Source organism: Atlantibacter sp. MEI4A-1023 (assembly GCF_056155425.1).
This window is the reverse complement of record NZ_CM149568.1, coordinates 4650644-4708314: the sequence shown is the minus strand read 5'-3', so window position 1 is coordinate 4708314 and position 57671 is coordinate 4650644. Positions and strand designations below refer to the sequence as shown.

Annotated in this window: 49 protein-coding genes, 1 tRNA gene and 3 rRNA genes (2 of these 53 running past the window's edge); 28 read left to right on the top strand and 25 right to left on the bottom strand. The window is 53.5% G+C overall.

What is annotated here, in order from left to right:
- From atpG to asnC, 11 genes are all read right to left on the bottom strand, one after another.
- Nucleotides 1–716 carry the 5' portion of a F0F1 ATP synthase subunit gamma gene (gene atpG / locus ACVV26_RS22315; RefSeq protein ID WP_312984982.1) on the bottom strand. Its footprint begins 148 nt before the window's first position, so 716 of the gene's 864 nt are visible here — the first part of the coding sequence; its start codon is at nucleotides 714–716; the stop codon falls past the left edge of the window.
- Nucleotides 717–766: 50 nt separating this feature from the next.
- Nucleotides 767–2308: a F0F1 ATP synthase subunit alpha gene (gene atpA, locus ACVV26_RS22310; RefSeq protein WP_125292915.1), complete on the bottom strand. Its 1542-nt coding sequence runs from the start codon at nucleotides 2306–2308 to the stop codon at nucleotides 767–769.
- Between the two features lie 12 nt (nucleotides 2309–2320).
- Nucleotides 2321–2854 (bottom strand): F0F1 ATP synthase subunit delta, encoded by a 534-nt coding sequence (gene atpH / locus ACVV26_RS22305; RefSeq protein ID WP_474799395.1) that lies wholly within the window; start codon nucleotides 2852–2854, stop codon nucleotides 2321–2323.
- Between the two features lie 14 nt (nucleotides 2855–2868).
- Nucleotides 2869–3339 (bottom strand): F0F1 ATP synthase subunit B, encoded by a 471-nt coding sequence (gene atpF, locus ACVV26_RS22300; protein ID WP_002435552.1) that lies wholly within the window; start codon nucleotides 3337–3339, stop codon nucleotides 2869–2871.
- A gap of 70 nt (nucleotides 3340–3409) precedes the next feature.
- Entirely contained in the window at nucleotides 3410–3649 is a 240-nt protein-coding gene (gene atpE / locus ACVV26_RS22295; protein ID WP_000429386.1) for a F0F1 ATP synthase subunit C, read from the bottom strand.
- A gap of 50 nt (nucleotides 3650–3699) precedes the next feature.
- Complete coding sequence (gene atpB, locus ACVV26_RS22290; protein WP_161658798.1) at nucleotides 3700–4518, bottom strand: F0F1 ATP synthase subunit A; 819 nt, start codon at nucleotides 4516–4518, stop codon at nucleotides 3700–3702.
- Between the two features lie 8 nt (nucleotides 4519–4526).
- Nucleotides 4527–4907 (bottom strand): F0F1 ATP synthase subunit I, encoded by a 381-nt coding sequence (atpI, locus tag ACVV26_RS22285; protein WP_312984978.1) that lies wholly within the window; start codon nucleotides 4905–4907, stop codon nucleotides 4527–4529.
- Nucleotides 4908–5519: 612 nt separating this feature from the next.
- Nucleotides 5520–6143 (bottom strand): 16S rRNA (guanine(527)-N(7))-methyltransferase RsmG, encoded by a 624-nt coding sequence (gene rsmG, locus ACVV26_RS22280; protein ID WP_474801975.1) that lies wholly within the window; start codon nucleotides 6141–6143, stop codon nucleotides 5520–5522.
- A gap of 53 nt (nucleotides 6144–6196) precedes the next feature.
- Nucleotides 6197–8086 (bottom strand): tRNA uridine-5-carboxymethylaminomethyl(34) synthesis enzyme MnmG, encoded by a 1890-nt coding sequence (mnmG, locus tag ACVV26_RS22275; protein ID WP_474799394.1) that lies wholly within the window; start codon nucleotides 8084–8086, stop codon nucleotides 6197–6199.
- A 379-nt stretch (nucleotides 8087–8465) separates the two neighbouring features.
- Nucleotides 8466–8906, bottom strand: coding sequence for an FMN-binding protein MioC (gene mioC, locus ACVV26_RS22270; protein ID WP_474799392.1), 441 nt, complete (start codon nucleotides 8904–8906; stop codon nucleotides 8466–8468).
- A 170-nt stretch (nucleotides 8907–9076) separates the two neighbouring features.
- Nucleotides 9077–9535 carry a transcriptional regulator AsnC gene (gene asnC / locus ACVV26_RS22265; protein ID WP_125292920.1) on the bottom strand — a complete coding sequence of 153 codons (459 nt, stop codon included), beginning with the start codon at nucleotides 9533–9535 and terminating at the stop codon, nucleotides 9077–9079.
- Between the two features lie 152 nt (nucleotides 9536–9687).
- Between asnC and asnA the strand changes: the two genes are divergently transcribed.
- Entirely contained in the window at nucleotides 9688–10680 is a 993-nt protein-coding gene (gene asnA, locus ACVV26_RS22260; RefSeq protein ID WP_474799391.1) for an aspartate--ammonia ligase, read from the top strand.
- 3 nt (nucleotides 10681–10683) lie between these two features.
- On the opposite strand, the gene viaA is transcribed toward asnA, so the two are convergent.
- Nucleotides 10684–12135, bottom strand: coding sequence for an ATPase RavA stimulator ViaA (gene viaA, locus ACVV26_RS22255; protein WP_312984970.1), 1452 nt, complete (start codon nucleotides 12133–12135; stop codon nucleotides 10684–10686).
- Nucleotides 12132–13625: an ATPase RavA gene (ravA, locus tag ACVV26_RS22250; protein WP_474799390.1), complete on the bottom strand. Its 1494-nt coding sequence runs from the start codon at nucleotides 13623–13625 to the stop codon at nucleotides 12132–12134. The genes viaA and ravA overlap by 4 nt, the downstream gene beginning before the upstream one ends.
- A 344-nt stretch (nucleotides 13626–13969) precedes the next feature.
- Here ravA and kup point away from each other — a divergent pair, with 344 nt between their 5' ends.
- The 7 genes from kup to rbsR all read left to right on the top strand — a co-directional run bounded on the left by kup (nucleotide 13970) and on the right by rbsR (nucleotide 21827).
- Complete coding sequence (kup, locus tag ACVV26_RS22245; protein WP_312984966.1) at nucleotides 13970–15838, top strand: low affinity potassium transporter Kup; 1869 nt, start codon at nucleotides 13970–13972, stop codon at nucleotides 15836–15838.
- Between the two features lie 169 nt (nucleotides 15839–16007).
- Nucleotides 16008–16427, top strand: coding sequence for a D-ribose pyranase (gene rbsD, locus ACVV26_RS22240; protein WP_474799389.1), 420 nt, complete (start codon nucleotides 16008–16010; stop codon nucleotides 16425–16427).
- Nucleotides 16428–16434: 7 nt separating this feature from the next.
- Complete coding sequence (rbsA, locus tag ACVV26_RS22235; protein WP_474799387.1) at nucleotides 16435–17937, top strand: ribose ABC transporter ATP-binding protein RbsA; 1503 nt, start codon at nucleotides 16435–16437, stop codon at nucleotides 17935–17937.
- Between the two features lie 2 nt (nucleotides 17938–17939).
- Nucleotides 17940–18905 carry a ribose ABC transporter permease gene (gene rbsC, locus ACVV26_RS22230; RefSeq protein WP_474799386.1) on the top strand — a complete coding sequence of 322 codons (966 nt, stop codon included), beginning with the start codon at nucleotides 17940–17942 and terminating at the stop codon, nucleotides 18903–18905.
- A 26-nt stretch (nucleotides 18906–18931) separates the two neighbouring features.
- The gene (gene rbsB, locus ACVV26_RS22225; protein ID WP_125292928.1) at nucleotides 18932–19819 is read left to right on the top strand and encodes a ribose ABC transporter substrate-binding protein RbsB; all 888 of its coding nucleotides are present in this window, start codon (nucleotides 18932–18934) and stop codon (nucleotides 19817–19819) included.
- Between the two features lie 82 nt (nucleotides 19820–19901).
- Complete coding sequence (gene rbsK / locus ACVV26_RS22220; RefSeq protein ID WP_474799385.1) at nucleotides 19902–20831, top strand: ribokinase; 930 nt, start codon at nucleotides 19902–19904, stop codon at nucleotides 20829–20831.
- A gap of 3 nt (nucleotides 20832–20834) precedes the next feature.
- Nucleotides 20835–21827 carry a ribose operon transcriptional repressor RbsR gene (gene rbsR, locus ACVV26_RS22215; RefSeq protein WP_312984957.1) on the top strand — a complete coding sequence of 331 codons (993 nt, stop codon included), beginning with the start codon at nucleotides 20835–20837 and terminating at the stop codon, nucleotides 21825–21827.
- On the opposite strand, the gene mdtD is transcribed toward rbsR, so the two are convergent.
- Together mdtD and ACVV26_RS22205 are read right to left on the bottom strand one after the other, a co-directional pair.
- A complete protein-coding gene (mdtD, locus tag ACVV26_RS22210) occupies nucleotides 21824–23218 on the bottom strand; it encodes a multidrug transporter subunit MdtD (protein WP_474799384.1) in 1395 nt (464 codons plus the stop codon). The two genes, rbsR and mdtD, sit on opposite strands and share 4 nt — an antisense overlap.
- Before the next feature lie 19 nt (nucleotides 23219–23237).
- Nucleotides 23238–23933: a FadR/GntR family transcriptional regulator gene (locus ACVV26_RS22205; RefSeq protein WP_474799383.1), complete on the bottom strand. Its 696-nt coding sequence runs from the start codon at nucleotides 23931–23933 to the stop codon at nucleotides 23238–23240.
- Nucleotides 23934–24413: 480 nt separating this feature from the next.
- Here ACVV26_RS22205 and ACVV26_RS22200 point away from each other — a divergent pair.
- From ACVV26_RS22200 to rrf, 4 genes are all read left to right on the top strand, one after another.
- Nucleotides 24414–25955 (top strand): 16S ribosomal RNA (locus tag ACVV26_RS22200).
- A gap of 80 nt (nucleotides 25956–26035) precedes the next feature.
- Nucleotides 26036–26111 (top strand) — tRNA-Glu (locus ACVV26_RS22195).
- Nucleotides 26112–26319: 208 nt separating this feature from the next.
- A 23S ribosomal RNA gene (locus ACVV26_RS22190) occupies nucleotides 26320–29228 on the top strand.
- A 112-nt stretch (nucleotides 29229–29340) separates the two neighbouring features.
- Nucleotides 29341–29456, top strand: a 5S ribosomal RNA gene (rrf, locus tag ACVV26_RS22185).
- The 16S, 23S and 5S rRNA genes sit together here with 1 tRNA gene alongside, the layout of an rRNA operon.
- A gap of 95 nt (nucleotides 29457–29551) precedes the next feature.
- Here rrf and mobB read toward each other — a convergent pair.
- Together mobB and mobA are read right to left on the bottom strand one after the other, a co-directional pair.
- Entirely contained in the window at nucleotides 29552–30070 is a 519-nt protein-coding gene (mobB, locus tag ACVV26_RS22180) for a molybdopterin-guanine dinucleotide biosynthesis protein MobB (RefSeq protein WP_474801972.1), read from the bottom strand.
- Nucleotides 30070–30642, bottom strand: a complete 573-nt coding sequence (gene mobA, locus ACVV26_RS22175; RefSeq protein WP_474799382.1) for a molybdenum cofactor guanylyltransferase MobA — start codon at nucleotides 30640–30642, stop codon at nucleotides 30070–30072. The genes mobB and mobA overlap by 1 nt, the downstream gene beginning before the upstream one ends.
- 69 nt (nucleotides 30643–30711) lie before the next feature.
- Between mobA and ACVV26_RS22170 the strand changes: the two genes are divergently transcribed.
- The 3 genes from ACVV26_RS22170 (at nucleotide 30712) to dsbA (ending at nucleotide 32694) form a co-directional block, all read left to right on the top strand.
- Complete coding sequence (locus ACVV26_RS22170) at nucleotides 30712–30981, top strand: YihD family protein (protein ID WP_474799380.1); 270 nt, start codon at nucleotides 30712–30714, stop codon at nucleotides 30979–30981.
- A gap of 75 nt (nucleotides 30982–31056) precedes the next feature.
- Nucleotides 31057–32043, top strand: coding sequence for a serine/threonine protein kinase (locus ACVV26_RS22165; protein WP_474799378.1), 987 nt, complete (start codon nucleotides 31057–31059; stop codon nucleotides 32041–32043).
- Nucleotides 32044–32070: 27 nt separating this feature from the next.
- Nucleotides 32071–32694 (top strand): thiol:disulfide interchange protein DsbA, encoded by a 624-nt coding sequence (gene dsbA, locus ACVV26_RS22160; RefSeq protein WP_474799377.1) that lies wholly within the window; start codon nucleotides 32071–32073, stop codon nucleotides 32692–32694.
- Nucleotides 32695–32714: 20 nt separating this feature from the next.
- Here the strand turns inward: dsbA and yihG are convergent, their stop codons facing one another.
- Nucleotides 32715–33623 carry a 1-acylglycerol-3-phosphate O-acyltransferase, YihG family gene (yihG, locus tag ACVV26_RS22155; RefSeq protein WP_474799376.1) on the bottom strand — a complete coding sequence of 303 codons (909 nt, stop codon included), beginning with the start codon at nucleotides 33621–33623 and terminating at the stop codon, nucleotides 32715–32717.
- A 439-nt stretch (nucleotides 33624–34062) separates the two neighbouring features.
- Here yihG and polA point away from each other — a divergent pair, with 439 nt between their 5' ends.
- Nucleotides 34063–36849: a DNA polymerase I gene (gene polA, locus ACVV26_RS22150; protein WP_474799375.1), complete on the top strand. Its 2787-nt coding sequence runs from the start codon at nucleotides 34063–34065 to the stop codon at nucleotides 36847–36849.
- 164 nt (nucleotides 36850–37013) lie between these two features.
- On the top strand, nucleotides 37014–37061 hold the full coding sequence (spfP, locus tag ACVV26_RS22145; RefSeq protein WP_071892919.1) for a small protein SpfP: 48 nt from the start codon (nucleotides 37014–37016) through the stop codon (nucleotides 37059–37061).
- Nucleotides 37062–37152: 91 nt separating this feature from the next.
- On the opposite strand, the gene yihA is transcribed toward spfP, so the two are convergent.
- On the bottom strand, nucleotides 37153–37788 hold the full coding sequence (yihA, locus tag ACVV26_RS22140; protein ID WP_312983362.1) for a ribosome biogenesis GTP-binding protein YihA/YsxC: 636 nt from the start codon (nucleotides 37786–37788) through the stop codon (nucleotides 37153–37155).
- Nucleotides 37789–38410: 622 nt separating this feature from the next.
- Between yihA and yihI the strand changes: the two genes are divergently transcribed.
- Together yihI and hemN are read left to right on the top strand one after the other, a co-directional pair.
- Nucleotides 38411–38917 carry a Der GTPase-activating protein YihI gene (gene yihI / locus ACVV26_RS22135; protein ID WP_474799373.1) on the top strand — a complete coding sequence of 169 codons (507 nt, stop codon included), beginning with the start codon at nucleotides 38411–38413 and terminating at the stop codon, nucleotides 38915–38917.
- 186 nt (nucleotides 38918–39103) lie between these two features.
- A complete protein-coding gene (gene hemN, locus ACVV26_RS22130; RefSeq protein WP_474799372.1) occupies nucleotides 39104–40477 on the top strand; it encodes an oxygen-independent coproporphyrinogen III oxidase in 1374 nt (457 codons plus the stop codon).
- Between the two features lie 36 nt (nucleotides 40478–40513).
- Here the strand turns inward: hemN and ACVV26_RS22125 are convergent, their stop codons facing one another.
- From ACVV26_RS22125 to glnA, 4 genes are all read right to left on the bottom strand, one after another.
- Nucleotides 40514–40636: a YshB family small membrane protein gene (locus ACVV26_RS22125; protein ID WP_474799371.1), complete on the bottom strand. Its 123-nt coding sequence runs from the start codon at nucleotides 40634–40636 to the stop codon at nucleotides 40514–40516.
- Nucleotides 40637–40747: 111 nt separating this feature from the next.
- Complete coding sequence (gene glnG, locus ACVV26_RS22120; protein WP_474799369.1) at nucleotides 40748–42157, bottom strand: nitrogen regulation protein NR(I); 1410 nt, start codon at nucleotides 42155–42157, stop codon at nucleotides 40748–40750.
- 56 nt (nucleotides 42158–42213) lie between these two features.
- Nucleotides 42214–43263, bottom strand: coding sequence for a nitrogen regulation protein NR(II) (gene glnL, locus ACVV26_RS22115; protein WP_312983355.1), 1050 nt, complete (start codon nucleotides 43261–43263; stop codon nucleotides 42214–42216).
- A gap of 143 nt (nucleotides 43264–43406) precedes the next feature.
- Nucleotides 43407–44816 carry a glutamate--ammonia ligase gene (gene glnA, locus ACVV26_RS22110; RefSeq protein WP_125295044.1) on the bottom strand — a complete coding sequence of 470 codons (1410 nt, stop codon included), beginning with the start codon at nucleotides 44814–44816 and terminating at the stop codon, nucleotides 43407–43409.
- Nucleotides 44817–45184: 368 nt separating this feature from the next.
- Between glnA and typA the strand changes: the two genes are divergently transcribed.
- Nucleotides 45185–47008, top strand: a complete 1824-nt coding sequence (typA, locus tag ACVV26_RS22105; RefSeq protein ID WP_312983352.1) for a ribosome-dependent GTPase TypA — start codon at nucleotides 45185–45187, stop codon at nucleotides 47006–47008.
- Nucleotides 47009–47064: 56 nt separating this feature from the next.
- Here the strand turns inward: typA and ACVV26_RS22100 are convergent, their stop codons facing one another.
- Both ACVV26_RS22100 and ACVV26_RS22095 read right to left on the bottom strand, forming a co-directional pair.
- Entirely contained in the window at nucleotides 47065–48777 is a 1713-nt protein-coding gene (locus ACVV26_RS22100; protein WP_474799368.1) for a ShlB/FhaC/HecB family hemolysin secretion/activation protein, read from the bottom strand.
- Between the two features lie 60 nt (nucleotides 48778–48837).
- A complete protein-coding gene (locus tag ACVV26_RS22095; RefSeq protein ID WP_474799367.1) occupies nucleotides 48838–50097 on the bottom strand; it encodes a collagen-like triple helix repeat-containing protein in 1260 nt (419 codons plus the stop codon).
- Nucleotides 50098–50741: 644 nt separating this feature from the next.
- Here ACVV26_RS22095 and ACVV26_RS22090 point away from each other — a divergent pair.
- The 8 genes from ACVV26_RS22090 to ACVV26_RS22055 all read left to right on the top strand — a co-directional run.
- Nucleotides 50742–51896: an iron-containing alcohol dehydrogenase gene (locus ACVV26_RS22090; protein WP_474799366.1), complete on the top strand. Its 1155-nt coding sequence runs from the start codon at nucleotides 50742–50744 to the stop codon at nucleotides 51894–51896.
- A 43-nt stretch (nucleotides 51897–51939) separates the two neighbouring features.
- A complete protein-coding gene (locus ACVV26_RS22085; RefSeq protein ID WP_474799365.1) occupies nucleotides 51940–52956 on the top strand; it encodes a 2-dehydro-3-deoxygalactonokinase in 1017 nt (338 codons plus the stop codon).
- A 19-nt stretch (nucleotides 52957–52975) separates the two neighbouring features.
- The gene (locus ACVV26_RS22080; RefSeq protein WP_474799364.1) at nucleotides 52976–53965 is read left to right on the top strand and encodes a 2-dehydro-3-deoxygalactonokinase; all 990 of its coding nucleotides are present in this window, start codon (nucleotides 52976–52978) and stop codon (nucleotides 53963–53965) included.
- Nucleotides 53966–54007: 42 nt separating this feature from the next.
- A complete protein-coding gene (locus tag ACVV26_RS22075) occupies nucleotides 54008–55315 on the top strand; it encodes an MFS transporter (protein WP_474799363.1) in 1308 nt (435 codons plus the stop codon).
- Nucleotides 55316–55361: 46 nt separating this feature from the next.
- The gene (locus ACVV26_RS22070) at nucleotides 55362–56009 is read left to right on the top strand and encodes a bifunctional 4-hydroxy-2-oxoglutarate aldolase/2-dehydro-3-deoxy-phosphogluconate aldolase (protein WP_312983317.1); all 648 of its coding nucleotides are present in this window, start codon (nucleotides 55362–55364) and stop codon (nucleotides 56007–56009) included.
- 166 nt (nucleotides 56010–56175) lie between these two features.
- Nucleotides 56176–56931 carry an IclR family transcriptional regulator gene (locus ACVV26_RS22065; RefSeq protein WP_474799362.1) on the top strand — a complete coding sequence of 252 codons (756 nt, stop codon included), beginning with the start codon at nucleotides 56176–56178 and terminating at the stop codon, nucleotides 56929–56931.
- A 130-nt stretch (nucleotides 56932–57061) separates the two neighbouring features.
- Complete coding sequence (gene yihX / locus ACVV26_RS22060) at nucleotides 57062–57661, top strand: glucose-1-phosphatase (RefSeq protein WP_312983313.1); 600 nt, start codon at nucleotides 57062–57064, stop codon at nucleotides 57659–57661.
- Nucleotides 57655–57671, top strand: partial view of a virulence factor BrkB family protein gene (locus tag ACVV26_RS22055; RefSeq protein ID WP_312983311.1) — the beginning only. The gene runs 856 nt beyond the window's last position; 17 of the gene's 873 nt are visible here — the first part of the coding sequence; it begins with the start codon at nucleotides 57655–57657; the stop codon falls past the right edge of the window. Before yihX ends, ACVV26_RS22055 begins: the two co-directional genes overlap by 7 nt.

Genomic DNA, 57671 nt, shown 5'->3' with positions numbered 1-57671 from the left:
TCGCTGGCCAGGTTTTCTACCACGCCCTGATAAACCTGAGATTCCACATAACGACGCAGGAGGGTATCCAGCAGCGCTTTCGGATCGGGTTCGTACAGGTAATCCCAGGACTTGCGTTTTAATTCCTCATCATCATCCGCTGGCAATGGCAGCAGTTGCGTGATGGTCGGAACCTGAGACATGGTATTGATAAATTTGTTATTGACGATAAAAAGCTTGTCCAGACGCCCTTCATCATAGGCCTGCAACATCACTTTTACCGGGCCGATCAGTTCAGACAGGGAAGGGTTATCCCCCATGCCTGTTACCTGAGCCACGATGTTTCCGCCAACGGAATTAAAGAACGACACGCCTTTAGAGCCGATCATCGCGATATCGCTCTGAACGCCCTTATCTGACCATGCTTTCATTTCCGCCAGCAGTTTTTTGAACAGGTTAATGTTCAAGCCACCGCACAGACCACGGTCCGTCGACACCACCAGGTAGCCCACGCGCTTAACGTCGCGTTCTTCCAGGTAAGGGTGCTTATATTCCAGATTACCGTGAGCAAGGTGACCAATCACTTTGCGCATGGTATCTGCGTAAGGACGGCTGGCAGCCATTCTTTCCTGCGATTTACGCATTTTGGAAGCGGCGACCATCTCCATCGCTTTAGTGATCTTCTGCGTGTTCTGGACGCTTGCGATCTTACTACGTATCTCTTTTGCGCCGGCCATGAGCTTCTCCTCAATGCCTTGCGGCCTGTCCTAAGACAAGCCGCCAGACGTTACCAGGACTGGGTTGCTTTGAAAGAGTCGAGGATGCCTTTCAGCTTGCCTTCGATCTCATCGTTATAGCCACCGGTCTGGTTGATTTCTTGCATCAGCGGAGCGTGATCACGGTCGACGTAAGCCAGCAGAGCGGCTTCGAAGCTACCGATTTTCGCCAGTTCCACATCTTCGAGGTAACCGCGTTCTGCCGCGAACAGCACCAGAGCCTGCTGCGCAACGGACATCGGCGCATACTGTTTCTGTTTCAGAAGCTCGGTCACTTTCTGACCGTGGCTCAGCTGTTTACGGGTGGCATCATCAAGGTCGGATGCAAACTGAGAGAACGCCGCCAGTTCACGGTACTGCGCCAGCGCGGTACGAATACCACCGGACAGTTTCTTGATGATTTTGGTCTGCGCTGCGCCACCTACACGAGATACGGAAATACCCGGGTTAACCGCCGGACGAATACCGGAGTTGAACAGGTTGGTTTCCAGGAAGATCTGACCATCGGTAATGGAGATTACGTTGGTCGGAACGAACGCAGAAACGTCACCCGCCTGGGTTTCGATAATCGGCAGTGCAGTCAGTGAACCGGTTTGACCTTTGACTTCACCTTTGGTGAAGGCTTCAACGTATTCCGCGTTAACGCGGGATGCACGCTCCAGCAGACGAGAGTGGAGGTAGAATACGTCGCCCGGGAATGCTTCACGTCCAGGCGGACGGCGCAGCAGCAGGGAGATCTGACGGTAAGCAACGGCCTGTTTGGACAGATCATCATAAATGATCAGCGCATCTTCGCCGCGGTCACGGAAGTATTCGCCCATTGCGCAACCGGCATAGGGTGCCAGGTATTGCAGCGCAGCGGATTCAGACGCGGTCGCAACCACTACGATGGTGTTAGACAGCGCACCGTGTTCTTCCAGCTTACGCACCACGTTAGCGATAGTGGACGCTTTCTGTCCGATCGCAACGTAGACGCATTTGATGCCGGAATCACGCTGGTTGATGATGGCGTCGATAGCCAGTGCGGTTTTACCGGTCTGACGGTCGCCGATGATCAGTTCACGCTGACCACGACCGATTGGGATCATGGCGTCAACGGACTTATAACCGGTCTGTACAGGCTGGTCTACGGATTGACGTTCGATAACGCCCGGTGCAATCGCTTCAACAGCGGAGAAGCCGTCGTGCTCAACCGGACCTTTACCGTCGATAGGCGCACCCAGGGTGTTCACCACACGACCCAGCAGGCCACGGCCAACCGGAACTTCAAGAATACGGCCAGTACACTTCACCTTCATACCTTCGGCGAGGTCAGCGTACGGACCCATCACCACCGCACCCACAGAGTCGCGCTCGAGGTTCAGTGCGATAGCGTAACGGTTACCCGGCAGGGAGATCATCTCACCCTGCATCACATCGGCCAGGCCGTGGATACGGATAACACCGTCACTTACAGAAACAATAGTACCTTCGTTGTGAGCTTCACTCACAACACTGAACTGAGCAATGCGCTGCTTGATCAGTTCGCTGATTTCGGTGGAATTCAGTTGCATGCTCCAGTCCCCTTAAGACTGCAAGACGTCTGCAAGGCGTTCAAGACGGCCGCGTACGCTGCCATCAATGACCATATCACCCGCTCGGATGATTACGCCTGCCACTACAGACTTATCGATTTTGCAATTCAGCTTCACTTTGCGTGACAGACGTTTTTCCATCGCGACACTGATTTTCTCGAGCTGTTCTTCGCTAAGCGCAGTAGCGGAAGTGACTTCCACTTCAACGGTGGCCTCACGGGCCTCACGTAAACGAATAAATTGCTCAAGAACATCAGGGAGAACCTTCAGACGCCCATTATCAGCCATTACCTTAATCAGGTTCTGGCCATGAGCGTCGAGCTGGTCACCACATACTGCGATAAACGACTCAGCGAGCGTTTCCGGCGCCAGTGCGCCAGAGAGAAGCTCTGCCATTTGTTCGTTTTTAGTCACCTCAGCGGCAAACGCCAGCATGTCCTGCCAACGGTCTACGCTTTGGTTTTCGACGGCAAAGTCAAAAGCTGCTTTGGCGTAGGGGCGAGCTACCGTTACAAATTCAGACATCAGCCCCTCCCTCCTTACAGTTCAGCGACAAGTTTATCCACGATGTCGCTGTTAGCAGCTTCATCCACGGAACGTTCGATGATCTTCTCGGCGCCAGCAACGGCCAGCATAGCCACCTGCTTACGCAGCTCTTCACGAGCGCGTTTACGCTCAGCGTCGATTTCTGCCTGAGCCTGCGCCACGATTTTGGTACGTTCCTGTTCGGCTTCCGCTTTCGCTTCGTCCAGGATCTGCGCACGGCGTTTGTTCGCCTGCTCGATGATTACCTGAGCTTCAGCTTTCGCTTTTTTCAGCTGGTCGGTCGCATTGGCCTGTGCAAGGTCCAAATCCTTTTTAGCTCGTTCAGCAGAAGCAAGACCGTCAGCAATTTCTTTTTGACGTTTTTCGATGGCAGCCATAATTGGCGGCCATACATACTTCATGCAGAACAGAACGAACAGGACAAACGCGATGGCCTGGCCGAGGATTGTTGCGTTAAGATTCACAGCACAATGCCTCTTATCTAGTTAACGTTCTGATATTGCTTAATTTACTTAACAAGTAAAGCAACGCTCACTACGCGACGGCGAACATCACGTACAGACCCAGACCTACAGCGATCATCGGGATTGCGTCCACCAGACCCATTACGATAAAGAACTGAGTACGCAGCAGAGGAATCAGATCAGGCTGACGCGCGGCGCCTTCCAGAAATTTACCCCCGAGGATGCCGATACCGATCGCAGCACCGATTGCCGCAAGACCCATCATCACAGCGGCAGCCATGTACAGCAGATCCATATTCAGGTTTTCCATGACAGTCTCCAGTTTGTTTCAGTTAAAACGCAGTAGTGTTGTTTAAAAAATCAATGCTCTTCAGATGCCATCGACAGATAGACAATCGTCAGAACCATGAAAATGAAGGCTTGCAGCGTAATGATCAGGATGTGGAAAATGGCCCATGGCACATTCAACAACCACTGCGACCACCACGGCAACAGACCAGCAATCAGAATGAAAATCAGCTCACCGGCATACATGTTGCCGAACAGTCGCAGACCGAGAGAAACCGGTTTGGACAGCAGGCTCACACCTTCAAGGATTAAGTTGACAGGAATGAATGCCCAGTGATTGAACGGCTGTAGCGTCAGCTCTTTAGCGAAGCCGCCAATGCCTTTCATTTTGATGCTGTAGAACAAAATCAGGATAAACACGCCAAGCGCCATGGACAGGGTGATGTTCACGTCAGCAGACGGCACCACGCGCATCGCCGGCAGACCCAGTACATGTTCAGCAATGTATGGCAGCAGGTCGATTGGCAGCAAATCCATCAGGTTCATCAGGAATACCCAGACGAAAATCGTCAGGGCCAGCGGAGCGATAACTTTGCTCTTGCCGTGGTACATGTCTTTTACGCTTCCATGTACGAAACCGACAATCAGCTCGACCGCTGTCTGGAATTTACCCGGTACGCCGCTGGTGGCATGTTTGGCCACACGACGGAACAGAACCAGGAACAACAGACCCAGAACCACCGAGAAGAACATGGAGTCTATGTTGAGCGTCCAGAAGGTAGCCGGGGGGTTTTGCGGATCCACCAGTGAGAAGGTACGCAGGTCAAGCTGAAGGTTATTCAGATGGTGACCTATGTACTCCTGTGGTGAAGAGAGTTCTCCTGCAGACATGATGCCTCTTACCCTTTGTTGTTGATTACAGCTGGTGCCAGTATTTGCACAACCAGCACCGAAACCCACGTCACTATCAGCGGAAAAAATACCGCGTGGAAGTACGCTAACGCCACCACTAAAAGTGCGAATGTCGCAAGCACCTTAAACACTTCGCCAACGGCGAACGACCAGGCCACTCGGCCTTTTGCGGGTGTCTGCGCCTGGTGACGCCAGGCAAAAATCATAAACAATGCGTTTGGCAGCCACACTGCCAAGCCTCCGCCAACGGCGGACGCGCCCCAACTGGGGTCTTTGAAGCAAAACAGCAATCCCATCGCCATTATTGCCAGTAACTGAATGAACAGAAGCTTGCGAGCCACATTGACACTAAAGAGCGACACAAACATTACGTTTACTCCTGCTCCCTAAGAGGTATGTCGCGTGTCGTATAAAACGTTCTTTAAGGCTCGGAGTCAAGCATCAAAAAGCGGTCAAATTATACGGTGCGGCCTCGTGATTTCAAACAATAAGTAGCGAAAAGGTGAATAAATGTTTAAATAAATTTCGACCCGCGCATTTTTAAAGTTTTTATTAAACGCGCTATGTTCTCCAAAAAACCGGAATAACCGCAAAGACCTTGTTCTAAAGCGTGCAGGAGATCACACAATAAACAATTTAACCAACAAATATTCTGTATCAGATATGAAACCCGAAAATGCATCTTATTGAAAATTAATAGTATTAGCCGAGAGTTTTTTAAAATCAGTCCATACACCATCAAAACCTTTCATTGACATATCAACAGATGTTTTAACAAACACGGATACGCCATCAGGAGGATTTTTAGCAGGCTGATATTTTCGGGGTTGATTATTTTAAAACGGATTTAACCGCCTCTCCCCTGCCCTGTTCATTGCCCTGGTAAAAAAAGGGTTAAATTTCCTGTCATTCATTACGAGAATGACAGGCGGCGTTTAACAATTTAGCAATCGCACTTTTTCTACTATTTTTTACAATTCTTAAAATTTGTTTGGCTTAATCATAACCAAATGGCGTTCGCCTTCAAGGCCCGGTACGTTTAGCGCCACGACCTTTTCCACCTCGAATCCTGCCGGCAGCGCCGCGATTTCATCATCTGGACGCAGGCCTTTCAGGGCATAAAAGCGCCCGTGCGGCGCAGGCAGATGTTGGCACCAGTTCACCATGTCGGTCAGCGACGCGAACGCGCGGCTGATCACGCCGTCAAACGGCGGTTCTGCCGGAAATGCTTCAACGCGGCTTTGCACCGGTGCGATATTCTCCAGCTTCAGCTCATGCTGCACCTGGCGCAAAAAGCGTACCCGTTTACCCAGGCTATCCAGCAGAGTGAAATGCTTATCCGGGCAGACGATCGACAACGGGATGCCCGGCAAACCGGGGCCAGTACCCACATCGATAAAGCGCTCGCCTTCAAGGTGCGGGGCGACCACGATGCTGTCGAGAATATGGCGCACCAACATTTCCGCCGGATCGCGCACGGAAGTCAGGTTATAGGCTTTATTCCACTTATCCAGCATGCCGACATAGGCCAGCAGTTGCTGTTTCTGGTGGTCGGTCAGCGTGATGGCGGCGGCATCCAGCAAACGCGTGAGTTTATTCAGCACAACGATATCCATGAAAAGGGCCAGCATAAGGCTGGCCCGAATTTAACGTCCGGTTACGCGCTGCGGCGCAGTAACCCCTGTTTTTTAAGCCATACCAGCAAAATGGAGATGGCGGCAGGCGTGATGCCTGAAATGCGCGACGCCTGTCCAATGGACGACGGTTTGTGATCGTTAAGTTTGGCGATCACTTCGTTCGACAAGCCGGACACCTGGCGGTAATCCAGGGTTGCAGGCAGCAGCGTGTTTTCATTGCGCTGCTGTTTCTCGATCTCGTCCTGCTGGCGAGCGATGTATCCCTCGTATTTAACCTGGATTTCCACCTGCTCGGCGGCCTGAGCGTCATCAAGGCCTGGCGCGAACGGGGTCAGGTTTACCAACTGCGGGTACGTCATTTCCGGGCGGCGCAGCAGATCTTCACCGCTGACTTCACGAGACAACGGCGAGGCCAGCTGGGCGTTGATCTCCTGCACGCCTTCCGAAGACGGTGCCATCCAGATGCCGCGCAGGCGCTGGCGTTCCAGTTCGATATTCTCACGCTTCTGGTTGAAGCGCGCCCAGCGGGCATCGTCCACCAGGCCCAGCTCGCGGCCCGCTTCGGTCAGACGCAGATCGGCGTTATCTTCACGCAGCATCAGGCGATATTCGGCACGGGAGGTAAACATGCGGTACGGTTCTTTGGTGCCCAGCGTGCACAGATCGTCCACCAGCACGCCGAGGTAAGCCTGATCGCGACGCGGCGCCCAGCCCTCTTTCTCGGCAGAGAAGCGACCGGCATTCAGGCCTGCCAGCAGACCCTGCGCGGCAGCTTCTTCGTAGCCGGTGGTGCCGTTGATTTGCCCGGCAAAGAACAGGCCCTGGATATATTTGCTCTCCAGGGTCGGTTTCAAATCGCGCGGGTCAAAGAAATCATACTCAATGGCGTAACCCGGACGGACGATTTTGGCGTTCTCCATGCCCCGCATTGAGCGCACGATTTGCATCTGCACATCAAACGGCAGGCTGGTGGAAATCCCGTTCGGGTAAATTTCGTTTGACGTGAGGCCTTCCGGCTCCAGGAAGATCTGATGCTGGTTGCGATCGGCAAAGCGCATCACTTTATCTTCGATGGACGGGCAGTAGCGCGGGCCGATACCTTCGATCACCCCAGCATACATCGGGCTGCGATCGAGGTTGGCGCGGATCACGTCATGGGTTTTTTCGTTGGTATAGGTGATATAGCACGGCACCTGCTGCGGATGCTGGCTGACATCGCCCATAAACGAGAACACCGGCAGCGGCGTATCGCCATGCTGCTGCGCCAGCACGCTGAAATCAATGGTGCGGGCGTCAATACGCGGCGGCGTACCGGTTTTCAGGCGGTTAACGCGCAGCGGCAGTTCACGCAGACGGCGTGACAGGGAAATCGACGGCGGATCGCCTGCACGGCCACCGCTGTAGTTATCCAGCCCGATGTGGATCTTGCCGTCCAGGAATGTCCCGACGGTTAACACCACCGCTTTAGCGCGGAACTTGAGGCCCATCTGGGTCACCGCGCCGACAACGCGATCGTTTTCCACTATCAGATCTTCCACCGCTTGCTGGAAGATCATCAGGTTCGGTTGATTTTCCAGCGCGGTACGCACCGCCTGGCGATACAGTACGCGATCGGCCTGGGCTCGAGTGGCGCGAACGGCAGGGCCTTTGCTGGCGTTTAGTATCCTAAACTGAATACCGGCTTTGTCGATCGCTGTTGCCATCAGACCGCCGAGGGCATCCACTTCCTTAACCAAATGTCCTTTACCAATACCGCCGATCGCCGGGTTGCAGCTCATCTGCCCCAGCGTGTCGATATTGTGTGTCAAAAGTAGGGTCTGTTGACCCATACGGGCTGCGGCCATCGCGGCCTCAGTACCTGCATGACCCCCGCCAATGATAATGACGTCGAAAGGATCCGGATAAAACATGGTGGATAAACCTCGTGGTGTGGCAAATGGGTTTTCGATCCCGGGGCGTGGATTCTACTCAAGTTTAGCCTTTCGAGAAAGCGTCAGGATCGTTGGTATTTAAAAGAAGATCTTTTTATTTAGAGATCTGTTTTACTATGATCTCTTATTAGGATCGCCGATATCTGTGGATAACTGCCGATCGCCAATGAAGATCAAGGCATTAAGTGAGATCATTAGCTGTTAACGATCGGTGATCCCACACGGTATTAGCTGGGTGCAGAATGGGTGTTTATACACAGGCCCACGGCGGACTAAAGGTTATACTTGGGATAACTACCGGTTGTTCCAAGCTTATGAGCAGACTTATCCACAAACCAACCGGCGATCTTTTCAGCAATTAGAGTAAATTTTTCCAGGATCCCAGCCAAATCTCCGCCGGATCTTCTGGGATTTCGTGATCGTGCACGTTGATCTTCAGCAGATCGCCAATGCGTTTGGCTCCACATTCGGTCATTAGCGTGTCGATTTTCTCGATTGCACCACAAAAGGTGTCGTACTCGCGACTGCCGATACCCACTGCCCCATAACGCACATTACTGAGGTCAGGACGCTGTTCCTTTATTGCCGTATAAAAAGGTTCGAGATTATCCGGCACATCTCCCGCGCCATGCGTCGAGGTCACAATCAGCCAAACCCCGCCAGCCTGCAGGTCTTCAAGCATCGGGCCATGTTGGGTATCGGTAGTAAAACCCGCTTCTTCCAGCTTTTCCGCCAGATGCTCAGCTACGTATTCCGCGCTGCCCAGGGTACTGCCGCTGATAAGGGTAATTTCTGCCATGATCGTCTGCCTTTTATAAAACGTCGCGTATTGTACGCTGTGAAGGGGCTGGGATCTACCTGTGGATAATATGGGTATAGCAGGTAAGGGGCCGATCGCAGGCTTTGGCGAGGATTCCCGGCGATCGGTTAAATATTCTAAGGTAAGTTATTGATATATAGCTATTACGCTCAGGGCTTAATTGTGCGCATTATTGGGTTTTGCAGGGAAATCAGCGTCTCAGTGGACTGAATTTCATCAATTGTTTGGATCTTGTTGATAAGTACTTGCTGCAATGCATCGATGGATCGGCACATCACTTTAATAAAGATACTGTAGTGGCCGGTGGTGTAATACGCTTCGGTCACCTCGTCCAGGCTTTCCAGTCTCGCCAGGGCGGAAGGGTAGTCTTTGGCGCTTTTCAGGATGATGCCGATAAAACAACACACGTCATAACCCAGTTGCTTCGGGCTGATATCAATGCGCGCGCCGGTGATAATTCCGGCCTGCTTCATTTTCTCGACACGCACGTGAATAGTCCCCGGACTGACGCCGAATTGTTTCGCCAGTTCGGCATAAGCGGTACGCGCATTGGCCATTAAAGCTTCCAGGATGCCGCGATCCAGATTGTCGATCTGATAATTTTCCATATGTTTTCCTTATGGATAATGACGATTCGCTCTCATTATGGCCTTTAAATTATCGAATTAAAAACCGTCTGGCCTTTTTTATTGATGATTATTGAATTGTGTGGCCTTTTTATTGCTAAATGTTTGCTATCAGACAGACAGGAGTAAACATAATGAAAACGGCTTACATCGCAAAACAGCGTCAGATTAGTTTCGTGAAGTCCCATTTCTCTCGCCAGCTCGAAGAAAAATTGGGCCTGATTGAAGTTCAGGCACCGATCCTGAGCCGCATCGGCGACGGGACCCAGGATAACTTATCCGGCTGCGAAAAAGCCGTTCAGGTTCGCGTAAAAAACCTGCCGGACGCGCAGTTTGAAGTCGTGCACTCGCTGGCAAAATGGAAACGTAAAACCCTCGGTCAGCATGACTTCAGCGCCGGTGAAGGGCTTTACACCCATATGAAAGCGCTGCGCCCGGACGAAGATCGCCTGTCGCCCATCCATTCTGTGTATGTGGATCAGTGGGACTGGGAACGTGTAATGGGCGATGGTGAACGTCATCTCGGCACCCTGAAGCAGACCGTAGAAGCTATCTGGTCCGCTATGAAAGCCACGGAAGCCGCAGTAAGCGAGCAGTTTGGCTTAACACCGTTCCTGCCGGAGCAGATCCACTTCGTTCATAGCGAAACCCTGCAACAGCGCTTCCCGGATCTGGATGCTAAAGGCCGCGAGCGCGCCATTGCCAAAGAGTTGGGTGCGGTATTTTTGATTGGCATCGGCGGCAAACTGGCGGACGGTAAACGTCACGATATCCGCGCGCCGGATTATGATGACTGGTCAACGGCCAGCGAAGGCGGCTTTGCCGGTCTTAACGGCGATATTCTGGTGTGGAACCCGGTGCTGGAAGATGCGTTTGAACTCTCTTCAATGGGCATCCGCGTGGACGCCGATACGCTGAAACGCCAACTGGCGATCACGGGTGACGAAGATCGCCTGGCGCTGGAATGGCATCAGGCGCTGCTCAACGGTGAAATGCCGCAGACCATCGGCGGCGGTATCGGGCAGTCGCGCCTCATCATGCTGATGCTGCAACTGCCGCACATTGGGCAGGTTCAATGCGGCGTATGGCCAGCCCATGTTCAGGCTGAGGTCAGCGAACTGCTGTAATGATTAACGCCGCCAGCGTCGCAGCAGGCGGCTACGCATCCCGGTATCAAAGCGCCAGATATGATCGAATATCCGCATGATGCCGGGTTTGCCGTGAGCCGACATCGCCACGGCATGGAAACGGTGCTGATGCACTCGCTGTAATGTCTTCACTTTGCCGACCACGTCATCCGGCAAGCGCTGGGCGATAAAATCCGAGATCACCACCGCGTCCGCATCCTGCCATACGCTTCCCTGCATTCTTTCGATGATCGATCTGAAACAGCTGGCTATATCGGTGCCGCCGCGAAACTGCTGACTTAAAAACCGAATGGCTTGCTCAATGCCGTCCTGCCGGGAAAGCTCATAACTCACCACTTCGGTGGAAAACAGCATAATAAAGCAGCGTCGACTGTCCGCCAGGGCGATGCGCATCAGCGCCAGGCAAAACGCTTTGGCACACTGTTCATTAAAGCCGCCCATGGAACCGGACGTATCCACGCAGACGATAAACGGGCCGCGTGGTTGCTCGTCGACATCCTGATGCGTCACCGGCCGTTCAGTAACGCGCTCCCGCCAGGCTTCACCCTGTAGCCGATAGGTCAGCAGTTCATGCTCCACCAGTCGCCGATAGAATTCATATTCCAGTTCGGTAATGCCCAGCGTGGCAAGCTCCGTCGGCAACAGGCGCAGGATATCGTCACTGCGGTGAAGTCCTTCCACTTGTTCCGGAACCGTCGCCGGTTCACGCACCAGAGTGCGAAAGGTCTCCATCGGAGAATCCTTCTTTGGGACGGATTTGGCCTCCCTGGAACGCCCCAGCTGCGCTGCGAGCTTTTCCAGCTCCGGCTGGCTGGCAAGAAAATCCCCGTATTTGACGATCAGTTGATAGTCGCCGCGCTTTAGCTGCCCGGCGCTCATATCCCACAACCGGCCTGCGGCATGATCGTTTTCCACCAGCACTTTTTCCAGCTGGCCGCTGAGGGTCATGCGCTCCTGCACTTCGCTTAATAACTGTTCGCGTTCATCTTCCAGCAACTGCTGATTCAGGGTGGTGGCCTGCACCACCAGGCTTAATCGCCAGCGTTGCAGAAACAGGGTATGCAGTGCGGGCGTAAAGGTGGGGCTGGCTTGGGTAAGCTGCGCCGCCTGGGCGGCAAACGGCGAGTTAAGCTGCTCAAGACGGGACAAGATTTGCGGCAGTTGGACCAGCAACTGAGACGTGGAGAGCAGTTGGCTCTGCTGATAGCACTGCACCTCCTGCGCCAGCTCCACAGGCACCGGCACATCATGAAGCCGGTTTTTTAACTGTTGCCGCCAGCGCGGAATATCCTCATGAAGCGCCTTCTTTAACTTAGGGTACTTTTCGAAGAATACCGCCAGCTGCGGCGAGGCCAGCAGCGCGATAATCAGTTCTTCAATTAATTCCCCTTCGCTGATGGCCAGGATCGTGTTTAACGTATCCAGGGTAATCATTGCCGCGCCTGTTTAATCTGCGCGCCGACGTCCTGTAAGCTGGCCTCAATACGTCCCAGCCAGTCGGGCTGGATAAACAGGCATTTTTGCTGGTCGCTGAAACGGCTGTGCTGCTGGTGCCATTCATTATCCAGCTCGTCTAACTGCTGTTTAATTTCCGCCGGAATGCCTTCCGCCAGCGCGCCCGGCAACGACAGCCGGCTCCCCTGCAGGCTGACATCACGGATTTGCAGGTGCTGGCCGCTGTCCACGTCCAGATTGAGGATCTGCGCAAAGCCAATGCCGTTGAGTTTGCCGCGGATCTCCCCGCCTTTTTGCAGCCACTGGTCAAGCTGCTCGCGGTTGAGGGTAATATGAATCACTTCCATATCGTGGAGCTTAAGCGGTTTTTGCAGCAGCAGCGTCAGTTCGGCTGCCTGTAACGTGTCCGGGAGATGGTATTGGGGACGGCGGCTGAACATCCCGCTTTGCTTCACCACGGTCAGGGCGTTCTGCTCGCTCTTTTGCTGCTCCAGCTGCATCCGGCGTTGCTGAATGGCGCCGAGCTTTGTCAGCATCGCCTGCTGTTGCCACGCGTGCCCGGTCATCAAAACTTCCATTTGCTGCTGCATTAGGTTGCGGGCGGCGGCGTCATGCCACAGGCAGTCTTTCAGCAAAATCAGATCGATGGGTGCGACGGCGTTGCGACCACTGAAAAACGCGCAGGCCTGTAACAGGTGAATCGCTTTCTTCCAGCGACGATCCGAAACATAAGGCGCGTGCGGCTGGTTTTCCAACTGCTGGCGCAGCAGAAAAATTAACTCAAAGACGTCGTCCGGCAGCGCGACGTTGCCGATATCTTTTTGCCACTGGGTAAATTCTTCATCACTGATTTGCAGCGCGGCGGGCACCGGATTTTCATTTTCGTCCTGCTGGTTTACCAGCATCGAGCGGAAATTACCTTTGTCCTGAACTTTATCCAGCCATAGCCGGATTAACATGCGGTCATACAGCGCTTCCAGGCTGTTATCCGCATCCGGCAGCTCGTTAGAGGCCGCCACCAGCAGGCGCATCGGGATTTTTACTTCGAACGCCCCGTTACGAAAGCGCCGTTCGTTAATGGCAGTCAGCAGCGTGTTCAGGATGGCAGGCCCGGCTTTCCAGATCTCATCCAGGAACACGATCTCCGCTTCGGGAAGGTAACCCTGGGTCAACCGCTCATAACGTCCTTCATCCTTCAGCGCCTGGATAGATAGCGGGCCGAATACTTCTTCAGGCGTGGAAAAGCGGGTCATCAGATATTCAAAAGCGCGGGCGTGTTCGAAAGCAAATTTCAGGCGGCGGGCAATCAGGCTTTTGGCGATGCCAGGCGGGCCTAACAGAAACACGCTCTCGCCGCTTAATGCCGCCAGCAGGCAAAGACGGATGGCGTGGCTGCGTTCGAAAAGCCCTTTTTCCAGTGCGGATGCGAGCCTTGAAATTCTTTCAGCCAACAAATGGGGTTGAGCCATAATTAGTTTGCGTCCTTACCCTGAGGAAACGGCTTAAGATGCAATTATATACCTGCAGTTTTGGTCGCGAGACAAGCCCTGCGGCCCGCGCCAGGTATGTCAATCGCCACTTTTTAATCTCTGTCGCATACTCAGGAAAATTGTGATGCAACGATAATTCGCTAATCCGAAGTGATGAGGTCGGTTATCGTCAAAAAGGAGTACGAAGTTTAGGGGTATTTTTTTGACGTGGACAGGCTGGGTTCTATTTAGGGGTACGATTTTGCCGTTAATCGTGCATACTGTGCGCTTTTTGTGGGCCAAGGGACTAAGCACACAACTGTTTTCTAACAAAAGATTAGTCTATGAGCGCTGATAATAAGCAACCGCTGCCGGCGATAACGCTTGCAGCAATCGGGGTGGTGTACGGCGATATCGGGACCAGCCCACTTTATACGTTAAGAGAATGCCTTTCCGGCCAGTTTGGTTTTGGCGTAGAACGGGATGCCGTTTTTGGCTTCCTCTCCCTGATTTTTTGGCTGCTGATTTTAGTAGTTTCCATTAAATATCTGACTTTCGTGATGCGCGCCGACAACGCCGGTGAAGGTGGGATACTGACGCTAATGTCGCTGGCGGGGCGTAATACCTCAGCCAAAGCGACATCCTGGCTGGTTATTCTGGGCCTGATCGGCGGCAGCTTCTTTTATGGCGAGGTGGTTATCACACCGGCCATTTCGGTGATGTCCGCCATCGAGGGCCTGGAAATCGCCGCGCCGTCGCTCGACCCTTATATTGTGCCGCTGTCGATTATCGTCCTGACCCTGCTGTTTATGATCCAGAAACATGGCACCGGGATGGTAGGCAAACTGTTCGCGCCGATTATGCTGGCCTGGTTTTTGATTCTGGCGGTATTGGGTGTGCGCAGTATCATCGCCAATCCGGAAGTGCTACACGCGTTAAACCCAATATGGGCGGTGCATTTCTTCGTGGAATACAAGACGGTTTCTTTCTTCGCGCTGGGCGCGGTGGTGCTGTCGATCACTGGCGTTGAGGCGCTGTATGCCGACATGGGCCACTTCGGTAAGCTGCCGATCCGTATCGCGTGGTTTAGCGTGGTGCTGCCTTCGCTGGTGCTGAACTATTTCGGCCAGGGCGCGTTGCTGCTGAAAACGCCGGAAGCGATTAAGAACCCGTTCTTTTTACTGGCTCCCGACTGGGCGCTGATCCCACTGCTGATTATCGCCACCCTGGCGACGGTTATCGCCTCGCAGGCAGTGATCTCCGGCGTGTTCTCCCTGACGCGCCAGGCCGTGCGTCTGGGCTATCTTTCGCCGATGCGCATCATCCACACTTCAGAAATGGAGTCCGGGCAGATTTATATTCCGGCCATTAACTGGATGCTCTATTTCGCGGTAGTGATTGTTATCGTCAGCTTTGAACACTCCAGTAACCTGGCGGCAGCCTATGGTATTGCGGTAACGGGCACCATGGTCTTGACCTCAATTCTGTTCACCACCGTTGCCAACAAAAACTGGCACTGGAGCAAAATCCTGCTTGGGGTGATGTTCGTTGGGTTTATGTGCATCGACGTGTCGCTGTTCTCGGCTAACCTGTCGAAACTGCTGTCCGGCGGCTGGCTGCCGCTGACGTTAGGCCTGGTGATGTTTATCATCATGACTACCTGGAAAAGCGAGCGCTTTCGCCTGCTGCGCCGGATGCATGAGCACGGCAACTCCCTGGAAGCGATGATCGCCTCGCTGGAAAAATCCCCGCCGGTGCGCGTGCCGGGCACGGCGGTGTACATGTCCAGGGCGTTGAATGTCATTCCGTTCGCGATGCTGCATAACCTCAAGCACAATAAGGTGCTGCACGAACGTGTGATCCTGCTGACCCTGCGTACAGAAGATGCGCCTTACGTGCACAATGTACGCCGCGTAGCCATCGAACAGCTATCACCCACTTTCTGGCGCGTGGTAGCCAGTTACGGCTGGCGCGAAACGCCGAACGTGGAAGAGGTGTTTCACCGCTGCGGGCTGGAAGGGCTGAGTTGCCGGATGATGGAAACCTCGTTCTTTATGTCCCATGAATCGCTGATTATCGGTAAACGCCCGTGGTATCTGCGCCTGCGTGGCAAGCTGTTCCTGCTGTTGCAGCGTAACGCGTTGCGCGCCCCCGATCAGTTTGAAATCCCGCCTAACCGGGTTATCGAACTCGGGACTCAGGTAGAAATTTAATTTCTCAACGCCTCTTCTGTGAAGGGGCGTTTTTCTTTCTGCTGTCCTGCAACAACAACGAGCGAAACGTTTCGATGGCGATCACATTTCTATAACGCGCCGATTGTTTCCTGTTCGCCTTCTTTACTACACTTCAGTCAGCGAAACGTTTCGCTAGTGGAGCAAAGAAATGAAAAAAGGCACCGTTTTAAATGCTGACATCTCTCGGGTCATCTCACGTCTCGGTCATACCGATACGGTTGTTGTGTGTGATGCCGGGTTGCCCATCCCGAAAACGACTGAGCGTGTCGACCTGGCACTGACTCAGGGCGTCCCCACCTTTATGCAGGTGTTGGATGTGGTGACTACCGAGATGCAGGTTGAAGCGGCGATCCTTGCGCTGGAAATTAAACAACACAATCCGCAGCTCCACGAAACGTTGCTCAGCCATATTGAGCAACTGCAACAACACCAGGGAAATACCATTGAAATTCGTTACATCACGCATGAACAGTTCAAAGTAAACACCGCTGGTAGCCAGGCGGTCATTCGCAGCGGGGAATGCTCCCCGTATGCGAATATTATTCTCTGTGCCGGCGTAACTTTCTGAGGCCGACATGGACGCATTACTGCAACTTAAGGGGATTGATAAGTCATTCCCCGGTGTAAAAGCCCTTTCCGGCGCGGCGCTGAATGTCTATTCAGGCCGCGTTATGGCATTGGTCGGCGAAAACGGTGCCGGTAAATCCACCATGATGAAAGTGCTGACTGGCATCTATCAACGTGATGCCGGCTCGCTGAAATGGCTGGGCCAGGAGACGACCTTCAACGGTCCGAAATCGTCTCAGGAAGCGGGCATCGGCATTATCCACCAGGAACTTAACTTGATCCCGCAATTGACTATTGCGGAGAACATCTTCCTGGGCCGCGAATTTGTTAACCGGTTTGGCAAAATCGACTGGAAAACCATGTATGCCGAAGCCGACAAGCTGCTCGCCAAACTGAACCTGCGCTTTAACAGCCACCGGCTGGTGGGCGAACTGTCTATTGGCGATCAGCAGATGGTGGAAATTGCCAAGGTGCTGAGCTTTGAATCCAAAGTCATCATCATGGACGAACCTACTGACGCCCTGACGGATACCGAAACCGAATCGCTGTTCCGCGTGATCCGCGAGCTGAAAGCCCAGGGGTGCGGCATTGTCTATATCTCCCACCGCATGAAAGAAATTTTCGAGATCTGCGATGACGTTACGGTATTCCGCGACGGGCAATTTATTGCCGAACGCGAAGTGGCGACGCTGACCGAAGACACGCTGATTGAAATGATGGTGGGTCGCAAGCTCGAAGATCAGTATCCACACCTGGACAAAGCGCCGGGCGAGGTGCGTCTGAAAGTCGATAATCTGTGCGGGCCTGGCGTCAACAATGTTTCCTTTCGCTTACGCAAAGGGGAAATCCTTGGTGTTGCCGGGCTGATGGGCGCAGGGCGTACTGAGCTGATGAAAGTGCTGTACGGCGCGTTGCCGCGCATCAGCGGATACGTCACGCTCGACGGCCATGAAGTCGTGACCCGCTCTCCGCAGGATGGCCTGGCGAACGGCATCGTTTATATCTCTGAAGACCGTAAGCGCGATGGTTTAGTGCTGGGCATGTCGGTAAAAGAGAACATGTCTCTGACCGCGCTGCGCTATTTCAGCCGTAGCGGTGGCGGCCTGAAGCATCAGGACGAGCAGCAGGCAGTCAGCGATTTTATCCGGCTGTTCAACGTCAAAACCCCGTCAATGGAACAGGCGATAGGTTTGCTCTCCGGCGGTAATCAGCAGAAAGTGGCGATAGCCCGCGGCCTGATGACCCGTCCGAAAGTGCTGATCCTTGATGAGCCGACGCGCGGCGTCGATGTCGGTGCCAAGAAAGAGATCTACCAGTTAATCAACCAGTTCAAAGCTGATGGCTTAAGCATCATTCTGGTCTCGTCTGAGATGCCGGAAGTGTTGGGCATGAGCGATCGCATCATTGTGATGCACGAGGGGCATCTCGGCGGTGAGTTCACACGCGAGCAGGCCACTCAGGAAGTGCTGATGGCGGCGGCTGTTGGCAAGCTAAACCGCGCAGGAGTATGACAATGAGTACCCAGACTATCACTGGCCGTCGCTATTTCACTAAAGCGTGGCTGTTAGAGCAAAAATCGCTGATTGCCCTGCTGGTGCTGATCGCGGTGGTCTCCACCATGAGCCCGAACTTCTTTACCGTTAATAACCTGTTCAACATCCTGCAGCAAACGTCGGTCAACGCCATTATGGCGGTAGGCATGACGCTGGTTATCCTCACCTCAGGTATCGACCTGTCTGTCGGTTCCCTGCTGGCGTTAACCGGCGCGGTCGCCGCCTCAATCGTGGGCCTGGAAGTGAACGCGCTGGTGGCTGTGGCGGGCGCGCTGGCGCTCGGTGCGGCGATTGGCGGCGTGACTGGCGTTATTGTTGCCAAAGGACGCGTGCAGGCGTTTATCGCTACCCTGGTGATGATGCTGCTGCTGCGCGGCGTGACCATGGTGTACACCGACGGTAGCCCGATTAACACCGGGTTCTCTGACAACGCCGATCTGTTTGGCTGGTTTGGTATCGGTCGCCCGCTGGGCATCCCGACGCCGGTGTGGATCATGGCGATCGTCTTTCTCGCCGCCTGGTATATGCTGCATCACACCCGTCTGGGCCGTTATATTTATGCACTGGGCGGTAACGAAGCGGCGACGCGTCTGTCCGGCATCAGCGTTAATAAAGTCAAAATCATCGTTTATTCGCTGTCCGGCATGTTGGCCGCGCTGGCGGGTGTTATTGAAGTGGCGCGTCTGTCTTCCGCACAGCCGACGGCCGGTACTGGCTATGAGCTGGACGCTATCGCGGCGGTGGTACTGGGCGGTACCAGCCTGGCGGGCGGTAAAGGCCGTATTGTGGGGACGCTGATCGGTGCGCTGATCCTTGGCTTCCTGAACAACGGACTGAATTTATTAGGTGTTTCTTCCTATTACCAGATGATCGTTAAAGCAGTCGTCATTCTGCTGGCGGTACTGGTAGACAACAAAAAGCAGTAACTGATTACTCTACAGGACATCTGACTATGAACATGAAAAAACTGGCTACCCTGGTTTCTGCTGTTGCGTTAAGCGCCACCGTGAGCGCCAACGCTATGGCTAAAGACACGATCGCGCTGGTTATCTCCACGCTGAATAACCCGTTCTTTGTGTCATTAAAAGATGGCGCGCAGAAAGAAGCCGACAAACTGGGGTATAACCTGGTGGTGCTGGATTCCCAGAATAACCCGGCTAAAGAGCTTGCCAACGTTCAGGATCTGACCGTTCGCGGCACTAAATTACTGCTGATTAACCCAACCGACTCCGATGCGGTAGGTAATGCCGTGAAGATGGCTAACCAGGCCAAAATCCCGGTGATCACCCTGGACCGTATGGCATCCAAAGGCGACGTGGTCAGCCACGTGGCGTCTGATAACGTGGCAGGCGGCAAAATGGCCGGTGACTTCATTGCTAAAAAACTGGGTGAAGGCGCGAAAGTGATCGAGCTGCAGGGTATCGCAGGTGCCTCTGCTGCCCGTGAGCGTGGTGAAGGTTTCAAACAGGCGACTGCGGCCCACAAATTTACCGTCCTGGCGAGCCAGCCGGCTGACTTCGACCGCACCAAAGGCCTGAACGTGATGCAAAACCTGCTGACCGCGCATCCGGACGTGCAGGCTGTATTTGCTCAGAACGATGAAATGGCGCTGGGCGCACTGCGCGCGCTGCAAACCGCCGGTAAATCAGACGTGCTGGTGGTAGGTTTTGACGGCACCGCCGACGGCGTGAAAGCGGTTGAAGGCGGCAAGTTAGGCGCAACCGTGGCGCAAATGGCCGATCAGATTGGTGTTATCGGCGTGGAAACCGCGGATAAAGTGCTGAAAGGCGAAAAAGTTGAGAAGCAAATCCCGGTTGAGCTGAAGCTGGTTACCAAATAAGTCACAGATTACATAAAGTAATAAGAAAAGCAGGGCACCGCGCCACCCACCCGGGTGGCGCATTTTGACGGGACACCCGAAGATGAATACTACTGGCAAGCTGGTTGTTCTGGGCAGTATCAATGCCGACCATATCCTTAATCTTGAATCGTTCCCGAAGCCGGGTGAAACCCTGACCGGTAGCCAATACCAGGTCGCGTTCGGTGGGAAGGGCGCAAATCAGGCGGTTGCCGCCGGCCGTAGCGGTGCGGATATTGCGTTTATTGCCTGCGTGGGTGATGACGATACCGGGCGTCGGGTCTGTACTCAGTTAGCCAGCGATAATATTGATATCTCGCCGGTAGATACCATCAAGGGTGAATCCACGGGCGTGGCGCTGATTTTCGTTAACGCCCAGGGCGAGAACGTTATCGGCATCAGTGCCGGGGCCAACAGCGCGTTGACGCCGGAGCGCGTCACGGCGCAGCACGATTTGATTGCCCAGTCCTCCGCGCTGCTGATGCAGCTGGAATCCCCGGTAGAAAGCGTCGTCGAAGCCGCGAAAATTGCCCATCAACATCAAACTACCGTCATCCTCAACCCGGCTCCGGCGCGGGAACTGCCAGATGAACTGCTGCGCCTGGTGGACATTATCACCCCCAATGAAACCGAAGCGGAAAAGCTGACCGGCGTGAAAGTCGCAACCGATGACGATGCCGCACAGGCGGCGCAGCGGTTACATGATAAAGGCATCGGCACGGTGATCATCACTTTAGGCAGCCGTGGCGTATGGGCCAGCCGTGACGGCAAAGGCCAGCGCGTGCCGGGTTTTAAAGTCGATGCTGTGGATACGATTGCCGCAGGCGATACCTTTAACGGCGCGTTAGTTACCGCCTTGCTGGAAGAGAAACTGTTGCCGGAAGCGATTCGCTTCGCCCATGCCGCTGCCGCTATCGCAGTGACCCGGCGCGGGGCACAGCCTTCCGTACCGTGGCGTAATGAGATCGACGATTTCTTAAAGCAACAGGGGTAACGCTTGGCGACGATGAAGGATGTTGCTCGCCTGGCGGGCGTCTCCACTTCCACGGTTTCTCACGTCATTAATAACGATCGCTTCGTGAGCGAAGCGATTCGTTTAAAAGTGAATGACGCGGTAAAAACCCTGAACTATGCCCCCTCGGCGCTGGCACGCAGCCTGAAGCTGAACCAGACCCGTACCATCGGGATGCTGATCACCGCCAGTAGCAACCCCTTCTTTTCAGAAATCGTGCGCGGTGTGGAACGCAGCTGTTTCGAGCGCGGTTACAGCCTGGTGCTGTGCAATACCGAAGGCGACGAACAGCGCATGAACAGCAATCTGGAAACGCTGCTGCAAAAGCGCGTCGATGGCCTGCTGCTGCTGTGTACCGAAACGCATCAACCTTCCGCCGAAATCATGACGCGTTATCCTTCGATACCCACCGTGATGATGGACTGGGCACCCTTTGATGGCGACAGCGATCTGATTCAGGATAACTCTCTGCTGGGCGGTGAAATCGCCACTCAGCATTTGATTGATAAAGGCTATCGGCGCATCGCCTGTATCACCGGGCCGCTGGATAAAACGCCGTCACGCCTGCGGCTGGAGGGGTATCGCAACGCCATGGCGCGTGCCGGGCTGGCCATTCCTGACGGCTATGAGATTACCGGCGACTTTGAGTTTTCCAGCGGATTTAGCGCCATGAACGCCCTGCTGACGTTAGCGGAGCGCCCTGACGCGGTGTTTACCGGCAACGATGCGATGGCAGTTGGCGCATACCAGGCGCTCTATCAGGCCGGGCTGAGCATTCCAAAAGATATGGCGCTGGTGGGATATGACGATATTGAACTCGCGCGCTATATGACCCCGCCACTGACCACCGTTCATCAACCGAAAGATGAACTGGGCGAGCTGGCTATTGATGTGCTGATCCATCGCATGGCGCAGCCGGGGCTTGCCCAGCAACGCCTGCAATTAACACCAGAGCTGATTGCGCGCGGTTCGTCTTAAGCTTTATGCCTTTCTTTTATCAGGTTACGTCCGTCTTTCGGGCGTAACAGCATAAATACCAGCGCTGAGACCAGGGTAATCACACCCATAGTAATAAAGGTGCTGTGGAACTGCCCCACGGTGCTGGTGGTTTGATCGCTCTGATAAAAACGCAGTACTGCCGCACTCACCGCGACCCCAAGGCTGATAGACAATTGCTGAGTCACCGCCAGCATACTGTTGCCGCTGCTGGCGTTCTCATCAGTAAGATCCGCAAGGGTGATGGTATTCATCGAGGTGAACTGTATTGACATCGCCATCCCCAGAATAAACAGCGGCAGTATCAGCGCCCAGACAGGCATCGCAGGGGACTGCAACGCGAACTGGCCGATCATCAGACCGATAAACAGCGTGACGCCCACCAGGGTTTTCCGGTAACCGAGGCTGCGCAGGATTTGCGTCACCATCGATTTGGCCAGAATCGAGCCAATGGCCGTCGGCGCCATCATGCAGCCAGCGATCAGCGCCTGGTAGCCGAATCCTACCTGCAACATCAATGGCATCAAAAACGGTACGCAGCCGGTGCCGAGGCGCGACGCGATATTGCCCGCGATGCCGATAGAGAAGGTGCGGGTTTTAAACATCGGTAGCGCAATGATCGGGTTGGGATGGCGGCGGGCGTGGACTATATACGCCATCAGCAGCGCCAGGCCGCTGGCGATCGCTAAGCCAGCAATCCACGTATCCACTATCTTTTCGCCAAACAACTCCATCCCGCTGGAGAACAGCACCAGACTCAGGCCGAACAGCAAAAAACCGCCCATATCGAACCCGCGGCGCGGCGTCGTAAAGTTGGGCATGTATTTGCGCGCATACAGCAGACCGGCAATACCGATAGGGATATTGATTAAGAAAATCCAGTGCCAGCTGGCCCAGGTCACCAGAACGCCGCCCAGCACCGGGCCAAGAACCGGCCCGACCAGGCCAGGCATGGTCACGAAATTTAATACCGGCAGTAATTCGCTACGTGGATAGGCGCGCAGCAACGCCAGACGGGCGACCGGCATCATCATCGCCCCGCCGACGCCCTGCATCACCCTGAACAGCACCAGTTGGCCGAGGTTTTGAGACAGGGCGCAGGCCAGCGATCCCAGAGTGAACAGCATCACCGCAATCATAAATACCTTGCGGGTGCCGAAGCGGTCAGCAAGCCAGCCGCTGACGGGGATCAACATCGCCACCGTCAGGGTGTAACTGATAATGGCGGACTGCATCGCCAGCGGCGAGCGGTCCAGACTCTGGGCGATAGCGGGTAACGCGGTGTTAAGAATGGTGGCGTCCAGCGCCTGCATAAAAAAGGCCATCGCCGCAATCCACGGCAGCCCTGCCATACTGCGAGCTTTTTTAATCATGACTACCTTATTTGCGCTTTCAGGGTTGGTGGGGCTCCCGCAACAGTTCGCGACAGGCTAAAGATGCACCTTCGCCATCGCCCCTGAGAATAGCGTCGACAATCATTTGATGAACGTCGAGTTTAATCACTTCGTTATGGGTAATAGATGAGAAGTAATTGTAATAGATGGAATGGAACAGCGTTGCGAAGGAGGTAAGGAACGGGTTTCCGCTCATTTCGTAGATCTGTTCGTGATAAGAGACGTCAACATCAACCCAGCGTTGCCGGTCAAATGCCATTTTCAGGCCTACCATCTCGTTCATGGTTTTTTTAAGCGCCGTTTTCTGCGCATCCGTACCATGAAGGGCCGCCAGCATGCAGGCCTGTGGTTCCAGGCTGGTTCGCATGACCAGAAAGTTGGTAATAACCTCAGAGAAGTTATCCTGGGTCATCCACCATCCTAACAACTCTTTATCGAGGAAGTTCCAGTTGTTCTGCGGCATCACGCGAGTGCCGATTCGCGGTCGCGGCAGCACCATCCCTTTTGCGGTTAATGTCTTAACGGCTTCGCGTACGGCGGTTCGGCTCACCCCAAACAGCTCGCCCAACTCAATCTCGCCGGGCAAAATCGTGCCGGGTGCGTATTCCCCTTTAAGAATGCGTTGCGCCAGCTTTTCTGCAAGGACGTAAGAAAGGTTCTTTTGGGCCGCTAACTGATGTGCAGATAAAGGCATAGTGCATTCCCTTTATAGAGAGGTTTTACGGTGTAGTATGCCATCGGCCCATAAGGTTCGATGCAAAAAACAGCAAAAGCTCACATAATTGCTGGATTAATAAGTCATATGCATAAAAAAGAGACGTTCGGAAATTATTTTGAAAAATAGGCTTGTCAGATTCTGATTACTCCCTATAATGCGCCACCACTGACACGGAACAACGGCGAATGAGCCGGCCGGTCAGCGAAGTCCCTCCGGGGAGTTCGGCAGGGAAAAGCGAAAATTAACGCTTGACTCTGAAGCGGGAAGTCGTAATATACGCACCCCGCGCCGCTGAGAAAAAGCGAAGCGGCACTGCTCTTTAACAATTTATCAGACAATCTGTGTGGGCACTCGCAGGATTGATATCTCAGCATCTTCGGATGCACATAGAATTATCAAGTCTCTGAGTGAACACGTAATTCATTACGAAGTTTAATTCACGAGCATCAAACTTTTAAATTGAAGAGTTTGATCATGGCTCAGATTGAACGCTGGCGGCAGGCCTAACACATGCAAGTCGAACGGTAACAGGAAGCAGCTTGCTGCTTTGCTGACGAGTGGCGGACGGGTGAGTAATGTCTGGGGATCTGCCTGATGGAGGGGGATAACTACTGGAAACGGTAGCTAATACCGCATAACGTCGCAAGACCAAAGAGGGGGACCTTCGGGCCTCTTGCCATCAGATGAACCCAGATGGGATTAGCTAGTAGGTGGGGTAACGGCTCACCTAGGCGACGATCCCTAGCTGGTCTGAGAGGATGACCAGCCACACTGGAACTGAGACACGGTCCAGACTCCTACGGGAGGCAGCAGTGGGGAATATTGCACAATGGGCGCAAGCCTGATGCAGCCATGCCGCGTGTATGAAGAAGGCCTTCGGGTTGTAAAGTACTTTCAGCGGGGAGGAAGGGAGAGTGGTTAATAACCGCTTTCATTGACGTTACCCGCAGAAGAAGCACCGGCTAACTCCGTGCCAGCAGCCGCGGTAATACGGAGGGTGCAAGCGTTAATCGGAATTACTGGGCGTAAAGCGCACGCAGGCGGTCTGTCAAGTCGGATGTGAAATCCCCGGGCTCAACCTGGGAACTGCATCCGAAACTGGCAGGCTTGAGTCTTGTAGAGGGGGGTAGAATTCCAGGTGTAGCGGTGAAATGCGTAGAGATCTGGAGGAATACCGGTGGCGAAGGCGGCCCCCTGGACAAAGACTGACGCTCAGGTGCGAAAGCGTGGGGAGCAAACAGGATTAGATACCCTGGTAGTCCACGCCGTAAACGATGTCGACTTGGAGGTTGTGCCCTTGAGGCGTGGCTTCCGGAGCTAACGCGTTAAGTCGACCGCCTGGGGAGTACGGCCGCAAGGTTAAAACTCAAATGAATTGACGGGGGCCCGCACAAGCGGTGGAGCATGTGGTTTAATTCGATGCAACGCGAAGAACCTTACCTGGTCTTGACATCCACAGAATTCTGCAGAGATGCGGAAGTGCCTTCGGGAACTGTGAGACAGGTGCTGCATGGCTGTCGTCAGCTCGTGTTGTGAAATGTTGGGTTAAGTCCCGCAACGAGCGCAACCCTTATCCTTTGTTGCCAGCGGTCCGGCCGGGAACTCAAAGGAGACTGCCAGTGATAAACTGGAGGAAGGTGGGGATGACGTCAAGTCATCATGGCCCTTACGACCAGGGCTACACACGTGCTACAATGGCGCATACAAAGAGAAGCGACCTCGCGAGAGCAAGCGGACCTCATAAAGTGCGTCGTAGTCCGGATTGGAGTCTGCAACTCGACTCCATGAAGTCGGAATCGCTAGTAATCGTGGATCAGAATGCCACGGTGAATACGTTCCCGGGCCTTGTACACACCGCCCGTCACACCATGGGAGTGGGTTGCAAAAGAAGTAGGTAGCTTAACCTCCGGGAGGGCGCTTACCACTTTGTGATTCATGACTGGGGTGAAGTCGTAACAAGGTAACCGTAGGGGAACCTGCGGTTGGATCACCTCCTTACCTTAAAGATACCACCCGCGCAGTGCTCACACAGATTGTCTGATAGAAAGTAAGAAGCAGGGTGTCTGCGAAAGATGTATGTCCCTTTCGTCTAGAGGCCCAGGACACCGCCCTTTCACGGCGGTAACAGGGGTTCGAATCCCCTAAGGGACGCCACCTGCTGGTAATGAGTGAAAGGCGTTACCGTTAATATCTCAAAACTGACTGTAAAGTCACGTTTGAGATATTTGCTCTTTAACAATCCGGAACAAGCTGAAAATTGAAACGGCATGCCGTCGCATTTCTCCGTAATAAGGAATGACGATGCCATGCCAGAGTCTCTCAAACACTTGCAGCACGAAGCAGAAACTGCTCCGGGTTGTGAGGTTAAGCGACCAAGCGTACACGGTGGATGCCCTGGCAGTCAGAGGCGATGAAGGACGTGCTAATCTGCGAAAAGCGTCGGTAAGGTGATATGAACCGCTATAACCGACGATGTCCGAATGGGGAAACCCAGTGCAATTCGTTGCACTATCGTTAACTGAATACATAGGTTAACGAGGCGAACCGGGGGAACTGAAACATCTAAGTACCCCGAGGAAAAGAAATCAACCGAGATTCCCCCAGTAGCGGCGAGCGAACGGGGAGCAGCCCAGAGTCTGAATCAGCATGTGTGTTAGTGGAACGGTCTGGAAAGTCCGACGGTACAGGGTGATAGTCCCGTACACAAAAGCGCATATGCTGTGAACTCGATGAGTAGGGCGGGACACGTGACATCCTGTCTGAATACGGGGGGACCATCCTCCAAGGCTAAATACTCCTGACTGACCGATAGTGAACCAGTACCGTGAGGGAAAGGCGAAAAGAACCCCGGCGAGGGGAGTGAAAAAGAACCTGAAACCGTGTACGTACAAGCAGTGGGAGCCTCATTTATGGGGTGACTGCGTACCTTTTGTATAATGGGTCAGCGACTTATATTCTGTAGCAAGGTTAACCGTATAGGGGAGCCGCAGGGAAACCGAGTCTTAACTGGGCGTTAAGTTGCAGGGTATAGACCCGAAACCCGGTGATCTAGCCATGGGCAGGTTGAAGGTTGGGTAACACTAACTGGAGGACCGAACCGACTAATGTTGAAAAATTAGCGGATGACCTGTGGCTGGGGGTGAAAGGCCAATCAAACCGGGAGATAGCTGGTTCTCCCCGAAAGCTATTTAGGTAGCGCCTCGTGAATTCATCTGTGGGGGTAGAGCACTGTTTCGGCTAGGGGGCCATCCCGGCTTACCAACCCGATGCAAACTACGAATACCACAGAATGTTATCACGGGAGACACACGGCGGGTGCTAACGTCCGTCGTGAAGAGGGAAACAACCCAGACCGCCAGCTAAGGTCCCAAAGTCATGGTTAAGTGGGAAACGATGTGGGAAGGCCCAGACAGCCAGGATGTTGGCTTAGAAGCAGCCATCATTTAAAGAAAGCGTAATAGCTCACTGGTCGAGTCGGCCTGCGCGGAAGATGTAACGGGGCTAAACCATGCACCGAAGCTGCGGCAGCGACGCTTATGCGTTGTTGGGTAGGGGAGCGTTCTGTAAGCCGTCGAAGGTGGACTGTGAGGTCTGCTGGAGGTATCAGAAGTGCGAATGCTGACATAAGTAACGATAAAGCGGGTGAAAAGCCCGCTCGCCGGAAGACCAAGGGTTCCTGTCCAACGTTAATCGGGGCAGGGTGAGTCGACCCCTAAGGCGAGGCCGAAAGGCGTAGTCGATGGGAAACAGGTTAATATTCCTGTACTTGGTGTTACTGCGAAGGGGGGACGGAGAAGGCTATGTTGGCCGGGCGACGGTTGTCCCGGTTTAAGCGTGTAGGTGGGTGTTCCAGGTAAATCCGGAATGCTGTTAACACTGAGGCGTGATGACGAGGCACCACGGTGCTGAAGTGACAAATGCCCTGCTTCCAGGAAAAGCCTCTAAGCATCAGGTAACACGAAATCGTACCCCAAACCGACACAGGTGGTCAGGTAGAGAATACCAAGGCGCTTGAGAGAACTCGGGTGAAGGAACTAGGCAAAATGGTGCCGTAACTTCGGGAGAAGGCACGCTGGCATGTAGGTGAAGCGGTTTACCCGTAGAGCTGAAGCCAGTCGAAGATACCAGCTGGCTGCAACTGTTTATTAAAAACACAGCACTGTGCAAACACGAAAGTGGACGTATACGGTGTGACGCCTGCCCGGTGCCGGAAGGTTAATTGATGGGGTTATCCGCGAGGAGAAGCTCCTGATCGAAGCCCCGGTAAACGGCGGCCGTAACTATAACGGTCCTAAGGTAGCGAAATTCCTTGTCGGGTAAGTTCCGACCTGCACGAATGGCGTAATGATGGCCAGGCTGTCTCCACCCGAGACTCAGTGAAATTGAAATCGCTGTGAAGATGCAGTGTACCCGCGGCAAGACGGAAAGACCCCGTGAACCTTTACTATAGCTTGACACTGAACACTGGTCCTTGATGTGCAGGATAGGTGGGAGGCTTTGAAGCGTGGACGCCAGTCTGCGTGGAGCCATCCTTGAAATACCACCCTTTAATGGCTGGTGTTCTAACGTGGACCCGTGATCCGGGTTGCGGACAGTGTCTGGTGGGTAGTTTGACTGGGGCGGTCTCCTCCTAAAGCGTAACGGAGGAGCACGAAGGTTGGCTAATCCTGGTCGGACATCAGGAGGTTAGTGCAATGGCATAAGCCAGCTTGACTGCGAGCGTGACGGCGCGAGCAGGTGCGAAAGCAGGTCATAGTGATCCGGTGGTTCTGAATGGAAGGGCCATCGCTCAACGGATAAAAGGTACTCCGGGGATAACAGGCTGATACCGCCCAAGAGTTCATATCGACGGCGGTGTTTGGCACCTCGATGTCGGCTCATCACATCCTGGGGCTGAAGTAGGTCCCAAGGGTATGGCTGTTCGCCATTTAAAGTGGTACGCGAGCTGGGTTTAGAACGTCGTGAGACAGTTCGGTCCCTATCTGCCGTGGGCGCTGGAGAATTGAGGGGGGCTGCTCCTAGTACGAGAGGACCGGAGTGGACGCATCACTGGTGTTCGGGTTGTCATGCCAATGGCACTGCCCGGTAGCTACATGCGGAAGAGATAAGTGCTGAAAGCATCTAAGCACGAAACTTGCCCCGAGATGAGTTCTCCCTGAGACTTTAAGTCTCCTGAAGGAACGTTGAAGACGACGACGTTGATAGGCCGGGTGTGTAAGCGCAGCGATGCGTTGAGCTAACCGGTACTAATGAGCCGTGAGGCTTAACCTTACAACGCCAGAGTGGTTTTGGTGCTGGGTGATTGAGAGAGATTTTCAGCTTAACCGGATTAATGCCTGCGGCCCTGTGAGAAATAACCAGTGCGGCAGGTGAACAGAATTTGCCTGGCGGCAAGAGCGCGGTGGTCCCACCTGACCCCATGCCGAACTCAGAAGTGAAACGCCGTAGCGCCGATGGTAGTGTGGGGTCTCCCCATGCGAGAGTAGGGAACTGCCAGGCATCAAACAAAGCAGAAGCCCATCCTCACGGATGGGCTCTTTGCTGTCTGCGATATAACAAAAAACAGACGGAACGAATATCGATCCGCTGCTTTATTAAGCTAAATGCGACTCCTTTTTCAGCCACTCCTCAATAAAATCAGCTACCTGCTGCTCATCGTTAATATCAATAACCGGCAAACGGTGAGGCATCTTGATATCGGTGACTAATGCAATGGCATACTCATCGCAATCAAGATCGACAACGCTATGCTTTGTTCCTTCACGGTATAAAAGCAGCTTGGGTATGGTTTCGTGCTTAAACCCTTCTACCAGGATGATATCCAGTGTGCGATGATCCATCCGGGTGGCCAGATAATGAAGATCGAGTGGTGCTTCATCCGGCGTTTCCGTCATCAATGCCCAACGTTCCGTACTGGCGACCAGTGTCTGATACGCCCCTGCTTTGCGCAGTTCATAGCTGTCTTTGCCTGGCTTATCGACGTCCATGTTGTGATGGGTGTGCTTAATCAATCCCGTACGAATACCGCGCTGATTTAACGCTGGGATAAGCTTTTTCAACAACGTAGTTTTCCCTGTACCACTCCAGCCAGCAATGCCGAGTATGGGCGTCATCATGTCACCTGCCACTGTTCAAGATCGTCAGGGGTATTGACGTTTGCAAAGCAATGCGTTCTGTCATTAAACAACACGGCATGACCACCGATCTTCTTCAGGAAAACCATTACGCGTCTTTCTCCGCTAGCTAAATACGCTGCAAGCAACGGCGCAACGCGCCTGTTTATCAGGCACAGCGTGGGATGGTCGCGCTGTCCATCGTTAACCCAGGCTGCGGGGGCATCGTGAATTCCCGCCTGTAAACATGCGACTAAATCTGAAGGGATATGGGGTGTATCGCAAGGGCAGAACAGATACCAGTCGCTTTCAACCGTCTGCATAACCGACAGTATTCCCGCCAGCGGCCCTGGAAAATCCGCCAGCGTATCGGTAATCACGCTAAAACCGCTTTGCTGATACTGTTCGATGTTGCGATTTGCGCTAATCACCAGGCAATCAACCTGCGGTAACAGGCTGGACGCCACATGCTGCCATAACGGCTTGCCATTAAGTTGCAACAGACCTTTATCCTGGCCGCCCATCCGCGTCGCCCGGCCTCCAGCCAGTATTGCACCCGTTAAATTCTCCAAAAAGTATCGCCTCTTTTATTGTGGGTTTGACCCTGTTAACGTGTCTTTCTCTAAGAAAGGAGCGCCATTATGAAATGCAAACGCCTTAATGAAGTTATCGAATTACTTCAGCCAGCCTGGCAAAAAGAGCCCGACCTTAATCTGATGCAATTTTTGCAGAAACTGGCGAAGGAGTCAGGTTTTACCGGCGATCTGGCCGATCTCACCGATGATATCTTGATATATCACCTCAAAATGCGTGATTCCGCGAAAGACGAAGCCATTCCTGGATTAAAAAAAGATTACGAAGAGGACTTTAAAACGGCACTATTGCGGGCTCGCGGCGTCATTAAAGAGTAAAAGCATGTAAGCGAAGCCAACAATGCGTCGCCGGAATGATATTCTGAAGTATTGGTCGTATTTTTGGATAACGGAATGACAGATAACGCTTTTACATTCCAGACGTTACACCCGGACATCATAATGGATGCCTTATTTGAACAAGGCATCCGCGTTGATTCCGGGCTAACGCCGTTGAATAGCTATGAGAATCGCGTTTACCAGTTTCAGGATGAAGATCGTAAACGCTATGTGGTGAAGTTCTATCGTCCGCAGCGCTGGACGAATGCGCAAATACTTGAAGAACACACTTTTGCGCTGGAATTAGCCGCTGATGAGATCCCGCTGGCAGCGCCTTTGATGCTTAACGGCACAACGCTACCTGTACACCAGGGCTACCGCTTTGCGGTTTTCCCCAGCCTGGGAGGCCGTCAATATGAAACTGATAACCTCGATCAGATGGAATGGGTGGGACGCTACCTTGGCCGTCTTCATCAGGCTGGTCGTCGCGCGCTGTTCCAGCATCGCCCTTCGATTGGCATCCATGAATACCTTATTGAGCCGCGTGCTTTGCTGGCCGCTTCCTCTCTGGTTCCCGCTGCGTTAAAAAATGGTTTTCTAAGCGCAACCGATGCCTTGATCGATGCGGTCAGAGCACGTTGGGACGATAACGGCGACATACTGCGATTACACGGAGATTGCCATCCCGGAAATATTCTCTGGCGCGACGGGCCGCTGTTCGTCGATCTGGATGATGCGCGCAACGGCCCCGCCGTACAGGATTTATGGATGCTGTTAAACGGCGATAAAGCCGAGCAGCGCATGCAACTCGAAACCATCATTGAAGCGTACGAAGAATTTACTCCCTTCAATATGAGCGAGCTGGCCTTAATTGAACCGTTACGCGCGATGCGTATGGTTTATTACCTGGCGTGGTTAATTCGACGCTGGGAAGATCCTGCGTTTCCCCGTAATTTTCCCTGGCTAACAGAGGAAGATTACTGGCGCAGGCAAACGGCAACGTTTCAAGAGCAGGTACGGGTTCTCAATGAACCCCCATTGCAGTTAACGCCGATGTATTAATCTGTAATATTCAGGAGAGAGTTGAAGATGAAAAAAGTATTACTGGCGCTGGCGGGGATGATTCTGGCATTTAGCGCATCAGCGGCCCAAATCACCGACGGTAAACAGTACATTACGCTCGAAAAACCGGTTGCCGGCGAACCGCAAGTGCTTGAGTTTTTCTCATTCTATTGCCCGCACTGCTATCAGTTTGAGGAAGTCATCCACGTTTCTGACAACGTGAAAAAGAAACTGCCGGAAGGCACCAAAATGACCAAGTATCACGTCGAATTTTTGGGGCCGTTGGGTAAAGATTTAACCCAGGCATGGGCGGTCGCAGTGGCATTGGGCGTGGAAGACAAAATCACTGCGCCGATGTTTGATGCCGTTCAGAAAACCCAAACCGTACAGACCGTTGCGGATATCCGTAAAGTCTTTATTGATGCGGGTGTGAAAGGTGAAGAATACGACGCCGCCTGGAACAGCTTCGTGGTGAAATCTCTGGTCGCCCAGCAGGAAAAAGCGGCTGCCGATCTTGAACTGCGTGGTGTACCGGCAATGTTTGTTAACGGTAAATATCAGCTGAACCCGCAGGGTATGGATACCAGCAACATGGACGCATTTGTTCAGCAATATGCGGATACCGTGAAATTCCTGGTTGAGAAAAAATAAGCCAGAAATGAAAAAGCCGGTCACTGACCGGCTTTTTTGTATTGCTGCTTTATCGCGTCCAACTGATGGTCTTTCTCACTCCAGATTGCATTCAGCCAGAGTTGGAACTGCCGTTTAAAATTTTTATCGCTGACATAATCACCGTGTAATTCATCCGCCACCGGTAGGAGATTGATTCTCACGACAATGCGGGTAAGTTTGCCGCTCAGCATATCGAAAAATGGCGTTGCGCTATTTTGTGGGTAACATAGCGTGACGTTAAGCATCTTGTCGAATTGCTTGCCAAGCACATTAAGCGCCATGGCGACACCCGCCGCTTTTGGTGGAAGCAGGTGTTTAAAGGGCGAGCGTAATTGCTGGCTTTTTTCTTCAGTAAATCGCGAGCCTTCGACGAAATTAACGATGGTTGTTGGATGATGACGAAATTTTTCGCAGGAACGACGGGTTGTTTCGACGTCTTTTCCGCGCCGTTCAGGATGGCGCAATAAGTAGCTGCGGGAATAGCGACGCATAAACGGCATATCCAGCGCCCAGCAAGCCAGACCAATAAAAGGGATCCAGGCGAGCTGCTGCTTGAGGCAATATTTGTTCATGGGGATGTGTTTACGGAACAGAACGCATAGCACCACGATATCGGCCCAGCTGTAGTGATTACAAATCAGCAGATACCAGTTTTTGTTGCTTAATCCTTCCAGACCTTCCACGTCCCATTTTAAATGCGGATTCAGTTTTAACAGCGCAGCCAGTCCTTCGCACCAGCAATACATCATGAAATTACAGAAGGCAGAGATCGTGCGCCAGGCGGCGGGAAATGGCATTAATAGCTTTATAATCCCCGCGAGGATAATCGGGACAGAGCAAAAAACCGTCACTAAAATAGTTAGCGCGATACTTAAAAACAGCGTTATCGCAGCAATCAATCTCGACATAATGATTATATTCATGAGCTTATCGGAAACGGTACGCTGAAAATGCGCACAAGTGGGAGATTTTATCAGAAATCCCGGTTTGATGACGAACCGAAACGTTACGGTATTTGAATGCGTGTAAAGCCTCGGATTTATCAGTGATTTAACAAACTTTGCGATATTTTATATCCACAATAATCAAACGATCGCGAGAGGAATATTGCAGATCAATATCTTATTTTAATGCACTGATATTCAGACTTTTTTTAATTTCAACGATCGTTATTTTTATATATGTATTTATTATAAAATTTTTTGTGCACACAGTTATCCACAGGTTGATCCTGCGAGAGAGGTCGAGGATCGTTAATTCTTTCATGCATATTGGTCTGAAAAATTCATATTTCTTTGCCAGCTATGGCATCCTTTAGGGATAACTTAAACATCAGGCACGGACATTATGGTTCAGATCCCAGAAAATCCCCTTATCCTCGTTGATGGCTCTTCATACCTGTATCGGGCATATCACGCCTTCCCGCCGCTAACGAATAGCGCAGGAGAGCCGACCGGGGCCATGTACGGCGTACTTAATATGCTGCGCAGCCTGTTGATGCAGTATCAGCCGTCTCACGCGGCGGTAGTTTTTGACGCCAAAGGCAAAACCTTTCGTGATGAGCTGTTTGAGCATTACAAATCGCACCGTCCGCCGATGCCCGACGATCTTCGCGCGCAGATCGAGCCGTTGCACGCCATGGTGAAAGCCATGGGTCTGCCGCTGCTGGCTGTCTCTGGCGTAGAAGCAGATGACGTCATCGGTACTCTGGCGCGCGAAGCAGAAAAAGCGGGCCGTCCGGTGCTGATCAGTACCGGCGATAAAGACATGGCCCAGTTGGTTACTCCGGGTATCACGCTGATCAACACCATGACCAATACCATCCTTGGTCCTGAAGAAGTGGTCACTAAATACGGCGTGCCACCGGAATTAATCATCGACTTCCTGGCGCTGATGGGCGACTCCTCGGATAACATTCCGGGCGTGCCTGGCGTGGGCGAAAAAACTGCGCAGGGCTTGCTACAGGGTCTGGGTGGGCTGGATACGCTGTTTGCCGAGCCGGAAAAAATCGCCGGTCTGAGCTTCCGTGGGGCCAAAACTATGGCCGCTAAGCTTGCCGATCATAAAGAAGTGGCGTACCTCTCCTATCAGCTCGCTACCATCAAAACTGATGTTGAACTGGAACTGGCTTGCGACCAGTTGGAAGTGAAACAGCCGACCGTGGATGTGTTAGTCGATCTGTTCAAAAAATACGAATTTAAGCGCTGGACTGCAGATGTCGAAGCCGGTAAATGGCTACAGGCCAAAGGTGCGAAGCCAGCGGCAAAACCGCTGGAAACCATTGTTATCAACGAAGAGCCTGATGAACCGGCTGTTGCCTTATCTTATGACAACTACATCACCATTCTTGATGAGGGCACCCTCAACGAGTGGATTGCCCGTCTTGAGAAAGCGCCAGTATTCGCTTTTGATACCGAAACAGACAGTCTCGACAATCACAGCGCGCGGCTGGTGGGTTTCTCCTTCGCCACCGAACCGGGAATCGCGGCCTATGTGCCGGTCGCGCATGATTACCTTGATGCGCCGGAACAGCTTACCTGTGAACGCGTACTGGAACTGCTTAAGCCGCTGCTTGAAAGCGAAAGCGCCCGTAAAGTAGGGCAAAACCTGAAGTACGATCGCGGCGTGTTGCAGAATTACGGCATTGAACTGCGCGGCATCGCCTTCGACACCATGCTGGAGTCGTATATTCTTGATAGCGTTGCGGGTCGCCATGATATGGACAGCCTCGCCGATCGCTGGCTGAAGCATAAAACCATCACATTCGAACAGATTGCGGGTAAAGGTAAAAACCAGCTAACCTTCAACCAGATCGCGCTGGAAGAAGCCGGGCGCTATGCCGCCGAAGATGCGGACGTGACTCTGCAACTGCATCTCAAAATGTGGCCGAAGCTGGAGAAAGAAAAAGGGCCGCGCCACGTTTTCGAAACTATCGAGATGCCGCTGGTACCGGTGCTGTCGCGCGTTGAACGTAACGGTGTCAAGATCGATCCGGCGGTACTGCACCGTCATTCCGAAGAATTGACGCTACGCCTGGCCGAGCTGGAGCAAAAAGCCCATGACATCGCCGGTGAGCCATTCAATCTCTCTTCCACCAAACAGCTGCAAACCATTCTGTTTGAAAAGCAGGGCATTAAGCCGCTGAAGAAAACACCTGGCGGCGCGCCGTCTACGTCGGAAGAAGTGCTGGAAGAGCTGGCACTGGATTACCCGCTGCCGAAAGTGATTTTGCAATATCGCGGGCTGGCCAAGCTTAAGTCCACCTACACCGATAAACTGCCGCTGATGATTAACCCGAAAACCGGGCGCGTGCATACGTCTTATCATCAGGCAGTTGCGGCTACCGGGCGGCTTTCTTCCACCGATCCGAACCTGCAAAACATTCCGGTACGTAATGAGGAAGGGCGCCGAATCCGCCAGGCGTTTATCGCCCCGGAAGATTATGTGATTGTCTCGGCGGACTACTCTCAAATCGAACTGCGGATCATGGCGCATCTTTCCCGCGACAAAGGCTTACTCAGCGCGTTTGCCGAAGGCAAAGATATCCACCGCGCTACGGCGGCGGAAGTGTTTGGCTTGCCGCTGGAAAGCGTCTCCGGCGAACAGCGCCGCAGCGCTAAAGCGATCAACTTTGGGCTGATTTACGGCATGAGCGCATTTGGGCTATCGCGCCAGCTCAATATCCCGCGTAAAGAGTCGCAAAAATATATGGATCTCTACTTCGAGCGCTACCCCGGCGTGCGTGAGTACATGGAGCGTACCCGCCAGCAGGCGAAAGAGCAGGGCTATGTTGAAACGCTGGACGGCCGTCGACTGTATCTTCCGGACATCAAATCCAGCAATGCGGCCCGCCGCGCCGGTGCAGAGCGCGCGGCGATCAACGCCCCGATGCAAGGCACCGCCGCAGACATCATCAAACGCGCCATGATTGCTGTAGACGCCTGGCTTGAGAAAGAACAGCCGCGCGTCAAACTGATCATGCAGGTACACGATGAACTGGTGTTTGAAGTGCACAAAGATGATGTGGAAGCCGTGTCTGTGAAGATCCACGAGCTAATGGAAAACAGTATGAAACTGGATGTGCCTTTGTTGGTAGAGGTGGGTAGTGGCGAAAATTGGGATCAGGCTCACTAATAAATCAGCTGCAAAGTCATTTTTCTGTAACTTAGCAACATAACTTATCGCTTTTTGTGATGACGCTTTGAATTCAGAATGTAAAGATTGAAAAAAAATTACAAAAATACTTTGTGGCATGGAAAAAAGGTAGTAGAGTTAAACGCGTAGGGTACAGAGGTAAGATGTTCTATCTTTCAGACCTTTTACTTCACGTAATCGGATTTGGCTGAATATTTAGCCGCCCCAGTCATCTAATGACTGGGGCGTTTTTTATTGCCCAAAGAAAAGTTTTTGAGGGTACGGGTTGCCCCGTACGCCTGGTTATTCTTCGGCCTGCGAGTCTTCCGTAACCGGTGTCAGATCGCTAAACCAGCTGTCCAGTTTCTGACGCAGTTTATCGACGCCAATCTTCTTCAATGACGAAAACGCTTCAACCTGCACGTCGCCGTTAAAGGCAATTGCCGCTTCGCGCACCATATTAAGCTGCGCTTTACGCGCGCCGCTGGCCAGCTTATCGGCCTTAGTCAGCAGTACCAGCACCGGGATTTGGCTTTCAACGGCCCAGTGAATCATCTGCTGGTCGAGATCCTTAAGCGGGTGGCGGATATCCATCAGCACCACCAGCCCCTGCAAACACTGACGCGCCTGCAAATATTCGCCCAACGCGCGCTGCCATTTAAGCTTCATCTCTTCCGGTACTTCGGCATAACCGTAGCCGGGAAGGTCGACAAGGCGTCTGCCTTCTGCCACCTGGAACAGGTTGATGAGCTGCGTACGGCCAGGGGTTTTACTGGTTCTGGCCAGGCTTTTTTGATTGGTTAAGGTATTAAGCGCACTTGATTTTCCTGCATTCGAGCGGCCTGCGAAAGCCACTTCAATGCCGGTGTCGGAAGGCAAGTGGCGAATATCAGGCGCACTGGTCACAAAGTGCGTCTGTTGATAGTTCCAGTTTGTCAAAGGTCGTCTCCATCAGGACAAGCGATGAAGGGATTATACCTGAACCCCTGCCAAAGGCGGGGTTCTTAAATCCAGGCTTACAGGATATTCCCGATGCGTTGTAAGAGATTGCCGATTAAAAGCATAGGAAAATCAGGGGTAATCTTTACATGTATTTAAAATAAATATTTATAAATCATAGGGATATTTTAATCAGACCACTCTTAAAAATGGTAGATCGCTGCGCCAGCGGCTTGTCTCATTATTCTAAAAAGGTAAAGTAGTCACCGCGGGTCAGGATGGCCCTGGAATAAGGTTCAGGAACGTCAGGGCGACGAAGAACAGGATACGGCTGGAGAGCCTGCGTCATAAGACGCCATAAGGAAAAGGACGCACACGGAGCGTTGTTTGCTAAAGGAAAGACAGGGTGGTCGGTGGCAAGCCAGGACGAGCGCAAAGTTAAGAGAAAAGGCGACAGCAAAACTGTCGCCTTTTCTCTTTTCTACCTTTTTGATAGATTCCGCCTCAATTCTCATCATCATAAATAAACTGTCTCTCACATATCGTTTAATTACCCATAATGTAAGAAGCGGCTTGAAGTATGATGTCATTATTCTCGTAAATGGCTTAAGACGACCCTGATATGAAGCAAACAACCTCCAAACGTCCGACTAAAGCACATCGCAAAACACGCGAAGAGCTCAACCAGGAAGGGCGTGAACGCAAGCGCCAGAAAAAACACAGCGGCCATGCGCCAGGCAGCCGCGCATCCGGCGTTGCGGCAGACGCGAAAAATGCCCGCAGCGGCCAGAAAAAAGACCCGCGTATCGGCAGCAAAACCCCCATTCCTTTGGGCGTGACAGAAACGCCTGTAACCAAGCAGCAGAAACCGAAGAGTGAGAAGAAACCTATGCTTTCACCGCAGGCTGAACTGGATATGCTGGAAAACGACGAGCGTCTGGATGGATTGCTGGAGCGTCTCGAAGAGGGGGAAACCCTGAGCAAAGCCGATCAGGAATGGGTCGATGCAAAACTGGATCGTATTGATGAGCTGATGCAGCAGCTTGGCCTCTCCTGGGATGATGAAGAAGAGGAAGAAGACGAAAACCGCGGCGACGATTTGATGCGTCTGCTCAAGGGCGGCAACTGATCGGCACGTTATGGGCCTGCCCGTCCTGATCGTTGTCCTGCCAATAGTATGTTATCTGGTGTGGTTATTCGTTAAACTACAGCGGTTGTCGCGCCGCCAGAAGCGGTTGCGCAACCGGCTCATCGCCCGTGGTGCTGGTGGGTCCGTTAAGCGTACCCGCCAAAGACATCATCGGAAGGAGTGAGCATGTCTGTGCAGTTGATCGACTGGGATCTGGCCCTTATCCAGAAATATAATTATTCCGGGCCGCGATATACCTCTTACCCTACCGCGCTTGAGTTCTCTGAACAGTTCGGCGAAACCGAATTCCACCACGCGGTGGCGCGCTATCCTGAGCGTCCGCTGTCGCTGTATGTGCATATCCCGTTCTGCCACAAGCTCTGCTACTTCTGCGGCTGCAATAAAATCGTCACCCGCCAGCAGCATAAAGCCGATCAGTATCTGGATGCGCTGGAGCAGGAAATCCTCCACCGTGCACCGCTGTTCGCGGCCCGCACCGTTAAGCAATTGCACTGGGGCGGCGGAACGCCAACCTATCTGAACAAAGCGCAAATCAGCCGTCTGATGAACCTGTTGCGCGGCGCATTCAACTTCAGCGACGAAATGGAAATTTCTATCGAAGTTGACCCGCGTGAAATTGAGCTGGATGTGCTCGATCACCTGCGGAGCGAAGGCTTCAACCGACTCAGCATGGGCGTACAGGACTTCAATAAAGAAGTGCAGCGTCTGGTGAACCGCGAACAGGATGAAGAGTTTATTTTTGCGCTGCTGAACCACGCGCGGGAAATTGGCTTTACTTCGACCAATATTGACCTGATTTACGGCCTGCCGAAACAGACGCCGGAAAGCTTCGCCTATACGCTGCAACGCGTGGCGGAACTTAACCCGGATCGCCTGAGTGTCTTTAACTATGCGCACCTGCCGACGCTGTTTGCCGCCCAGCGCAAAATCAAAGACGCCGATTTGCCTTCCGCCCAGCAGAAGCTGGATATTTTGCAGCAAACCATCGGGTCGCTGATGCAGACTGGCTATCAGTTTATCGGTATGGACCACTTTGCCCGCCCGGATGACGAACTGGCCATCGCCCAGCGCGAAGGCGTCCTGCACCGCAATTTCCAGGGCTACACCACCCAGGGCGACACCGATCTGCTTGGCCTTGGCGTGTCGGCGATTAGCATGACTGGCGACAGCTATGCGCAGAATTATAAAGAACTGAAGCAGTATTATCAGTACGTCGACGAGCGCGGCGACGCCCTGTGGCGCGGCCTGTCGCTCACCCGCGACGACTGCATTCGCCGTGACGTGATCAAAGCGCTGATCTGTAACTTCCGTCTGGATTTTTCTGCGGTTGAGCAGCAATGGCAGCTGAATTTTGCTGACTACTTCGCCGAAGATTTGAAGTTGTTAGCGCCGCTGGCAAAAGATGGGCTGGTGGATATTGATCAGAAAGGCATCCAGGTGACGCCGAAAGGTCGATTGCTGATCCGCAACATCTGCATGTGCTTTGATGTGTATCTGCGCCAGAAAGCGCGGATGCAGCAATTCTCACGCGTTATCTAAAACAATCCCCTCACCGGTCTGGTTGAGGGGATGATCTCAGCTAAACAGCCCAAGCAGTGCCGCACAGAGTACAGCCGCGATGGCGGTGTGCGGCGTCTGGCTTGCCGCTGTGCCCACTTCTGCGCTGCTCGACACAAAATGAATTAATGATTCCAGCATGATTTTTCCCTCGCGTGAACGCGCGTGATCATACTGAAGTTGTTAATACAGTAAAGTACAAAATTGCAGCAGTTTGCGCTAAACGGTCCATATTTACACAGCGGCAAATCGCTACTCCATACCCAACTCTTTCAGCTTGCGCGTCAGGGTGTTGCGACCCCAGCCCAACAACCGCGCTGCTTCCTGTTTATGGCCCTGAGTGTGGCGCAACGCCGTGGTTAACAGCGTGCGTTCCATTTCGGGTTGCGCTTCAGAAAGTAGGTTTTGATGACCGGAACGCAGCGCGCGATCCGCCCACTGCGCCAGCAGTGTTGCCCAACTGTCTGGCAGCGTCTGGCTCGGGCTGTCAGGCACCGTGGTTTCGAACAACTCGCCCGGCAGATCCTGAATCAACACTTCCTGGCCTGCAGCCATCACCGTCAACCAGCGGCAGGTATTTTCAAGCTGGCGCACGTTGCCCGGCCAGGCGAGACGCGTCAGCGCTGCTTCGGTTTCCGGGTGCAGCAGCTTGGCTTCTACTCCCAGTTCTCGCGCCGCATCCTGTAAAAAGTGGCGCGCCAGGCGCGGTATATCTTCCCGGCGTTCGCGCAGCGGCGGCAAATGCACGCGGATCACATTCAGGCGATGGAATAAATCCTCACGGAATTTGCCTTCCTGAACCCGTAATTCCAGATTCTGGTGGGTGGCGGCGATAATGCGTACGTCCACTTTCACCGGCGCATAGCCGCCGACCCGGTAAAACTGCCCGTCTGCCAGCACACGCAGTAAACGGGTCTGCACATCTAACGGCATATCGCCGATTTCATCGAGAAACAGCGTGCCGCCGTCAGCCTGTTCAAAACGTCCCTGACGGATTTGATTCGCGCCGGTAAACGCGCCTTTTTCGTGGCCAAACAGCTCAGACTCAATCAGATCTTTAGGGATGGCCGCCATATTCAGCGCGATAAACGGGGATTTGGCGCGTGGGCTATGGCGGTGCAGCGCATGGGCTACCAGCTCTTTACCCGTTCCTGATTCGCCGTTGATCAGCACGCTTATCGACGAGCGCGACAAACGACCGATAATACGAAACACATCCTGCATTGCCGGCGCTTCGCCGATGATATCAGTCGTCGGCCCGCTGACCGGCGCATTGCGCGGCTGCTGCTGCTCCTGATAATGGCTGATGGCGCGCTCGACCAGCGCCACCGCTTCATCAATATCAAACGGTTTGGGAAGGTAATCGAACGCGCCCTGTTGATAGGCGCTTACGGCGGCATCCAGGTCGGAATGCGCGGTCATTATGATGACCGGGAGCATCGGATGGCGCTGTTTGATCTGCTTAAGCAACGCCAGCCCATCCATGCCCGGCATACGGATATCCGATAACAGCACGTCCGGGGTTTTGGTGGTCAACGCGTCGAGCACCTCGTTCCCGCTTTCAAATGCCGTACAGTGCAATCCGGCGCCGGTGAGCGCTCGCTCCAGCACCCAGCGGATGGAGCTATCGTCATCAACGATCCAGACTATCCCTCGTTGCATAAACACCTCGATATACGCGTTATCGCCCAGTCCAGGCAACCTGAACGACGCGGCGGCTATTTTCTAATGGGAAGGTACACCGAAAACTCGGTATGACCCGGCCAACTGGTAAATTCGATTTTTCCCGAATGCTGGTCGATAAGATTGCGGGCAATAGACAGCCCCAAACCGGTGCCGCCTTCGCGGCCACTGACCATCGGGTAAAACAGCGTGTCCTGCAAATGGGCCGGGATACCCGGGCCGTTGTCTTCCACATCAATGCGGGCCGCCAGCCGATAGCGCACGCCGTGCAGCGTCAACTGGAATGCTGTACGGGTACGTAACGTGATTTCTCCGCCTTCGCTACCCAGCGCCTGTAGCGCGTTACGCACAATATTCAGCAGCACCTGCTCGATTTGATCGGGGTCGTGCGCCAGTTCCGGCAGGCTGGGGTCGTAATCACGGATCAGCGTGACGTTATCAGGCAGCTCCATCGACACCAGCTTCACCACGCGCTCCGCAACCTTATGGATGCTTTCCGTGACGTGCATCCCCGGCTGTTGCGGGCCAAGCAGCCTGTCGACCAGATTCCGCAACCGGTCAGCCTGCTCGATAATAACTTTGGTGTACTCCGTCAGCGACGGATCGGGAAGCGCTTTACTCAACAATTGCGCAGCGCCGCGCAAACCACCGAGCGGATTTTTAATTTCATGCGCCAGGCCGCGCACCAGGTCACGTGCGGCGATCTGCTGGGCGTGTTGTAACTGTTCCTGGCTTAAGCGACGCTGATTATCCATCGGTGCCATTTCCAGCAGGATCAGTGTGTCCGGCAGACGTTGGGCGGTCAGGGAAAGAATATGCGAGCGCCCGTCGATCACCAGCGTGACTTCGTTATCAGTAAACCCCTGGCCTGCGTTGAGGCTCTCCTGCATCAGCGCAATATTGAGCGAAAAATAGCTCAGCAGTTCCGGCAGCGGTGTGCCGTACAGTTTGCGCGAGCTTTGGGCAAGCAGTTGCTGGGCGGCAGGGTTGGCGTAATGGACCGCCAGTTCGTCATCCACCAGCAAAATGCTGTTAATCAAAGAATTGAGGATCTGCCCAGCATCGGGCAGCATGCCTGTAGCCATTCAGCAGTCTCCGGAAGGTTGCACCAATTTAGTGCATTATAGCGTTAGACAGGCAAAAAGCCTCTGGAATCAGCTTATTGGTGGAGAAAAAAGCCCATCCGAAGATGGGCTAAAATTCCACGGCAACATTAACGACTACAAAATTAAACGCTGTAGTACAGCTCAAACTCTACCGGGTGCGGAGTCATGCGCACGCGGTCATCTTCTTCACGACGCAGGGCGATGTAAGCATCGATAGCTTCGTCGGTGAACACGCCACCGGCAGTCAGGAACTCACGGTCCAGATCCAGCTCGTTCAGTGCTTCTTCCAGAGAGCCTGCAACCTGCGGGATTTCTTTCGCTTCTTCCGGCGGCAGGTCATACAGGTTTTTATCCATGGCTTCGCCCGGATGGATTTTGTTCTTGATACCGTCAAGGCCAGCCATCAGCAGCGCGGCGAAGCACAGGTACGGGTTAGCTGCCGGGTCCGGGAAACGCACTTCGATACGACGCGCTTTCGGAGAAGCAACCACCGGAATACGGATGGAAGCGGAACGGTTACGGGCAGAGTAAGCCAGCATGACCGGTGCTTCGTAACCCGGGACCAGACGCTTGTACGAGTTGGTAGTCGGGTTAGACAGGGCGTTGATCGCTTTAGCGTGTTTGATTACGCCGCCGATGTAGTACAGCGCCTGCTCAGACAGACCCGCATATTTGTCGCCAGAGAACAGGTTAGTGCCGTTCTTGGACAGGGACATGTGGCAGTGCATACCGGAGCCGTTATCACCGAACATCGGTTTTGGCATAAAGGTCGCAGTTTTGCCGAAGCGGTGCGCTACGTTGTGCACCACATATTTGTAGATCTGAATTTCGTCTGCTTTTTTGGTCATGGTGTTGAAACGGGTAGCCACTTCGTTCTGACCCGCCGTCGCCACTTCGTGGTGGTGAGCTTCAACAACCAGGCCCATTTCTTCCATGGTCAGACACATAACAGAACGGATGTCCTGTGCAGAGTCGACTGGCGGAACCGGGAAGTAACCCCCTTTCACGCCCGGACGGTGGCCTTTGTTGCCGCCTTCGTATTTGGTCGAGGAGTTCCATGCGCCTTCGATATCGTCGATAGCCACATGGGAACCAGAAATGGTGCTGCCGAAACGGATGTCGTCGAACAGGAAGAATTCCGGCTCTGGCCCGAACAGCACAGTATCCGCGATACCGGTAGAACGCAGGTACTCTTCAGCGCGCTTGGCGATGGAACGCGGGTCACGGTCGTAGCCCTGCATGGTGCCCGGCTCAAGAATATCGCAACGGATGATCAGCGTGGGTTCTTCGTAGAACGGGTCCAGCACTGCGGTGGATGCGTCAGGCATCAGCACCATGTCGGATTCGTTGATGCCTTTCCAGCCACCAATCGAGGAGCCATCAAACATTTTGCCTTCTTCGAAGAAGTCAGCATTTACCTGATGGGAAGGGATTGTGACGTGCTGCTCTTTACCTTTGGTATCAGTGAAGCGCAGATCAACAAACTTCACTTCATGTTCGTTCAGCATCGTCAGAATGTGTTCGGCGGACATACTTACTCTCCCGGATTGGTCATCGTCGTCGTGGAATGGCACTGCTCAATAGTTGGTGTTTTCACCCTGATTTAGATAAAGCGAAATCTGTGCCAACTTTCAAATTACCCTAAAAAGGCGCTATTATGCGCACCATAGTGCAAAAGGGCTGCACCAGGATGGATACCTTGCACCAATATAGTGCTCATGTGTGAATATTGAGCACCATATTGGTGCAATTTTCGTTGGGCGCTCTCTTTTTGGCTTCGTGAAACCGATCACAATCCCTTACTGTTTATATTGTTTGTAAAGGTTCTTTGTGATCCTGTTTAGTCCTTCGATTAATACGTGTACAATAACGCGCTATTTCTAATGCCTGAGGCAAAGTTGTGATCGAAAATCTGCGTAACATCGCCATCATTGCGCACGTTGACCATGGGAAAACGACCCTGGTTGACAAGCTGCTGCAGCAATCCGGTACGTTCAGCGAACGTGCTGAGACCACAGAACGTGTGATGGACTCCAACGATTTGGAGAAAGAGCGTGGGATTACCATCCTCGCTAAAAACACCGCTATCAAATGGAATGACTACCGTATCAACATCGTTGATACCCCAGGGCACGCCGACTTCGGTGGAGAAGTTGAACGTGTTATGTCCATGGTGGACTCAGTACTGCTGGTTGTGGATGCAATGGATGGCCCAATGCCGCAGACCCGCTTCGTAACCAAAAAAGCGTTTGCTCATGGTTTGAAGCCTATTGTTGTTATCAACAAAGTTGACCGTCCTGGCGCGCGTCCGGACTGGGTTGTTGACCAGGTATTCGACCTGTTCGTAAACCTCGACGCGACTGACGAGCAACTGGACTTCCCAATTATTTATGCTTCTGCGCTGATGGGTATCGCAGGCAACGATCACACCGACATGGCGGAAGATATGACTCCGCTGTATCAGGCGATTGTTGATCACGTACCGGCGCCGAACGTTGACCTCGACGGTCCGTTCCAGATGCAGATCTCCCAGCTCGATTACAACAACTACGTTGGCGTTATCGGCATCGGTCGCATCAAGCGCGGTAAAGTGAAGCCTAACCAGCAGATCACCCTGATCGACAGCGAAGGCAAAACCCGTAACGGTAAAGTCGGTAAAGTACTGACCCACCTCGGTCTGGAGCGTATTGAATCCACCGAAGCGGAAGCAGGCGATATCATTGCGATCACCGGTCTGGGCGAACTGAACATCTCCGACACGCTGTGCGATCCGCAAAACGTGGAAGCGCTGCCGGCCCTGTCTGTTGACGAGCCGACCGTTACCATGTTCTTCAACGTCAACACCTCACCGTTCTGCGGTAAAGAAGGTAAGTTCGTGACCTCTCGTCAGATCCTTGAGCGTCTGAACAAAGAGCTGGTGCACAACGTGGCGCTGCGCGTTGAAGAAACGGAAGACTCTGATGCGTTCCGCGTATCGGGTCGTGGCGAGCTTCACCTGTCGGTGCTGATCGAAAACATGCGTCGTGAAGGCTTCGAATTGGCTGTGTCCCGTCCGAAAGTTATCAACCGCGTGATTGACGGCCGTATGCAGGAACCGTTCGAAAACGTCACCCTGGATATCGAAGAACAGCACCAGGGCGCGGTTATGCAAGCCATGGGCGAGCGTAAAGGCGACGTGAAAGACATGATCCCTGACGGCAAAGGTCGTATTCGTCTGGATTACCTGATCCCGGCGCGTGGCCTGATCGGTTTCCGTACCGAGTTCATGACCATGACTTCCGGTACCGGTCTGCTGTACTCCACCTTCAGCCACTACGATGACGTGCGTCCGGGCGAAATCGGCCAGCGTAATAACGGCGTGCTGATCTCCAACGGCCAGGGCAAAGCGGTTGCGTTTGCGCTGTTCGGTTTGCAGGATCGCGGTAAGCTGTTCCTGGGTCACGGTGCAGAAGTGTACGAAGGCCAGATCATCGGTATTCACAGCCGTTCTAACGACCTGACCGTTAACTGCCTGACCGGTAAGAAACTGACCAACATGCGTGCGTCCGGTACCGACGAAGCCACGGTTCTGGTTCCGCCGATCAAAATGTCTCTGGAGCAGGCGCTTGAGTTTATCGATGATGACGAACTGGTCGAAGTGACCCCGACGTCCATCCGTATTCGTAAACGTCACCTGACCGAGAACGATCGTCGTCGCGCAAGCCGCGGTTCGAAAGAAGACTAAGATTGTTTGAGTGATGCAAAAAAGCCGCTGATTTCAGCGGCTTTTTTATTGGACACTCACCGTAAATCATTAAAATTCCACGTCACCGTCAGGCTGAAGCGCCAGTCGCGGCGGCTGGCGTCGGACGGTTTGTCGCCCACCGGACGGGCGGCTTCCAGCGTTAAGCCGTAATGCCGCATATCGCCTAACATCACCCCACCCGCGACAGAAGCCAGTTTGGGATGGTGATAGCCCGGCTGATTAAACCCGGTGCGCGCCGCATCCGCCAATAGATACGGCTGAACGGTAGAGAGCCATTTACTTTCCGGGCGCATATGCAGATAACGCAGCTCAAGCTGGCCGCCGTAGCCATAATCGCCCGTCGCCTCGCCATCCTGATAGCCGCGTCCAAACCGCTGTGCGCCATAGTTCACGCGCTCCGGTTCCGGGAGATCGTTATCGGTCCAGTTGCCGTCCAGCGCCGTGGAGAGCTGCCAGTTTTCCGCTACCTTCCATGCGCCATCCACCCGGCCTTTCCAGAGTGTGAAATCCACGTCCGTGCCCAGCGGCGGTGCCGCATCCGCGCCCAGCGCATCCATTCCCTGACGTACCGTAATGCTGCCGCTGCCGCTCACTTTTTCAAACTCGCGGTAGCCGTTGATGCCAAATTCCAGCGCCGGGTAGCGCACATGCTGATTCTGTGACGGCAAATCCAACGTTTGCCCGAAGCCGCGCGCCCGCAGGCTGTAGTCGTTGCGCTTATCGGTGTAATCCATCCCGCCCGTCAGGCCGATCTGTTTTTTCCGCTCCAGTACCAGCGGGTAGCTGAAATTCACGCCGCCGTTGTACTGCGTCGAGGTGTTATGCACATCAATGGTAATGTCCTGCGGCAGCGACAGGAGTGGCGAATAGTCTTTCGGATCGTCGCGGTAGTAGCTGCCTTTCAACTGCATGCTCAGCCCGTCGTCGTTGAGAAACTGCTGATAGTTGAGGCCGATATAGGTTTTCTTTGACTCATCGTCCAGCGGAATTAATGTGGCCACACCCAGGCGGTCACCATAACGGGTCAGGTTGCTTAGCGAACCATTCACAAACGCCAGATTCTGCCCTTTGCGGGTATCCAGCGTTGATGAGAGATCCCAGATGCGCGGCTGCTTTGCGTCTACCTGCATCACCGCCGCGCCGTAGATATTTTTAGGCAGTTGGGCATTGGCTTCAACTTTGGTATCTGGCGTGCGGGTCATTAACAGGCTGTAACGCTCAAAGCGTTCGGCGCTAAGCGGCTTCTCCGCCATGATGATTTCCGATAACCGCTTCAGCCGCTCGGCGGTTTTTGGGTTATCGCTGTTGATATTGCTGTGGGCGACGTAGCCTTCCACCAGCACGATTTTAATGGTGCCGTTGTGAAAGTTGTCGTCAGGCAGCAAGGCGTAGGAGAGCGGGAAACCATCCGCCTGATAACGCGCCGTGATGTCGTTAGCCAGCTTAACAAGGGTTTTTAACGGGACGGTTTTCCCGGCATAAGGACGAAAGGGCTCAAGTAACGATTTCAGGGGATAACGTGTTCCGCCGACAAACTGAATATGGCGGACCTGAATTGGCGTATCCGGCGTGTATTTACGCACCGGCTCGGTCACGCGAATACGTGATGCCGGGTTCTGGGTCGTTTCGGGGCCGGAAACGCTTCGCGCAGGCATTGCCGGGTTATCCGGGTCGATTAAGGCGGGCAGGGTATCCGCCATCGCCGTTCCGAATATTCCCCAAAGCGCAAAAAATAAGGGCAGTTTCATGATGCAATCCCTTCTGAAACGGCTGGAAAGCGTGCTCCCTTGACGGGAGCACGGGCTGGCTTATTGCGACTTAGGTTTCAGGATGCCGCCGAGCGTATTGGTCAGGCTGGTGACGGGCCCGGTAGCCTGGGTGGTTTCACTGCCTGTTGAGGTGGTGGTGACATTGGCGTTCAGGCCAGCGGTCAGGCCAGACGTCACACCGTTGACGGTGGTGCCCACGTTGGCGAGTAGCCCGCCGTTTCCGGCATTCACGTTAGCATCGGCGGTAATGCTGCCAGCTGCCGTTCCGCTATCACCGCTGGTGGGCGCTGTGGGTTTCACCAGGCCGCCCGCATCGGTCACTACTTGCCCGGTATTCTGGACAATCTGACCCACGCCAGTTAGCGCTGGCGTAGAGGTGCCGACCTGTGTACCCACACCGCTGACCGCTGTACCGACATGAGTCAGCAGATTATTCACCGGCGTGCCTAACCCCGTTGCGCCGCCTACCTGCTGGGTGATGCCCTGCACGCCGCTGGCGGTATTATTCAGCGCCGTGGTCGTGCCGGTCGTCAGCTGGGTGACACCCTTGCTTTGCACGGTGGAGGTCAGATTATTGCCGACGCCAGTCACAACCTGGCCGGTGTTATCCACCACCGTACCCACCAGCCCGGTGGCCCCGCTTATCGTCGTTCCGCTGGTGGTGCTGGCGAGCTGGGTGCCCACGCCCGATACGGTCGTGCCCAACCCGCTGACGGTGCCGGTTACGCCCTGTACTGTGGTCCCGACGCCATTCGGGTTACTGGTATCACCCACGCCGGTAGTAATGCCGGTGCTCAGGGTGCTGACCGAGCTACCCACGCCGCTGACAGTCGTGGAGACGGTCGACGTCACAGGGTTGCTGGTGGGGATTTGACTGCCTAAATCAGAAAGCGTGGTGCCGACGCCGGAACCTGCGCTTCCCACATCGCCGAGTATGTTATTGAGCGCGGTAGAGGTCGTGCCGCTGCTGCCTCCGCCAGTACCATCACCGCCTGAGCCGCCGCCCGATCCCTCACCGCCGCTGCCGCCACCCGTACCGCTACCACCGCCAGTGCCGGTACCGCCTCCAGTACCCGTTCCATCACCGGTTCCGGTACCGCCGTTATTAGCCGTATCGGTGCCGCTGCCGGAACCACTACCTGAGCCGTCTCCACCCGCAGCACTGCCGGATTCTGTGGCTGGATTATTTTTGGCTGTTGAATGAGAGCCGCCCCCGCTTCCACTGCAGGCGGAAAGAGATAATGCAAGCAGTACCGCCAAAGCAATCATGCTTTTGTGGTTGGTGTTATTAGATTTCATAACAATACTCCACTGAATTACACGCCGGACGACGTATAAATCAGTGTAAGAAAGTTTTATGAATACGACAAAAGGCCGATTGTTTATTAAAAATATATTTAATAAGTGACAAGGTGTATCATATATTTCTGGTGAATAATATTATTTATATGATTAATTAAATTATAAATCAATATAAATCAAGGCGTTAACTTTGTTTTTATGACCTTCGTAATGCATTTTTTTACTATTTTTTCTAGAGCACATATTTATTATCTGCTAACTAGTTCTCATCCATAATTTTGTCAATTTTATATTTTCTAAAATATAAACATGTACTTTTTATGGGGTTTTTAACATTAACGAAACGCGAAAGATGAATTATTTTTGCTGAGTAAGACGCAGGGGTGGATATTATCGTGTTGATTCGCCAATACATTGTTATCAGCCATTACATTGTTATTGCTGCTTCCCTGCGCCGGAGTTTTTTACCCGACGCATAAGGCTGAAGACTATTCCTAAAAAGCGCCGGGCCGCTTCTTTACAGAAAAAAATGTGATTCCGCTCATTGTTCAGACAAAACAGGTTGTGTCGCGAACAAAAAGCATCCCATAATAATCACATATCCGAACAAGGTCCGCATATACGAACAAAAGGAATACAGAATGACCGATTTCATTTTCAATAACCCGGTTAAGCTGCACGTTGGTCCTGGCAAATTTGGTCAACTCGGCAACATTGCTCAGCAATACGGTAAGAAAGCGCTGCTGGTGGTTTCCGACAGCACCAAGCCTACCGGGCAACTGGCGTGCGCTCAGGAAGCGTTAACCGCCGCAGGCATGGCTTACGCGGTGTATGACGAATTTATGCAGAACCCGCTCTCCACTCTGGTTGAAGCGGGCGCAAGCCTGGCGCAGCAGGAAAATTGCGATCTGGTGATCGGTATCGGCGGCGGCAGCGCCATGGATATGGCGAAAGGCATCGCATTTTGCGCGCTGAATGAAGGCAGCATCTGGGATTACGTGTTCGGTAAAAAACAGGCGCAGCATGCCCTGCCGATCATCCTGGTGCCGACCACCGCAGGCACGGGCAGTGAAGCCAACCGTACCGCCGTGTTCACTAACCCGGAAACCCACGACAAAAAAGGCCTGGTAAACCCGCTGATTTATCCGGTGGCCTCTATCGTAGACCCCGAGCTGATGCTCACCCTGCCGAAGCGCGTGATTGCCGGGCCGGGCGCGGACGTGCTGTTCCATGCGCTGGAATCTTATATTTCCCGCAATGCCCACCCATTCAGCGAAATGCTGTCCCTGCGCGCCATCACGTTGCTGGCGAAAAACCTGCCGCGGGTTTATGCCGACGTGACCGACCTGGCAGCCTGGGAACAGGTGACGTTTGCCAGCACCCTGGCCGGTATGGCTATCGACTGCGCGGGCACTACGCTTCCCCATGCGCTGCAACACCCGATGGGCGGCCTGCTGGATGTGGTTCACGCCGAAGGGATCGCCGCCGTGTATCCGGCCTTTATGGAGTACACCTGGTCGGCCGCGCCGGAGAAATTCGCCGCTATCGCAGCGGCAATGGGCGTGGATACCCGGGATATGAACACCGAAGAAGCCGCGTACAGCAGCGTCAAAGCGGTCACCGACTTCCTGAAATCCGTCAACATGCTGCCATCGCTCACCGAACTGGGCGTGAAGGAAGAGCACTTCGACTGGATCATCAATAACGTGCAAACCACCATGAAAGTGGTGCTGGAAAATAACCCGCGCGTACCGGATGCCCAAACTCTGCGTGATATTTTGCAACGCAGCCTGTAATCAACCCGGCAAACCGCGAACGGAATTTTAAAAAGGAGTGAATATGTTTGTTGTTATTGATTCAGGATCGTCAGCAACGCGTATTTATTTGCTGGAATTTGCAGGCAGCGCCATTGTCGATAAAGAGATGATTACCGAAGGGGTAAATTCCACCCTTACCCACGGCAGTAATGACGTATTGCGCCAGGCCATGGCGGAAGGCGTCAAACAATTACTGGCGAGAAACGGAAAATCTCAACAAGATATTCAATTTATTATCGCCTCGGGAATGATTACCTCAAACCTGGGCCTGCATGAAATTCCACACCGCGTCGCCCCGGCCAGTATTGAAGAACTGGCGCGGCACACGGTGGCGTTCGCGGAAAACGAACTGCTGGCGCTGGATATCCCGGTGATGCTGATCCCGGGTATTAAAAACCAGACCACGCCTTCCTGGGAAAACCTGCGCGGCATCGATTTAATGCGCGGTGAAGAAACCCAGGCGGCAGGCGTACTGCTGGGTTATCAGCCACGCTTGCCCTGCACGCTGATTGAATTAGGCTCCACCACCAAGCTTATTTCGATCAATGAGCAGGGGCAAATCGCCGGCAGTATTACCTCGCTCAGCGGCCAGGTATATGCGGCGATCCTGAAGCAGACATTTGTCTCTTCCAGCGTCGCGACATCGCTGGAAGAGGCGGATAGCGAAATCGATCCGATAATTATTGACGCCGCCTGCCGTTCTGTAGCGGAAAGCGGATTACTGCGCACGGTATTAATGACGCGCTTTTTACAATTCTCATTCCCGACCACGGCTGCCCAGCGCAAATTATTCCTCGATAGCGCCATGGCAGGCGACGATATCAAATTATTCGCCGACGCCAGGGAGCAAGGGTTTAATTTCGACGGCGATATTTTCTTAATCGGTAACGCTAAGCGCTGTGAAATTTATCAGCACGTGATCCAGCAGCAGTTAAATATTGATAACCCATTACGCATTATTTCCGACGAAGAGCAAATAGACAGGCTGGCCATTACCGGCGCCAGCGCGATTGCCAATATTCTTCGCACCCTACAGTGATAAGAAGAGCGAGAAAGATATGTACATTATTACCATCGATACTGGCACCACCAATACCCGCGTGTGTGCCTGGCAGGACGAGCGCCTGCTTGCCGAAGCCGCCCGTCCTGTGGGCGTGCGTGATACCGCGATTTCCGGCAGCACTGAAATATTAATGAAAGGCGTCAGCGACGCCGTTCACGAAGCTCGTAGCCAGGCAAATATTCCGACAGGGGAGAAAGTGGTTTACCTTTCTGCGGGCATGATCACATCCAACGTGGGTCTGTGTGAAATCCCACATCTGCTGGCGCCCGCCGGGCTGAATGAACTGGCGAAAGGCATGGTCTGCACAAATTTACCGGCGATTACCGACGAGCCGATCTGGTTTGTGCCGGGCATTCGCAATCACAAATCCACCGTTACGCTGGAAAACGCCGAGCAGATGGACATGATGCGCGGCGAAGAAACCGAGGCAATTGGCGTACTGGCAAGCCTCGGCATTACTGGCCCGGCGCTGATTATCCTGCCGGGTTCACACTCGAAGTTCGTTAAAATCGATGCCGATAACCGTATTGAAGGTTGCGTAACCACTATCGGCGGCGAGTTGCTGGATGTGATTACCCGTCACACCATTCTCGCCAGTTCGCTCAATCTGCAATTTGCCCAGGAAATCGACGCGCCGGCGCTGTTACAGGGCGCGAATCAGTGTCTGCAAACTGGCCTGTCGCGCACCTGTTTCTCGGTTCGCGTGCTGGATATGTTCAGCGACTTAACGCTGAACCAGAAAGCCAACGTGCTGCTTGGCGCGGTATTACAGGATGACTTGCAGGCGGTCAAAAACAGCGAAGCCTTTACTGTGACGCCGGATACCCACGTGGTGGTGTGCGGTAAAGATACCCTGAAATTTGCCTTCGCCACCTTAATTGATAACGATCCGTGGTTTACCGGGAAAATTACCGTCGCGCCGTCCAGCCGTTCCCTCTCCAGTGCTGGATTATTTGCCATGGCGCGTCGTCGACAGATTATTTAATTCCGTACTCTGTACCCTACACATAATTAAAAGGTCTGCTTTATGAACACCATCGTTAATGAAAGAGCAGTAGCTAAAAAACGAGGAAATAAGCGCTGGTTCGTTGTTTTCCTGTTATTAATTGGCGGTATTATTAACTACCTCGACCGTGCCAGCTTATCTATTGCTGCCCCGGACATGATGAAAGATCTTAATTTATCGAATACCGATATCGGTTTATTAGGATCGGTATTTGCGCTGATTTACGCCCTGTGCCAGCTGCCTGCGGGCTTCCTGGTTGACCGCTTTGGCCCGAAAAAGGTCTACGGTTGGGCGGTAGCGCTGTGGAGCGGCGCGACCATGCTGACCGGCGCGTGCAGCAATATGATGACGCTGATTTTTGCCCGCGGCATTCTCGGTATTACTGAAGCCCCATGCTGGCCGGGCGCGGCGAAGATCACCGCCTCCTGGTTCCCGAAAAGCGAGCGCGCGCTGGCGACCGGCTTCTGGGATGCGGCGTCTAAATGGGGCCCGGCGATTGCTCCGCCAATCCTGGTGGCAATTATTGTACCGTTCGGCTGGCGTTCACTGTTCTACATTGCCGGTGCCATTGGTTTAGTGTTCGTGGTGTTCTTTATCTTTGCTTACCATCAACCGGAAAAGCACCCGACTATTACCAAAGAGGAGCTGGACTATATTAAGGAAGGCGGCGGCGGTACGGCGGAGAAATTAACCGGCGAAGCGGAAAAAATTAGCTGGGGTGGTTTATTTAAATATCGCTGCATCTGGGGAATGATTTTAGGCTGGTTCTGCTATGTGTGGATGATGAATATTTTCACCACTTTCCTGCCGCTCTATTTAATGAAAACCCAGAACATTCAGTTTAAAGAATTAGGTATCTACGCCAGTATTCCTTATTTCGGCGGCATCGTCGGCGCTATTGTCGGTGGCTACGTATCGAAATGGCTGGTGGACAAAAGCATCATCAAAGAGTCATTAAAAGCCAAGCGCGTCACCATCAGTATTTCCGCGCTGTTAGCTGGCGTCGCCGTTATCGCGATACCGATGGTAGAGAGCCTGGCCGCGACCCTGACGCTGCTGGTTATCGCCATGGCGCTGTTGTCCGCGCTGTCCGCAACCGGTTGGGCATTGCCGGGCGATGTGGCACCGGCATCGATGGTGGCCTCAGTAGGCAGTATCCAGAACTTCGGCGGCTACTTTGCCGGTTCGTTATCACCGCTGGTCACCGGGCTTATCGCCGATGTCACGGGTTCATACGCCCTGGCATTCACCAGCGGCGGGATTATCGCGGCCTGTGCGGCGCTGTGTTACTGGTTCATCGTCAGAGAGCCGGTGACCGTAAAGGATTGATGTAATCAGGGAGGCGACTCCCTGATATTTCCCCAAGAGGTTATCCATGATTAAACATCGCGTGATTCGCGCTATTGAAGAAACCGGCATGATTGCCATTGTACGCGGCGTCGCGCCTGAAGGGATTTTGCCGCTGGCCCGCGCCCTGTATGACGGCGGTATCCGGGTCATTGAAGTGACCTGTAACTCCACCCGTCATCTGGAAAGCATCAGCGCCCTGAAACAGGAAATGAGCGACAAAATGTTTGTCGGCGCCGGTACGGTCATTAACCCGGTGATGGCGCAACTGGTACTGGACGCAGGCGCGGATTTTGTCCTGTCGCCTGACTTTAACCCGGACGTGGTTACTATGGTGCATGAGAAGCAGCGCCTGATGATCCCGGCGGTAATGACGCCATCAGAAATCCTTCAGGCCTGCCGTCTGGGCGTAGATTTGCTGAAGCTGTTTCCGGCTAACAGCTTGGGCGTGAACTATATGAAAGAAGTACAGGGACCGCTGGATAACCTGTCTCTGATCCCGGTGGGCGGCATCACGCTGGAAAACACCCGCGAGTTTGCCAAAGCCGGTGCGTTCGCGGTGGGCGTGGGCAGCGCGCTGACCAACAAAGAGTGGATAGCGCGCGGTGACTGGGATGCCATCACCCAACAGGCCAGGAGGTTTATCCAGACGTTCCATGAAGGCAAAAAGGCCTGACCTGACTGTGAAAAAGCCACAAATTTGTGGCTTTTTTATTGCACGTTGCCCAGGTGTGGCGGCTGTTTTCACTCCCGTTACCTCGCTATACTGCCCGCTATAACAATGACAGTGAGGTAAGCCCGTGTCGGAAAAGATAAATCGCTCGGTTGCCCGGGCGTTGGAGATGCTGGAATTAGTTGCGGCAAGTAAAGATGAACTGACGATCACTGAAATCAGCAAGCAGCTTGGCATCCCGAAGAGCACCACCTTTGATATCCTCTACACCCTGCTTGATAAAGGCTATCTGGAACAGGCCAATGAAAAGCAGAAGTCGTTCAAACTGGGCGTGAAGCTGTTTCAGACCGGCGCGTGTTACCTCGAACAGACTCCTTTCCAGAACGTGGCGCATTCGGTGCTGGAGAAACTCGCTGACGTGGCCGGAGAAACTGCCTTCCTGGCGTTGCTCAATAACGACGAACTGGTTTACTTCGATAAAGTCGAGAGCCCGAACTCGGTGCGGACTTCGGCGCGTATCGGCTCCAACAACCCGCTGTATTGCACCGGGCTTGGCAAAGCGATTTTAGCGACGCTGCCGGATGATGACGTCAAAGCCATTCTGTCGCGTACCGGTGGGTTAAAACCGATTACGCCGTATACCTGTACCGACGAAGCAAAGTTTTTCGCTATTCTCAACCAGGCGCGCCAGCAGGGTTACGCCATTGATGACCGCGAGCATAACGCGGAAGTATTCTGTCTGGCGGCCCCGGTTTATAACCTGCAGGGCAAAGTGTATGCGGCGATCAGCGTTGCCAGCCTGTATACCAAAATCAAGAACCAGCCGGAGAAAATCGCCGCGCTGGGTAAAATGATCGCCGATGCGGCGCTGGATCTGTCGCAGCGCATTGGTTACCGCGGCCCACGCCTGTACGCTGATTTTTAACGTTATTGTCGCCACGGTTATAGGGTGTAACCGTGGTCAGACTTCTTTGCTTTCGTTTTGAAGCCGTTACTATTCAACCCCCCATATTCCCGCTACAGTTAACTCTCCATGGCCCAAAAAGGAGAGCGTCATGCTTTATATGTTTGATTTAGGTAACGTCATCGTCGATATCGACTTTAACCGCGTGTTGGGCGTATGGAGTGATTACAGCCGCGTGCCGCTGGCTACGCTTCAGCAAAGTTTCACTATGGGCGAGCCGTTCGAGAAGCATGAGCGCGGTGAAATCAGCGATGAGGAATTCGCAAAATTATTGTGCGAATCCATGGAATTGTCGTTGAGCTACGAGCAGTTCGCGGCGGGATGGCAGGCAGTGTTTGTCGGTCTGCGCCCGGAAGTCATCGATATCATGCATAAGCTGCGCGAGCAGGGGCATCGCGTGGTGGTGCTGTCGAATACCAATCGCCTGCACACCACCTTCTGGCCGACCAACTACCCGGAAGTGCAGGCCGCTGCCGACCATGTCTATCTGTCGCAGGAATTGGGGTCACGCAAGCCCGAACCGGCTATTTATCAAAAAGTCCTCGAAGCGGAAGGATATCCGGCCAGTGACGCGGTCTTTTTCGACGATAACGCCGATAATATTAAAGGGGCACAGGCCGTGGGGATCACCAGCATTCATGTGACCGATAAATCCACGCTGCCGGACTATTTTGCGAAACAGCCATGTTAAGACGCGTTCG

Coding starts and splice junctions, on each gene's coding strand:
- atpA (WP_125292915.1), bottom strand. CDS start 2,308: ATGCAACTGAATTCCACCGAAATCAGCGAACTGATCAAGCAGCGCATT.
- atpH (WP_474799395.1), bottom strand. CDS start 2,854: ATGTCTGAATTTGTAACGGTAGCTCGCCCCTACGCCAAAGCAGCTTTT.
- atpE (WP_000429386.1), bottom strand. CDS start 3,649: ATGGAAAACCTGAATATGGATCTGCTGTACATGGCTGCCGCTGTGATG.
- atpB (WP_161658798.1), bottom strand. CDS start 4,518: ATGTCTGCAGGAGAACTCTCTTCACCACAGGAGTACATAGGTCACCAT.
- atpI (WP_312984978.1), bottom strand. CDS start 4,907: ATGTTTGTGTCGCTCTTTAGTGTCAATGTGGCTCGCAAGCTTCTGTTC.
- mnmG (WP_474799394.1), bottom strand. CDS start 8,086: ATGTTTTATCCGGATCCTTTCGACGTCATTATCATTGGCGGGGGTCAT.
- mioC (WP_474799392.1), bottom strand. CDS start 8,906: ATGGCAGAAATTACCCTTATCAGCGGCAGTACCCTGGGCAGCGCGGAA.
- asnC (WP_125292920.1), bottom strand. CDS start 9,535: ATGGAAAATTATCAGATCGACAATCTGGATCGCGGCATCCTGGAAGCT.
- asnA (WP_474799391.1), top strand. CDS start 9,688: ATGAAAACGGCTTACATCGCAAAACAGCGTCAGATTAGTTTCGTGAAG.
- viaA (WP_312984970.1), bottom strand. CDS start 12,135: ATGATTACCCTGGATACGTTAAACACGATCCTGGCCATCAGCGAAGGG.
- ravA (WP_474799390.1), bottom strand. CDS start 13,625: ATGGCTCAACCCCATTTGTTGGCTGAAAGAATTTCAAGGCTCGCATCC.
- kup (WP_312984966.1), top strand. CDS start 13,970: ATGAGCGCTGATAATAAGCAACCGCTGCCGGCGATAACGCTTGCAGCA.
- rbsD (WP_474799389.1), top strand. CDS start 16,008: ATGAAAAAAGGCACCGTTTTAAATGCTGACATCTCTCGGGTCATCTCA.
- rbsA (WP_474799387.1), top strand. CDS start 16,435: ATGGACGCATTACTGCAACTTAAGGGGATTGATAAGTCATTCCCCGGT.
- rbsC (WP_474799386.1), top strand. CDS start 17,940: ATGAGTACCCAGACTATCACTGGCCGTCGCTATTTCACTAAAGCGTGG.
- rbsB (WP_125292928.1), top strand. CDS start 18,932: ATGAACATGAAAAAACTGGCTACCCTGGTTTCTGCTGTTGCGTTAAGC.
- rbsK (WP_474799385.1), top strand. CDS start 19,902: ATGAATACTACTGGCAAGCTGGTTGTTCTGGGCAGTATCAATGCCGAC.
- mdtD (WP_474799384.1), bottom strand. CDS start 23,218: ATGATTAAAAAAGCTCGCAGTATGGCAGGGCTGCCGTGGATTGCGGCG.
- ACVV26_RS22205 (WP_474799383.1), bottom strand. CDS start 23,933: ATGCCTTTATCTGCACATCAGTTAGCGGCCCAAAAGAACCTTTCTTAC.
- mobB (WP_474801972.1), bottom strand. CDS start 30,070: ATGACGCCCATACTCGGCATTGCTGGCTGGAGTGGTACAGGGAAAACT.
- ACVV26_RS22170 (WP_474799380.1), top strand. CDS start 30,712: ATGAAATGCAAACGCCTTAATGAAGTTATCGAATTACTTCAGCCAGCC.
- ACVV26_RS22165 (WP_474799378.1), top strand. CDS start 31,057: ATGACAGATAACGCTTTTACATTCCAGACGTTACACCCGGACATCATA.
- dsbA (WP_474799377.1), top strand. CDS start 32,071: ATGAAAAAAGTATTACTGGCGCTGGCGGGGATGATTCTGGCATTTAGC.
- yihG (WP_474799376.1), bottom strand. CDS start 33,623: ATGTCGAGATTGATTGCTGCGATAACGCTGTTTTTAAGTATCGCGCTA.
- polA (WP_474799375.1), top strand. CDS start 34,063: ATGGTTCAGATCCCAGAAAATCCCCTTATCCTCGTTGATGGCTCTTCA.
- yihI (WP_474799373.1), top strand. CDS start 38,411: ATGAAGCAAACAACCTCCAAACGTCCGACTAAAGCACATCGCAAAACA.
- hemN (WP_474799372.1), top strand. CDS start 39,104: ATGTCTGTGCAGTTGATCGACTGGGATCTGGCCCTTATCCAGAAATAT.
- ACVV26_RS22125 (WP_474799371.1), bottom strand. CDS start 40,636: ATGCTGGAATCATTAATTCATTTTGTGTCGAGCAGCGCAGAAGTGGGC.
- glnG (WP_474799369.1), bottom strand. CDS start 42,157: ATGCAACGAGGGATAGTCTGGATCGTTGATGACGATAGCTCCATCCGC.
- glnL (WP_312983355.1), bottom strand. CDS start 43,263: ATGGCTACAGGCATGCTGCCCGATGCTGGGCAGATCCTCAATTCTTTG.
- glnA (WP_125295044.1), bottom strand. CDS start 44,816: ATGTCCGCCGAACACATTCTGACGATGCTGAACGAACATGAAGTGAAG.
- ACVV26_RS22100 (WP_474799368.1), bottom strand. CDS start 48,777: ATGAAACTGCCCTTATTTTTTGCGCTTTGGGGAATATTCGGAACGGCG.
- ACVV26_RS22095 (WP_474799367.1), bottom strand. CDS start 50,097: ATGAAATCTAATAACACCAACCACAAAAGCATGATTGCTTTGGCGGTA.
- ACVV26_RS22090 (WP_474799366.1), top strand. CDS start 50,742: ATGACCGATTTCATTTTCAATAACCCGGTTAAGCTGCACGTTGGTCCT.
- ACVV26_RS22085 (WP_474799365.1), top strand. CDS start 51,940: ATGTTTGTTGTTATTGATTCAGGATCGTCAGCAACGCGTATTTATTTG.
- ACVV26_RS22080 (WP_474799364.1), top strand. CDS start 52,976: ATGTACATTATTACCATCGATACTGGCACCACCAATACCCGCGTGTGT.
- ACVV26_RS22075 (WP_474799363.1), top strand. CDS start 54,008: ATGAACACCATCGTTAATGAAAGAGCAGTAGCTAAAAAACGAGGAAAT.
- ACVV26_RS22070 (WP_312983317.1), top strand. CDS start 55,362: ATGATTAAACATCGCGTGATTCGCGCTATTGAAGAAACCGGCATGATT.
- ACVV26_RS22065 (WP_474799362.1), top strand. CDS start 56,176: ATGCTGGAATTAGTTGCGGCAAGTAAAGATGAACTGACGATCACTGAA.
- yihX (WP_312983313.1), top strand. CDS start 57,062: ATGCTTTATATGTTTGATTTAGGTAACGTCATCGTCGATATCGACTTT.